At 37.9% G+C, this 57671-nt stretch carries 50 protein-coding genes (1 of these 50 running past the window's edge); 11 read left to right on the forward strand and 39 right to left on the reverse strand.

From position 1 onward, the window contains the following. Positions 1-104: 104 nt before the first annotated feature. Positions 105-374 (reverse strand): hypothetical protein, encoded by a 270-nt coding sequence (locus I215_RS00005; protein WP_040459620.1) that lies wholly within the window; start codon positions 372-374, stop codon positions 105-107. 133 nt (positions 375-507) lie between these two features. Here I215_RS00005 and I215_RS00010 point away from each other — a divergent pair, with 133 nt between their 5' ends. Genes I215_RS00010 through I215_RS00020 form a run of 3 tightly spaced genes read left to right on the forward strand, consistent with a single transcriptional unit; the run spans position 508 to position 2164 of the window. After that, on the forward strand, positions 508-1173 hold the full coding sequence (locus I215_RS00010; protein WP_008989880.1) for an NAD(P)H-binding protein: 666 nt from the start codon (positions 508-510) through the stop codon (positions 1171-1173). Continuing rightward, positions 1166-1636 carry a CYTH domain-containing protein gene (locus tag I215_RS00015; RefSeq protein ID WP_040459665.1) on the forward strand — a complete coding sequence of 157 codons (471 nt, stop codon included), beginning with the start codon at positions 1166-1168 and terminating at the stop codon, positions 1634-1636. The genes I215_RS00010 and I215_RS00015 overlap by 8 nt, the downstream gene beginning before the upstream one ends. Before the next feature lie 27 nt (positions 1637-1663). Next, a complete protein-coding gene (locus I215_RS00020) occupies positions 1664-2164 on the forward strand; it encodes a YciI family protein (protein WP_008989882.1) in 501 nt (166 codons plus the stop codon). Positions 2165-2237: 73 nt separating this feature from the next. On the opposite strand, the gene I215_RS00025 is transcribed toward I215_RS00020, so the two are convergent. Both I215_RS00025 and greA read right to left on the reverse strand, forming a co-directional pair. Next, a complete protein-coding gene (locus I215_RS00025) occupies positions 2238-3164 on the reverse strand; it encodes a hydroxypyruvate isomerase family protein (protein WP_008989883.1) in 927 nt (308 codons plus the stop codon). Between the two features lie 66 nt (positions 3165-3230). Next, positions 3231-3707 carry a transcription elongation factor GreA gene (gene greA / locus I215_RS00030; protein ID WP_008989884.1) on the reverse strand — a complete coding sequence of 159 codons (477 nt, stop codon included), beginning with the start codon at positions 3705-3707 and terminating at the stop codon, positions 3231-3233. Between the two features lie 115 nt (positions 3708-3822). Here greA and I215_RS00035 point away from each other — a divergent pair, with 115 nt between their 5' ends. After that, positions 3823-4275 carry a Rieske (2Fe-2S) protein gene (locus tag I215_RS00035; protein WP_008989885.1) on the forward strand — a complete coding sequence of 151 codons (453 nt, stop codon included), beginning with the start codon at positions 3823-3825 and terminating at the stop codon, positions 4273-4275. Positions 4276-4324: 49 nt separating this feature from the next. On the opposite strand, the gene I215_RS00040 is transcribed toward I215_RS00035, so the two are convergent. Beyond that, positions 4325-6703 (reverse strand): TonB-dependent receptor, encoded by a 2379-nt coding sequence (locus I215_RS00040; RefSeq protein ID WP_008989886.1) that lies wholly within the window; start codon positions 6701-6703, stop codon positions 4325-4327. 368 nt (positions 6704-7071) lie between these two features. Here I215_RS00040 and I215_RS00045 point away from each other — a divergent pair, with 368 nt between their 5' ends. Beyond that, a complete protein-coding gene (locus tag I215_RS00045) occupies positions 7072-9534 on the forward strand; it encodes a hybrid sensor histidine kinase/response regulator (protein ID WP_008989887.1) in 2463 nt (820 codons plus the stop codon). Here the strand turns inward: I215_RS00045 and I215_RS00050 are convergent. From I215_RS00050 to I215_RS00070, 5 genes are all read right to left on the reverse strand, one after another. Beyond that, a complete protein-coding gene (locus I215_RS00050; RefSeq protein WP_008989888.1) occupies positions 9531-10883 on the reverse strand; it encodes a sigma-54-dependent transcriptional regulator in 1353 nt (450 codons plus the stop codon). The two genes, I215_RS00045 and I215_RS00050, sit on opposite strands and share 4 nt — an antisense overlap. Before the next feature lie 194 nt (positions 10884-11077). Then, positions 11078-11263: a hypothetical protein gene (locus I215_RS00055; protein WP_008989889.1), complete on the reverse strand. Its 186-nt coding sequence runs from the start codon at positions 11261-11263 to the stop codon at positions 11078-11080. A gap of 25 nt (positions 11264-11288) precedes the next feature. Continuing rightward, complete coding sequence (locus I215_RS15785; RefSeq protein ID WP_008989890.1) at positions 11289-11450, reverse strand: DUF1328 domain-containing protein; 162 nt, start codon at positions 11448-11450, stop codon at positions 11289-11291. A gap of 251 nt (positions 11451-11701) precedes the next feature. Beyond that, entirely contained in the window at positions 11702-12574 is an 873-nt protein-coding gene (fabD, locus tag I215_RS00065; RefSeq protein WP_008989891.1) for an ACP S-malonyltransferase, read from the reverse strand. Positions 12575-12776: 202 nt separating this feature from the next. Beyond that, positions 12777-13292 (reverse strand): gamma carbonic anhydrase family protein, encoded by a 516-nt coding sequence (locus I215_RS00070; RefSeq protein WP_008989892.1) that lies wholly within the window; start codon positions 13290-13292, stop codon positions 12777-12779. A 134-nt stretch (positions 13293-13426) separates the two neighbouring features. On the opposite strand from I215_RS00070, the gene I215_RS00075 reads away from it, so the two are divergent. Beyond that, positions 13427-14332: a NifU family protein gene (locus I215_RS00075; protein WP_008989893.1), complete on the forward strand. Its 906-nt coding sequence runs from the start codon at positions 13427-13429 to the stop codon at positions 14330-14332. 93 nt (positions 14333-14425) lie between these two features. Here I215_RS00075 and I215_RS00080 read toward each other — a convergent pair whose 3' ends face one another. Continuing rightward, positions 14426-16696, reverse strand: coding sequence for an inorganic phosphate transporter (locus I215_RS00080; RefSeq protein ID WP_008989894.1), 2271 nt, complete (start codon positions 16694-16696; stop codon positions 14426-14428). 319 nt (positions 16697-17015) lie between these two features. Here I215_RS00080 and I215_RS00085 point away from each other — a divergent pair, with 319 nt between their 5' ends. Then, positions 17016-17216: a dodecin family protein gene (locus I215_RS00085; protein ID WP_008989895.1), complete on the forward strand. Its 201-nt coding sequence runs from the start codon at positions 17016-17018 to the stop codon at positions 17214-17216. A gap of 131 nt (positions 17217-17347) precedes the next feature. Next, entirely contained in the window at positions 17348-18175 is an 828-nt protein-coding gene (locus tag I215_RS00090; RefSeq protein WP_008989896.1) for a mechanosensitive ion channel family protein, read from the forward strand. A 5-nt stretch (positions 18176-18180) separates the two neighbouring features. Here I215_RS00090 and tsaB read toward each other — a convergent pair whose 3' ends face one another. From tsaB to ruvB, 22 genes are all read right to left on the reverse strand, one after another. Continuing rightward, the gene (tsaB, locus tag I215_RS00095; protein ID WP_008989897.1) at positions 18181-18864 is read right to left on the reverse strand and encodes a tRNA (adenosine(37)-N6)-threonylcarbamoyltransferase complex dimerization subunit type 1 TsaB; all 684 of its coding nucleotides are present in this window, start codon (positions 18862-18864) and stop codon (positions 18181-18183) included. A gap of 21 nt (positions 18865-18885) precedes the next feature. Continuing rightward, a complete protein-coding gene (locus tag I215_RS00100) occupies positions 18886-20256 on the reverse strand; it encodes a TolC family protein (RefSeq protein WP_008989898.1) in 1371 nt (456 codons plus the stop codon). Between the two features lie 25 nt (positions 20257-20281). Further along, positions 20282-21406, reverse strand: coding sequence for an efflux RND transporter periplasmic adaptor subunit (locus I215_RS00105; RefSeq protein WP_008989899.1), 1125 nt, complete (start codon positions 21404-21406; stop codon positions 20282-20284). A 12-nt stretch (positions 21407-21418) separates the two neighbouring features. Beyond that, entirely contained in the window at positions 21419-22675 is a 1257-nt protein-coding gene (locus I215_RS00110) for an ABC transporter permease (protein WP_008989900.1), read from the reverse strand. Positions 22676-22677: 2 nt separating this feature from the next. Beyond that, positions 22678-23907, reverse strand: coding sequence for an ABC transporter permease (locus tag I215_RS00115; protein WP_008989901.1), 1230 nt, complete (start codon positions 23905-23907; stop codon positions 22678-22680). Next, positions 23900-24601 carry an ABC transporter ATP-binding protein gene (locus I215_RS00120; protein ID WP_008989902.1) on the reverse strand — a complete coding sequence of 234 codons (702 nt, stop codon included), beginning with the start codon at positions 24599-24601 and terminating at the stop codon, positions 23900-23902. The genes I215_RS00115 and I215_RS00120 overlap by 8 nt, the downstream gene beginning before the upstream one ends. Before the next feature lie 199 nt (positions 24602-24800). Continuing rightward, positions 24801-25013 carry a hypothetical protein gene (locus tag I215_RS00125; RefSeq protein ID WP_008989903.1) on the reverse strand — a complete coding sequence of 71 codons (213 nt, stop codon included), beginning with the start codon at positions 25011-25013 and terminating at the stop codon, positions 24801-24803. A gap of 15 nt (positions 25014-25028) precedes the next feature. Further along, entirely contained in the window at positions 25029-25562 is a 534-nt protein-coding gene (locus I215_RS00130) for a DUF420 domain-containing protein (protein WP_008989904.1), read from the reverse strand. Further along, positions 25562-26248, reverse strand: a complete 687-nt coding sequence (locus I215_RS00135) for an SCO family protein (protein WP_008989905.1) — start codon at positions 26246-26248, stop codon at positions 25562-25564. Before I215_RS00135 ends, I215_RS00130 begins: the two co-directional genes overlap by 1 nt. Before the next feature lie 19 nt (positions 26249-26267). Continuing rightward, entirely contained in the window at positions 26268-26954 is a 687-nt protein-coding gene (locus tag I215_RS00140; protein ID WP_008989906.1) for a hypothetical protein, read from the reverse strand. 76 nt (positions 26955-27030) lie between these two features. Beyond that, the gene (locus I215_RS00145; protein ID WP_008989907.1) at positions 27031-27378 is read right to left on the reverse strand and encodes a cytochrome C oxidase subunit IV family protein; all 348 of its coding nucleotides are present in this window, start codon (positions 27376-27378) and stop codon (positions 27031-27033) included. An 18-nt stretch (positions 27379-27396) separates the two neighbouring features. Beyond that, positions 27397-28374, reverse strand: a complete 978-nt coding sequence (locus tag I215_RS00150) for a cytochrome c oxidase subunit 3 (RefSeq protein ID WP_008989908.1) — start codon at positions 28372-28374, stop codon at positions 27397-27399. A 53-nt stretch (positions 28375-28427) separates the two neighbouring features. Then, positions 28428-29009 (reverse strand): cytochrome c oxidase subunit 3, encoded by a 582-nt coding sequence (locus I215_RS00155; protein ID WP_008989909.1) that lies wholly within the window; start codon positions 29007-29009, stop codon positions 28428-28430. Then, positions 29009-29911 (reverse strand): heme o synthase, encoded by a 903-nt coding sequence (gene cyoE, locus I215_RS00160; RefSeq protein WP_008989910.1) that lies wholly within the window; start codon positions 29909-29911, stop codon positions 29009-29011. Before cyoE ends, I215_RS00155 begins: the two co-directional genes overlap by 1 nt. Positions 29912-30088: 177 nt before the next feature. Then, on the reverse strand, positions 30089-30799 hold the full coding sequence (locus I215_RS00165; protein WP_008989911.1) for an energy transducer TonB: 711 nt from the start codon (positions 30797-30799) through the stop codon (positions 30089-30091). Between the two features lie 79 nt (positions 30800-30878). Then, positions 30879-31226: a VanZ family protein gene (locus tag I215_RS00170; RefSeq protein WP_008989912.1), complete on the reverse strand. Its 348-nt coding sequence runs from the start codon at positions 31224-31226 to the stop codon at positions 30879-30881. Positions 31227-31245: 19 nt separating this feature from the next. Next, positions 31246-31626, reverse strand: a complete 381-nt coding sequence (gene gcvH / locus I215_RS00175) for a glycine cleavage system protein GcvH (protein ID WP_008989913.1) — start codon at positions 31624-31626, stop codon at positions 31246-31248. 69 nt (positions 31627-31695) lie between these two features. Beyond that, entirely contained in the window at positions 31696-38820 is a 7125-nt protein-coding gene (gene sov / locus I215_RS00180) for a T9SS outer membrane translocon Sov/SprA (protein WP_008989914.1), read from the reverse strand. Between the two features lie 5 nt (positions 38821-38825). Continuing rightward, positions 38826-39407 (reverse strand): Holliday junction branch migration protein RuvA, encoded by a 582-nt coding sequence (gene ruvA / locus I215_RS00185; RefSeq protein WP_008989915.1) that lies wholly within the window; start codon positions 39405-39407, stop codon positions 38826-38828. A gap of 89 nt (positions 39408-39496) precedes the next feature. Continuing rightward, positions 39497-41788 (reverse strand): NADP-dependent malic enzyme, encoded by a 2292-nt coding sequence (locus tag I215_RS00190; RefSeq protein ID WP_008989916.1) that lies wholly within the window; start codon positions 41786-41788, stop codon positions 39497-39499. 236 nt (positions 41789-42024) lie between these two features. Beyond that, complete coding sequence (gene queG, locus I215_RS00195; protein WP_008989917.1) at positions 42025-42948, reverse strand: tRNA epoxyqueuosine(34) reductase QueG; 924 nt, start codon at positions 42946-42948, stop codon at positions 42025-42027. Beyond that, complete coding sequence (gene ruvB / locus I215_RS00200; RefSeq protein ID WP_008989918.1) at positions 42948-43970, reverse strand: Holliday junction branch migration DNA helicase RuvB; 1023 nt, start codon at positions 43968-43970, stop codon at positions 42948-42950. The genes queG and ruvB overlap by 1 nt, the downstream gene beginning before the upstream one ends. Here ruvB and I215_RS00205 point away from each other — a divergent pair. Beyond that, positions 43959-46331 (forward strand): acyl-CoA dehydrogenase family protein, encoded by a 2373-nt coding sequence (locus I215_RS00205; protein WP_008989919.1) that lies wholly within the window; start codon positions 43959-43961, stop codon positions 46329-46331. The genes ruvB and I215_RS00205 overlap by 12 nt on opposite strands. Positions 46332-46424: 93 nt before the next feature. Here the strand turns inward: I215_RS00205 and I215_RS00210 are convergent, their stop codons facing one another. From I215_RS00210 to I215_RS00240, 7 genes are all read right to left on the reverse strand, one after another. Beyond that, positions 46425-47009 (reverse strand): DUF3332 domain-containing protein, encoded by a 585-nt coding sequence (locus tag I215_RS00210; protein WP_008989920.1) that lies wholly within the window; start codon positions 47007-47009, stop codon positions 46425-46427. A gap of 78 nt (positions 47010-47087) precedes the next feature. Beyond that, a complete protein-coding gene (locus tag I215_RS00215; RefSeq protein ID WP_008989921.1) occupies positions 47088-48098 on the reverse strand; it encodes a phytase in 1011 nt (336 codons plus the stop codon). A gap of 23 nt (positions 48099-48121) precedes the next feature. Beyond that, positions 48122-50992 carry a TonB-dependent receptor gene (locus tag I215_RS00220; protein WP_008989922.1) on the reverse strand — a complete coding sequence of 957 codons (2871 nt, stop codon included), beginning with the start codon at positions 50990-50992 and terminating at the stop codon, positions 48122-48124. 163 nt (positions 50993-51155) lie between these two features. Then, entirely contained in the window at positions 51156-52751 is a 1596-nt protein-coding gene (locus I215_RS00225; protein ID WP_008989923.1) for a tetratricopeptide repeat protein, read from the reverse strand. Between the two features lie 136 nt (positions 52752-52887). Beyond that, complete coding sequence (gene rpmA, locus I215_RS00230; protein ID WP_008989924.1) at positions 52888-53148, reverse strand: 50S ribosomal protein L27; 261 nt, start codon at positions 53146-53148, stop codon at positions 52888-52890. 70 nt (positions 53149-53218) lie between these two features. After that, on the reverse strand, positions 53219-53896 hold the full coding sequence (gene rplU / locus I215_RS00235; RefSeq protein WP_008989925.1) for a 50S ribosomal protein L21: 678 nt from the start codon (positions 53894-53896) through the stop codon (positions 53219-53221). A 94-nt stretch (positions 53897-53990) separates the two neighbouring features. After that, positions 53991-54452, reverse strand: a complete 462-nt coding sequence (locus I215_RS00240) for a DUF4199 domain-containing protein (protein WP_008989926.1) — start codon at positions 54450-54452, stop codon at positions 53991-53993. A 375-nt stretch (positions 54453-54827) separates the two neighbouring features. Here I215_RS00240 and I215_RS00245 point away from each other — a divergent pair, with 375 nt between their 5' ends. After that, on the forward strand, positions 54828-56153 hold the full coding sequence (locus I215_RS00245; protein WP_040459632.1) for a M16 family metallopeptidase: 1326 nt from the start codon (positions 54828-54830) through the stop codon (positions 56151-56153). A 5-nt stretch (positions 56154-56158) separates the two neighbouring features. Next, a protein-coding gene (locus I215_RS00250; RefSeq protein WP_040459634.1) for a M16 family metallopeptidase crosses the window boundary here: on the forward strand, positions 56159-57671 show its 5' portion. The gene runs 551 nt beyond the window's last position; only the first 1513 of its 2064 coding nucleotides appear in the window; its start codon is at positions 56159-56161; its stop codon lies beyond the right edge, outside the window.

The following is a 57671-nucleotide window of genomic DNA, read 5'->3' on the forward strand; positions in this document are numbered from 1 at the left end:
GAAATACTTTATGTGATATTGGTGAAGCGCCCTCAAACACCACTAAGGAATACAAACCGAGCAAAGTTAACAGAAGGAGCTTACATCCCATCGACACGCCGTGATTAATGGGTTTTACGCTCTGGTTTATAAATAAGATATCCGTGACCCGCTAACTCCATAAAATGCAGATACTGATTAGGACTCACAAAGAAAAGAGTTGGAACTTGGCAATAATATTCATTAAAATCAACCCTTAGACGTACGCCTTTAGGGGCATATACTATTTTAATATACTGATCGTATTCTGGATTATTCAGCAATTCTAAAGAATCTGAATAAAATGGTATACAACCTAAACGCTGGTACTTGGATTGATAAAGTGTAGTTTGCATATACAAATATATGGACATTATCAACGGCTGGGAATAGCTTTAAAAAAATCTCGCTTAGTTTTTTTACCTATTATTAAAGAGGCAACTACTAATATTAGTACCTTTAAGGTAAAGAAAAAGAATCCTGTCAATTGTGAAGAAAACAGCCATTATACTCGGTGCTACTGGACTAACTGGAAATCTCTTGCTCCAACAGCTGTTGAAGGATGAGCGTTATGGACAAATTATTTTATTTTCAAGAAAAAGCAGCGATACTAAGGATCCTAAAATCAAAGAATATTTAATTGACCTCTTTGAACTATACCGCTATGAGCAGGAATTTAAAGCAGATGAGGTATTCTGTTGTATAGGAACCACTAAGGCTAAAACCCCTGATAAACAAACTTACAAAGCCATAGACTACGGCATCCCAGTGAGCGCCGCTAGATTATGTAAAATTAATAACATCCCAACCTTTATAGTAGTCTCCGCTCTCGGGGCTAAAAAGAAAAGCACCTTTTTTTACAATAGAATAAAAGGACTTATGGAAAAAGATGTTCTGAAATATGATATTAAAAACACTTATATATTACAGCCTTCCTTAATAGAAGGGCAACGCAGAGAAAAAAGAACTGGAGAATGGTTTTTTAAACAATTAGCTAGTGCTATGCCTTTTTTAAAGGTCGGCCCTTTAAAGAAGTACCAGCCAGTTCCAGCTTCTAAAATAGCCAAGGCCATGATTCATCTTGCCAACTCAAATAGCCAGGAGGTACGTATAAAGAACCCTAAAATACACGAAATTGCAGATGCAAATGATTGAAATTGAACGAAAATTTCTAGTGATATCGGATGCCTACAAAAAAGAAGCCATCACTACAACCAAAATTGCACAAGGCTACCTAAGCAAACATCCCGAGAGAAATGTGCGAATCCGAATTAGAGGAGAAAAGGCGTATATAACCGTAAAGGGAGCCTCTAACACCACAGGGACTAGTAGATTTGAATGGGAAAAAGAAATTGATATAGAAGAAGGAAAAAGTCTATTGTCGCTATGTGAGCGACCAATTATTGACAAATACCGCTATGAAATTAAATCTGGAAATCACCTTTTTGAAGTCGACGAATTCTTAGATGAGAACCAAGGATTGGTCATTGCGGAGGTCGAATTAACCCATGAAGACGAAACCTTTATCAAACCAGATTGGCTAGGTGAAGAGGTCACAGGGGACACTCGGTATTACAATTCTCAACTCACCAATGTTCCATTTTCAAAATGGGTATAAAAAACAATTTTAATCTATCTGGTAATTATGAAAAATAACTTCAAAACAATTGCCCTATGTTTTATAATTCTACTAGCCTCATGTCAAACCAATTCAACGAAAAGCGACCCCATCGCTTCCCAAAAATCTATAGAGGCCATATCTAAATCAGCATTAAAAGAGAACCTAACCCAACAGGGGTTTCAGGTATTCGACTATGTAGATAAAGAATCTGGGGATACCATTTTAATGCAACAATATTTTATGGTGTTTTTAAAGTCTGGGGAAAATCGATCGCAATCCAAACAAGAACTAGATAGCCTTCAGAAATTACACTTAGCTTACCTGGGAGCTATGTATCAAAAAGGTTATGCCGATATTTCTGGTCCATTTGGTGATGATGGTACTATTCGTGGAGTGAGTATTTACAATGTTCCTACCCTAGAAATGGCCGATAGTCTAGCAAATGCAGATCCAATGGTACAGGCGGGTAGACTTGAAGTAGAGGTGCACCCTTGGTGGGCAGCCAAAGGCTATCCGTTGCGTTAACCGCCTAAAAAAAAGGAAGTTTCAGTGAATCCAAAGTCATTATATGGACTCACTGAAATTTTTATTTTTTTCTTTAAAATTGATCAACTTCTTGATAAGCTTTAATAAGAGCTAATTCTCCTTCTTTGCCAGGTATGGAGTTTCCGTGCTCCATTCCCAGAACACCATCAAACCCTTTACTATGGATATACTTAAATATGTTTTTATAATTGATTTCTCCAGTGGTAGGCTCTTTTCTACCTGGGTTATCACCCATTTGAAAATAAGCAATTTCATCCCAACTCGCTTCAATGTTTGGAATTAGATTTCCTTCAGTAATTTGCTGATGGTATACATCGAAAAGTATTTTACAAGAAGGTGAACCGACGGCTTTGCATATTTCGTAAGCTTGCGCTGATTTTGACAAGAACAAACCAGGATGATCTCTAAAGTTTAATGGTTCAAGCACCATGATAATCCCATGTGGTTCCAATATCGCAGCGGCTTGTTTAAGGGATTCTACAACGTGAGCAGTTTGGTATCCATGTTCTTGTCTTAGATCTACAAATCCAGGAACTACAGTAACCCACTTAGCATTAACTCTTTTTGCGACCTCCACAGCGGATTTTATTTCCTTTAAAAACTCTTCACGCTTTTCTAAATTACCACTAGTTAGATTAGGCTCTGACCAATAAATGGTATGGGCTACAAAAACCCCCATAGTCATACCCCTTTTTTCCATTACCTTAGCCATTTCAGTTTGTTGCTTGATCGAACGATGTGGCATTCCATTATCCTCAAAGGCGGTAAATCCTTGGTCGGCCATAAAGTTTAACTGATCAAGAACATCGTCCCCAGCCAAATTTTTAAACATACCAATATGAGGTGCATATTTTAGCTTATAGGGATATTCTTTAGACTTATTCTCAGAAGTTTTAGAATAAGCAAAGGCTCCGACTGGTAGTATCGAAGCCCCTAAACTTGTAGATAATGTATTTTTAATAAAGTTTCTTCTTTCCATTAGTTAAAGGATTTTTGGTAGAATAAAAGTGAAATATACAAAAATTCCTAATATGGAAAAGAATTATCAATCTCTAGTAATTTCCAAGATTTCAAAATTAATGGTCCCATTGGGAACGTTGATCTGGGCGGTATCTCCAACGGATTTCCCCAACAAACCTTTCCCAATAGGCGAACTAACCGATATTTTACCGGATTTTAAATCAGCCTCGCTTTCTGCCACTAATTTATAGGTGACCTCCATACCATTGGTTTGATTTTTAATCTTTACTGTAGAATGAACCAACGCTTTGGATGTATCGAGTTGTGATTCATCTATTATTCGGGCATTGGCCATGATTTCTTCTAACTTAGAAATTTTCATTTCTAAAAGACCTTGAGCTTCTTTTGCGGCATCATATTCTGCATTCTCAGATAAATCTCCCTTATCCCTTGCCTCTGCAATTGCCTGAGAAGCTTTTGGTCGCTCAACACTCTTTAAATGATCTAATTCAGCTCTAAGCTTTTTGATCCCCTCTTCTGTGTAATAAGATACTTTACTCATAACTTCATCGTTTATAAATACAAAAAATCCTCTTTGTCCAAAGAGGATTTAAACAAATATACAAAATTTTAATCAAGAGAAAATTAATTGTAATTTGGCAACCTCAAATTATCATATGAAAAAAAATATTTTTTTTATTGCCTTTATTTTCACCCTGCTAGGTTGTGGTAGTGACGAGTCTTTTGACAACAACCCCTATTTAGCAACACCGAGTTTTAAATACGCGATAAATTTAGAATTACCTAAATATGCTAATATAAACAACCCTGGTTCGGCAATTTATGTCAATGAACCCTATGTTGGAATTTCTGGGGTTTTTGTATATAATTACGGAGGAGGAAGCTTTACAGCTTGGGAAGCTGCTTGTCCAAATCACATACCAGATAATGATTGTCGTCGCATGGATTTGAGTAGTCCTATTGTTACTTGTCCTTGTGATGACTATAAATACGACCTATTAACTGGAGGCGCATTGGCAGATCAAGAGGACGATAAGAAATATTATCCATTGCAGGCCTATCATGTTAGATATAGCGCTAGTACAAACGTTATTACGATTTCAAATTAAAGGTCCAAGAATTCCTTTGAATTCCTGAACCTTTTTATTTGATTTTCCTTTAAAAACGAATCGTCGCGCCAACTAAAAAGTTTATTCCCGCTTGAGGGTAATAGCCCGTACCGTCTAAAGTAGTTACTGAACCATCATCATTGGCCTGATCATAAGTATAGTAATATCCATTTGAACTATAAGTGGCATCAAAAATATTGTTCACTAGGGCATTTAATGTGATGGATTCAAAAAGTACATTTGGCTCAATGGTATATTGCATGTTAAGATCATTGACAAAATAACTGTCCAACTTCGAATTTTCTGCGTCCGAGTTTCCTAAATATTGGGAGGATACATACTTAGATAAAAAAGAAAGCCGAATATTTTCTTTTGGCATATAGGTAAACATATTCCCTGCAATTACCTCAGGAGAATATGAGATATCCGTGTTGCCAAGCTCCTGCACCTGTCCATCTAATTGAGCGTAGAAATCCAAATTCTTATTGGTACTAAGGGCTATATTGGGACGCAATATAAATTGTTCTCCAAAATAAAATAAGGCGTCCACCTCGATACCTAATCGATAACTATCTCCAACATTCTCGCGCAGAGGCGCCCCAACATCATTGAGTTCTCCTGTGAGCACAAGTTGATTCTTATAACGCATATAATAGGCGTTAGCATTTATACGCATTTTAGAACTTGTATAACGCCATCCTAATTCAAAATCATTAAGGGTTTCTGGTTTAGGATCACCTGACTCATAATCATTTCGATTAGGCTCTCTGTGCGCCCTAGCGTAAGAGAAATAAAGGTTCTGACCACTGGCAAGATCATAAGTTATTCCCGCTTTAGGATTGAAAAAATTAAAATCATCATCCACAAGTCCCGTTTCATTCCCGTTGGCCTTATAACGCACATGTCTATATTGAATATCCCCAAAGAGACTCAACTTTTCGATTGGTGAATAAGTCAATTTAGCATAGGTATTAAAGTCGGATTTTTCAGAATTATCATTGTAGTAACGGTCTCGGATTTCACTTTGGGAGGCATATCGAGCCCAAATAATATCCCCAAAATGATCCCCTTCATAATTATTCCAACCACCCCCAGCAATGAAATCGATGTTTTGACTCTGATAGTTCACAGAAAATGTGGTACCGTAAAAATGATTACTCAGCCACTTACGCCGAATTAAATCAGTGCTATTAATAGTGTTTTCCCCGTTTTGAATTGGATCCAAATTATAATCCTCAAAGGCTTGGTCTTGTTTGTATTGCTCAAAAAACCCTCTTCCTCGTGTGTAGTGAAGCGCTAAGTTAGAACTCCAAGATGAGCTCCACTGCTGATTCCAATGTAATTGAAAATGGTCTTGTTTATAATCATCTACCTCATTGTCGTAATAATCAACAACCTGCCCTTCTTCATTGTAAATGGCACCTGCACTGTTAAAGGTACGCCCGTATTGATCCATCTGCCATTTTTCGATCCCATTCCAAGATTGGTAAGTCACTTGTTGCCCACCAAATATTAAGGCCTTAATTAGAGTCTTTTCATCTTTAAAGGCCCCTTGTAGGAAATAGGATTCTAAATCAGAAGAAGCACGATCGATATAACCATCTGACTTTATCCGTGAGAGTCTTCCAGAGATTTCAAAGTGGTCGTTTAACAGGCCGCTGCTAAATTTAAGATTTGTCTTAAAAGTATTAAAACTACCTGCTGAACCAGACATCTCTGCATAAGCATCTTGGGATATTCCATCGGTGAGTATATTTAGACTTGCTCCGAAAGCGGCCGATCCGTTGGTGGAGGTTCCTACACCTCGCTGTAATTGCAAACTCTGAGTTGAGGAGGCAAAATCTGGCATGTTCACCCAGAAAGTTCCTTGAGACTCCCCATCATTATATGGGATTCCATTAATGGTTACATTGACGCGCGTGGCATCACTCCCGCGCACCCTTATACCTGTATATCCTACTCCAGCCCCAGCATCGGTTGTGGTAACCACTGAAGGCAAATAATTCATAAGAACAGGAATGTCTTGTCCTAGGTTTCTAGATTCGATATCCTTAGCCGATAAATTGGAAAAAGTTACTGGTGCATCTGTATCGGCACGTATGGCCGAGACAAGGACCGCATCTAATAAAATATCGCGCTCGGAAATTTGAACATCCAGCAGTGTATCTCCCTGAATTACAATGTTTTTTATAATCGGCTGTTTTCCAGAAAAATTAAAGGATAGCCGCTGGGCTCCCGCAGGAAGCTCTAATTGGTAATAGCCATCTAGATCCGTTTGCACACCATTTCCAGTTTTAAGATGTATTACGCTCGCAGCTCCCACGCCCTGTCCTTGAGGGTCTGTTAACCTACCGTGCACCTGATATTGTTGCCCTTGGGCTTGTAGGGAAAGGCACACTAAAACTAAAAAATTGAATAAAAACTTCATCCGTAATATTTTTACGAATAAAAGGGGTCATTATTCATGGTTCCTAAATAAATTGATTTCCTCCGAATTGAAAAAGCTTACTTTAATTAAAATACGTAATTTCGTTATCCTAATACAAAAGGTAAACCTTTGTTTTCGGTTGTCCCTAAACAGCATTATCTGTTCCAGGTTCTATGGGTGTAATCTCAGCCTTACATGTGGTATCTTAAATTTTTGTTCGGTTTGTATACCAAACAAAATCTAGGACGTTACATAGTAAAGCACCCCTTTTGAGATGCGGCAAATATACAAAATCACCTATATGATGTACTATGAATTGACGAAAACTTTTTAGGCGCTTTTAAACTGGCTTTGATTAACTTTAAAAAATGGAAAAAAGTAAAAACAGACTACCCCTAAAAGTACTTGTGAGTTATCTTGCACTTGCTGCACTTGTAGTGATAGTCGGTATGATTGTCAGTAAAGAAATCAGCTCTTTTACACAGGCTCAAAGAGATGACAGCCAGGAAAAGAACAAGATTCTAAGAATTGGAAAACTCCTGACTCTTATGTATGAGAGTGAGAGTTTTGCACGGGCTGCCATTCAATCCAACAACCAAACTCCTTATGTAAATTTCCTCACCAAAAACGATTCCATTGCCATACAAATTGATTCCCTAAAGCTATTAATCAGCGAACCCTACCAATCCAAACTATTGGATAGCGTGAATTTTTTACTGAATCAGAAAATAAAAAATATCAATGAACTTCGTGAATTACGTATCAATGATAATTCAGAAAAATCATTAGACACCGCCATTGAGCGCCTTTCAAGTATTGAAGAAAAGTTAGGCCGTTTGACCCTAAAAGATTATGTAGAAGAACCCGATAGCCTGGATCCAAAAACACGTGAAATTCTTCTTGAAATCAATAGTATATACAACCGCTATATACCAAGAGATTCCAGCAATACTATAGATCAGCACACCTTGGACTCTATTGTATCAGCATCCAGAGAAATGCTGCAAAATGTCAAAGAAAGTGCCGCCACTCAAAAAACATCTTTAGAGCTCAAGGAAAAACAACTACTGCGAAACGATTTGAACACATCTCAGCAGCTGCGTCAAATTCTGACGGCCTTTGAAAATGACTTTATGGATAACACTAGATTGCTCAATGCTGAAAGGGAAAAAGTACTACAACGCAGTATTAGAGTCATTACTATTGCAGCAATTATAGGAGCCATTCTAGTTATCTTATTCTCCATTATAATATTAAGAGATTCCTGGCGCAGTCAGCAGTACAAAAAGCAAATCGAGGCTTCCAACGAACACAACAAATCCCTACTCAAAAGTAGGGAACAACTCATATCCATGGTTAGCCATGATCTTAGAACTCCTTTAAGCACTATTGTCGGTTATACTCAACTATTAAAAGACTCTTTCCTAAATGAGAAAGAATCCCATTATACTGATCGGATAAAAAACGCCTCGAAATACGTTTCTCAATTGGTGGAAGACTTACTTGATTTTTCAAAACTTGAAGCTGGAAGAATCAAAATAGAAAAAATCACCTTCAACCTTCACACCCTTTTAAAAGAAACGGCAGAGAACATACAATCCCTATACCCTGACAAACCGATTGAACTGATCATCGATATCGATCCTAAAATTGATCAACCCATTGTTGGAGATGCCTTTAGAATTAAACAAATACTTTCTAACCTAATCAGTAATGCCTATAAATTCACCCAACAGGGTAGCATTACATTGAGAGCCAGAATTCGTCAGAATTCAAAAAATGAAAACCTGTTGACTCTATCGGTAATCGACACTGGAATTGGAGTTGAGAAGGAAAAGCAAAAAATAATTTTTGAAGAATTCACCCAAGCTGATAACGACACCGAGAAGAAATATGGCGGTAGCGGCCTAGGCCTTACAATCTCAAAAAAATTAGCCAATCTCCTTGGTGCAAATCTATTTCTTGAGAGCAAGCCCGGCAAAGGGAGTACATTCTCCTTGAGTTTCCCTGTTATTTTCAGTAATCAAAAACTTCAAGAACCTCCCGTTAAAATTGAACCGAAAAACAAGGCTCAAAATGCCATTGTAATCGATGACGACCTAGCACTACTACATTTAAATAAAGAGATTTTAGAGCGCAACCAGATTAAGGCGCATACTTTTAGCAGTGGTAAAGATGCCTTGGAGAACATCGATTCCATTTCTTATGATTTTATAATCACAGACATTCAACTACCTTCATTTAATGGATTCTACTTTGCAGAGACCTTGAAATCTGAAAGAAAATACGGCTATAAAGATCAACCTATTATTGCTGTAACGGGCAGAAAAGATCTGGACAAGGAAAGTTATTTAGAAGCTGGATTTGCAGGATTTTTATTTAAACCTTATAGCCCAGAGCAGTTACTTCAAACCATCAGTGAAGCCCTAGAAGAGGATGGCTCATTTCAGACCAAGACTATCGAGATACATCAAAATCAAAACCAAAACAAACAAGAACATCAACTTTTTGATTTGCGCTCTTTAGCCTCTTTTTTGGAAGATGAATTGGCTATTAAAAACGTCTTGGAAGTTTTCACAGTAAACACCCACAAAGATCTGAAATCTCTCAAAAAAGCTATCGATAAAAAAGATTATCAAACCGTACGAGATCTAGGCCATAAAATGCAAACGATGTTTAAACAGATCAATGCACAAACCGTGGTGCCTTTGCTACATTTTATGGAACACTTTAAGGAGGATCAAACCCATCAGCTTTCAGAGAATTACAATGCCCTTAAGAAAAATATTACCATCACATTTAAAGCCATGGATGCTCATTTAAAGAATTAAGCGTCAATTTCGTATTCCTTGATTTTATTATATAAGGTCTTACGCGTAATGTTCAAGAGCTTGGCGGCTTTGGATTTATTATTATCTACCTCATTTAAGGCATTTATAATAAGTTCACGTTCGTTTTCTTTTCTCGAGAAAGACTTCTTCTCGGAAACCTGATGTGCTGTTGGGGATTTAATTTCCACTGGAAGCACCTCCTTTTGGATCAAATCTCCCTGACTAAGTAAAGCTGAACGTTTAATAACGTTGAGCATCTCCCTTAGATTCCCAGGCCATTTGTAGGTTTGAAATACGTTAATGACCTCATCGGAGAATCCCAAGACATTTTTATTGAGCTGTTTGTTAGCAATATCTAGGAAGTGTTCTGCAAAAATCATGAGATCTTCTTTGCGATCTTCCAGACTTGGAACCTGTATGGAAAACTCATTTAACCTGTGGTATAAGTCTTCTCTAAACTGTCCTTTTTCCACTGCTTTTAGCAGATCTTCATTGGTAGCGGTAATCAGGCGAATGTCTACTTCGATTTCTTTGTTGCTTCCAATGGGCTTTATCTTTCGTTCTTGAAGAGCTCTAAGAAGTTGAATTTGATTTTCATAAGAGAGATTTCCTACCTCATCCAGGAAAATGGTCCCCCCATTAGCAGCCTCAAAATGACCTGTTTTATTGGTTACCGCTCCTGTGAAGGATCCTTTAATGTGACCAAAAAATTCACTTGCTGCAATTTCTTTTGGAATAGCTCCACAATCAACAGCTATAAAACTGAAATCTCTACGCAGACTATCCTCGTGTATTTTTCTAGCGACCACTTCTTTACCCGTTCCACTTTCACCCGTGATTAATACAGACATATCAGTGGGAGCCACTAATTTAATATACTCATTAAGCTTGTTAGAGGCGCTACTTATTCCAGCAACTCGGGTCTTTACCGGGCGAGCAGAAGGTTTATCACTATTGGATTTTACCTTTATTTCAGGTGTAGGATTGCCTTCCTTTTTTAGGGCATTTCGAATTACCGCTAGTACCTCATCTTGGTTAAAAGGTTTGGATATATAATCAAAGGCTCCTTTTTTCATAGCTTTTACTGCAGTAGAAACCTCTGCATAACCCGTCATTAATATTACGGGGGTATCTGGAAATTGATCCTTTACCTTGGTAAGCACACTGATCCCATCATCATCAGGCAATCTCAGATCTGTAAATACGAGATCATAACTATTTCCTTTCATATTTTTCTGAGCCTCCTCAGAAGAATATGTAGCATCCACCTGGAAACCATTCTTTTTTAAGAATCGCTCCAACATGGCTGAAAAAGTTACATCATCCTCAATTAATAAGATCTTCGGCATTTTAATTCGAATTTGTACAAAAATAGGAAGTATTTGTAATTTGGGTTTGTAAAGATATCATAAAAAAGATGCCTCTAATCTTATTTTAGCGCCTAACAGCATAAATTTTGAACTTTAAAACAATATCCTAAAGCCCTGACGCAAAAATATAAGAGACATCTCTTTAAATTTAAATGATCTCACTAGAGGAATCTCTAGTTACCATCAGTCATATCATCTATTTCATCTTCAACTTCTTCCACACCCTGTTCAATTTTGTCGCCTGCATCATCTGCAGCCTCTTTTACTTGTTCTGCTGGTGTTTTTTTCTCTTCTTTACAACTTGTGGTAAAGGCAGTTACAGAAAACAGAATAGCAAGAATTAATACGAGTTTTTTCATAATACGAGTTTTAAATTGGTTAAAATTACTTCCTTGTGATTCTTCCAATCAATGAGATTACGAAGAGTACTAGAAAGATAAAAAATAAAATTTTTGCGATTCCTGCTGCGGCTCCAGCAATTCCTCCGAATCCTAAAATTCCCGCAACGATCGCTACGATAAGTAATATAATTGTCCAACGTAACATAATATAAAGTGATTTTGGTTTATATTAATATACGAATCTCGCAGTGTTTTCTGACTTTATTTAATAAACATTTAACGATTTTCTTAAAAAATCGTTAAATCACCATTAGGCGATCATGGTAGTTGGAGGCTAGGCTGATAACAGTTTAGTATTAAGAATGTGAAATTTTATTAAGAGAATAAAAATTTAAAAAAAGGCACTCTAAATTTCTCTAGAATGCCTTGTGATGTATTATAATTTCAAAAAGTGTTTTAAGCCGACTGTACTTCTGCCTCAGGGTGAATTTTTCTAACCAAACCTTGTAACACTTTTCCGGGACCTACTTCAGTAAAACTAACAGCTCCGTCTGCTACCATTTGTTGAATACTTTGTGTCCACTTTACAGGTGCTGTAAGTTGAGCAATGAGATTTTTCTGAATCTCTTCAGGACTACTTACTGCAGTTGTACTTACATTTTGATACACTGGGCAAATGGGCTTAGAGAAGATGGTCTGTTCTATTGCAGCAGCTAATTCTTCCCTAGCAGGCTCCATAAGTGGAGAATGAAATGCCCCTCCTACAGGTAATACCAATGCTCTTCTAGCTCCTTTTTCCTTTAATAGTTCACAGGCTGTATTAATGGCATTGACCTCTCCAGATATTACTAATTGACCAGGGCAATTGTAATTTGCAGGAACTACCACTCCCTGAACTTCACTACAACCTTGCTCGACAACTCCATCTTCTAAACCTAATATCGCAGCCATAGTTCCAGGTGTAGTCTCACAAGCAGCTTGCATTGCTAGGGCTCGTCTGGAAACTAATTTCAATCCATCTTCAAAACTCAAAGTTCCATTAGCAACTAAAGCTGATAGCTCTCCTAAAGAGTGACCTGCAACCATATCTGGCTGGAAGTTTTCAAGTGTTTTACTCAAGATCACAGAATGCAAAAAGATCGCAGGTTGCGTTACTTTTGTTTGTTTTAAATCCTCTGCAGTACCGCTAAACATGATATCGGTAATGGAAAATCCTAATATATCGTTAGCCTGTTCAAATAATTCTTTGGCTAGGGTAGAACTTTCGTAAAGATCCTTTCCCATACCTACAAATTGAGCTCCTTGACCAGGAAAAATAAATGCTTTCATCAGCGATGGTTTTTAGTTTCGTTTTTATATTTCTATGTGAGCAGTACTATACTGCCTCTTGGCAACCTTTGGGTTTTATGACTCCAAAAGTAACAATAATTATTAGTCAACAGGGCAGAATCCCCTCAAAAAGCTGATCACTAAAATTAGCATATAATCAGTCTACAGCTTGTATCTTCACTTAGGCATGTAATTAATTTCCCTATGATTCCTTGAACCATGAAGCGTATTTCAAATAGTTGTTAGCGATCCGTTCTACTTCTTGTTTGCTAAGGTTTTCATCGATATCCTTAATCTTCTTTGCAGGTACCCCTGCATAGACGCTTCCTGGTTCGATATGGGTGTTTTGAGTCACTACTGCCCCTGCCGCAATAATAGAATTCCGACCAACTACACAACCATCCATTACAATACTCCCCATCCCAACAAGAACATTATCCTCTATAGTACAACCGTGTACTATGGCATTGTGCCCAACTGAAACATTATTTCCGATTTCTGTAGCATAGCGCTGGTAGGTGCAGTGAATTACCGCACCATCTTGCACGTTCACCTTATCACCTAACCGAATAGCATTCACATCGCCGCGAATTACGGCATTAAACCATATACTACAATGATCTCCCGTGATCACATCCCCCACAATTGTAGCGTTCTCCGATATATAGATATCTTCCCCAAATTCAGGGGTCTTTCCATTGACCGTTTTTATAATCATATGTTGTGTTTTATAGCAAAGATACAGGGCTATAATTAATTATTAGCCAAAAAAGACTCTACAACTAACAGCTTAACAATTATTACTGCAAAAGAATCAAATCGTTTTGTAATTTTGCATCTAAATAAGTTGAGATGGAAAAGATTACAATTAAAATACAGCCTACCAATAGGCCTACTATTATAAAATTTGAAGCCGACGTTTTTTTAACTCGCAAACAAAACTACGAATTCAAAAATGTGGATGAAGCAAAAAATTCTCCACTAGCCAAACAGTTATTCTATTTACCATTTACTAAAACGGTCTATATTTCTGGAAATTTTGTTGCAATTGAACGTTATGACATTGTTGAGTGGCCAGAGGTACAAAACGAAGTTGCAGAGCAAATTGAAAATTACTTAAATTCTGGTGAGCCTATTATTATAGAAGACCAAAGCACACCTTCTAAGGTTCCAGTTACTGTTTACGCAGAAAGTACTCCAAACCCTGCTGCGCTGAAATTTGTCGCTAATAAAAAACTGGTGCTTCAAGCCAGTGAATTTAAAAACATAGAAGAAGCTAAGCATTCTCCTTTGGCTACTGGGTTGTTTCATTTCCCATTTGTGAAAGAAGTTTTTATCACAGATAATTACATTTCAATCATTAAATACGACATCGCTGAATGGGAGGATGTTGCCGTTGAATTAAGGGAATACATTCGCAGCTATATCGAAGAAGGAAAAGAAATTGTAACCCAACACACCTCTGCTAAGACAGCAGCAGCAGCGCAAACGGTTGCAGAGCAAAACGTCACATTGGACGATACCTCTCAAGAAATCGTAGATATTTTAGAAGAATATGTAAAACCAGCTGTGGCTAGCGACGGAGGAAACATACTTTTCCAGTCCTACGACCAAGAAACTAAAACGGTAAATGTCATTCTTCAAGGTGCTTGTAGTGGTTGTCCTTCTTCCACCTTTACCTTGAAAAACGGTATTGAAAACATGTTGAAATCCATGATGGAAAACAAGGTTAACCAAGTGGTTGCCATTAATGGGTAATCTTTCAAGGGAAAGATTTACTGGTACTAAAATATATGGTTTGGCTAAATCAGCTTAAGGGCTCTTTGTCCAAACCATTTTTTTCAAGCCCTTTCACAGCCGTTGTATATTCTTATAATCTTCATTAAACTCCTTAAATAGAGTTAGCAAATTAATAGTCGCCTGGATTAGGTCTTTTGTCTCAAGAAGCAGACTGAAATACAATTTGGTGTTTTTTGGGCTGGTTTCACTTGTTCGAATCCGATCCACTTGTTTTTGAATTAATCCAGATACATCCTCAAACAGTACTTTTTTATCTGCAATGATTTGATCCAAATCTTTAAACTCATTGGAATCAATATCGATTACTATGCGTGTATAGAGTTCGCCCAACCGAACTTCTATCCGCTTAATTTCGCGGATCTGGTTGAATTTTAATTTCTGGTGATTGTTATTTACATGTTCATAACTGCTTTTTCTAATATATCCAATGGATTGGACCATATCTTGCAAGTAATCCAAAACCAGAATATAAAACTTACTTGCACTTACCGAGTTCTCATCCAATGATTTTACAAAGTAGAATATTTCATCTTTAAGTTCATCCACTTCAGATTCTAACTTTAGGAGCTCTTTTTTCGTCCTTCTCAACTTCTTTAAATCTAGTAGCCCCAAATGATCTACTACTTCACTGTATAGGGTGCTGATTTGCTGCATAACCCTTGAGATGTTATCAGAGCTTGTAGCGATGATTTCATTTATTGTGATAAGCGAAGTACGTTCCATTTTTAAATTCTCTTTGGTAATTTTCTGCTTCCGTCTATAGGCTATAAAACTCCGTGTCAACAAACCAGCTGTAGCTAGCAGCAAAATAACCACAGCAGTTAGTCGTCCATAATAAATTATGACCGCTAGAAGACCACTTACTAGAAGGGCTACCAGGGCTGTAACGATCCATCCTCCGATCACATTAAGTACACCAGCGACTCTGTACACCGCACTTTCTCGCCCCCATGCCCTATCGGCTAGTGAAGATCCCATAGCAACCATAAATGTCACATAAGTTGTTGAAAGAGGTAACTTCATAGTGGTCGCCCAAGAAATTAAAATACTCGCTACCATAAGGTTCACTGAGGCCCGAACCAAATCAAAAGCGGGATCATTGTCTGCATCTTTACCTGGTGCTACCTCAGGGATAACAAAGCTGCTCTCAAACCAATTGTAAACTGCTTTAGGAATAAGCATTTTAAACCCAAAACCTAGATTAAGGCTCATCCGAACGATGAATCTAGATAGCACATTGGCGTTAAATTTTTCATCTACCATCCCACTTCGAGAAAGGTCAATTTCTGTTTTCATTACCGAACGTGCCTTTTTAGACCACCATAATGTGATCACCATAATTAACCCAGCAATTACTAGAAAATAGATAGGAGTACTTACATGGTTGCTAAGAGCTTCCATGGTATAATCAGAAGCCAAAGTACCGTTTAATAAATAAGAGGTCTGCCACAAATCAAAAGACTGGAGAGCTGCAATGGGTACGCCGATAAAATTAACTAAGTCATTACCAGCAAAGGCTAAGGCTAAAGCGAAAGTTCCCACCAAAACAACAACCCTGAGAATATTCACTCGGCTAAAGAATTCTAAAACAAAACATAACGGGGTGAAGAATCCCATCAAGCCTAAAACGATGAGCATTGTATGTTGGTTTGCAAATTCTATATAAGACAGAGGAATGATCGCTACACCTTTTAAGCCTTTTATCAAAATAAAGTAGCTAATTGAAGTCAAAGCAACTGCTGAAAAAATGGGTTCAACAAATTTGGTACGTTTTTGAAAACCTGAAACAAACAGTAATCTGGAGAACCATTGTACCAATGCGCCAATTGCAAATGATAGAAATATCGAAATTAATATCCCCATAATAATCTGTAAAGCATTGTCCAAGTTCAGTGCTGAAGATAGCTTGGTTAAATTGTCATGGCTATTAAAGATTTTGATGGCTGAAATAGCCATAGATGCTCCTAGGAGTTCGAAGACGATCGAGACAGTTGTAGAGGTTGGAAGGGCCAATGAATTAAAGAGATCTAATAACAGCACATCAGTAATCATTACTGCCATAAAGAGAATCATGATCTGATCGAATGTAAATTGCCAGGGATTAAAAATCCCTTGTCGAGCAACTTCCATCAAACCAGAGGAAAAAAAAGCACCAATGGCCACTCCTAAACTTGCTACAATCAAAATAGTCCTAAAAGAAGCTGCCCTTGATCCCACTGCAGAATTAAGGAAATTCACGGCATCATTACTCACCCCCACCACAAGATCTACTATAGCAAGCAGAAATAAAGCCGCTAACATAAAAACATAGAATTGCTCCATAGAAACAGAAATATCCAATTAGGCAAAAATGCTGCAAGAAAATGTAAAACCCGTTAAAATAAAGTTGTCAAACTATTACCAAGGAATTAAACTAAAACTAGGCATTGGGGTTCTCAAAATCAAAATAGGACTTAACAATAGTCGGGCAATTTACCTAAAAACAACGCCTTATTCCTAAATAGGGTAATTTAAGTCCATAAGCTAAAATGGTGAAAATATAAGTAACCCATTTAGTATTAAGTCTTTAATATAATAATATTCAAATTTTTTATAGTATATTTAAGAGAATCAAAATATTAATTCTAAAAAACTAAACGTCATGGCAGTATTAAAAGTTATTGAAGTATTGGCTAATTCTGATAAAAGTTGGGAAGACGCCACAAGAAATGCGGTTAAAAAAGCATCTTCCTCTGTAAAAAACATCAAGTCCGTATACCTTAACGAACAAAGCGTAACCATAAAAAATGGAGAGGTAGATCAGTTTAGAGTAAATGTGAAGATCACCTTTGAGATTGATTAACAAGAGTTATTTAATTTAGTAAATTATTTTGTACTGCTGAATGTTAACATTCGGCAGTATTTTTAATATTCCTTTTCTATTTGATTTTTCTCTTTTACCTTTGATAAAATGACTTACGAAATATAGAATATATGGATACAGAAAAATGGATAGAACAAGCAATTGAATTGGCATTGCTTTACGCACCTAAGGTGGTAATGGCGATCGTATTATGGATTATTGGAAACTTGATCTTTACAAGGATTCTAAAGTTAGTTAAACGCATAATGGTCCGAAGGGACTACGATATTAGTCTTCGTGGCTTTACAACAGCTTTACTATACTGGCTATTTAAGATTATTCTCATTCTTATGGTTCTCGGTACCCTTGGTATTGAAACCACCTCCTTTGCAGCGATTTTAGCATCCGCAGGTTTAGCAATTGGTCTGGCACTTCAAGGATCTTTAGCGAATTTTGCTGGTGGAGTGCTTATCTTAATCTTTAAACCTTTTAAAGTAGGTGATTGGATTGAAGCGCAAGGGCTCTCTGGGTCAGTCAAAGAAATCGGAATAATCAATACGACTTTGAACACTTTCGGTAATCAAGTGGCCGTGATTCCTAACGGGAAGTTATCCAATGAGAACATTGTAAATTACAGTGCTGAATCGACCCGTAGGGAAGCCATCACTACCGGAATCTCTTATGATTCCGATATCAAAAAGGCAAAAGAAGTACTTTTGGATATCGTTCATTCTTGTGACAAGATCATGAAAGACCCTGCTCCTTCTGTAATGGTTGTGGAGTTAGCAGAGAGCTCTGTGAATATTTCACTTCGCTACTGGGCAACTAATGATAATTTCTGGGATGCCCGCTGGCATGTACTCGAAACTATCAAAGTGAAATTTGATCAGGAGGGAATCGAAATTCCATATCCACATCAAGTGGAAGTTCGGAAAGAATCCAAAAAGAAACTAAACTAAAAAGGTTATTTATTGGACTTAACCCCGATAAAATCTTTTAGATAAAACGGTTCAAAGTAGGCGAGATCTTCAAAATCGCCTGCTTTGTACTTTATAGCAGCTATGGTAGCCATTTCTTTGGCGGAGGGATAAAGAACCTTTTCCATAAAAATGGCATTAGGATGGGTAATTACTCCTTTACATTTTTCCGCTCCGTCTCCAATAAAATGCACCTTTGCATCTTTTAAATAAACTTCGAATGATTCTGGATCAATTACTTCAGCTTCGGTTTTTCGAACCTGCTCATAAGTACTGTTATATACTGCTGAATAAACCTCCATTCGCCTTGCATCAATCAGCGGTACGATAAAATCGTTCGTATGAAGCTTATCGTTGTACTGCCGTGCAAGTATCTCTAGAGTATCAATAGCTATTAAGGGCTTATCTAAAGCAAAACACATCCCTTTTACTGCAGAAACACCAATGCGCAATCCTGTATAAGATCCTGGGCCTTTGCTTACGCAGATCGCATCCAAATCACTTGGGGTATATCCAGCTTCACTTAGAACCTCTATAATAAACAGATGCAAATTCTCGGCGTGACTGTAATTCGCATCGTTTTGCTCTTTTAAAGCAACCACTTTGTTGTCGTCACTTACACTAACGGAGCAATTTGTGGTTGAGGTTTCAATATGTAATAGTATCGACATACTACAAAAGTAGTTGACTTTCTACCATTGTTCCAAAGGAATTCCATAATAAAACTGTAGAAGTTTTAATCGAAAAATATAATCGTATTTGGTCTGAATTAGGGTAGCTTCGGCATCATCTAGTCTTGCCTGGGCTTGGGAGTAATCAAAACTATTCATCAAACCTACATTATAGCGCTCTTGGGCATACTGGTAGGCGGTGCGTCTTGCCTCCACGGTCTTATCAGCTGCTTGATAACTCTTAAAAGAACCTTGAACATCAACATAAGCTTGACTTACATCAGTCTCCAATTGTAATCTATCCTGCTGCAATTGTAGTTTAGAACGCTCCACTAAAATTTTATTTCTTTTAATGTTATTATTCACACTGAATCCATTGAGTATGGGAATGTTTATTTGTACACCATATGAAATCCCATCCTGCAACCATAACTGATCCATAAACCCAATATCTCCACCGGGAATATATTGTCCTGTATTTGGATCTTCAAATCCTGGATAAACGGCATTATCAGAGTACCTTGTATTGTACTGAAAAAAAGCTGATAAAGTAGGATATCGAGCACCTTTGGCAATGTCGAGGTCTTTTTCTGCTACCTCAACTTTTGATTGCGATACCTTGATAGTATTCATAACTGTTGTAGCCTTTTCATAGATTTCATGTAAGGGCACATCCAAAATAGCATCATCAGGAATCATATACCCTTGATCAACCACATCAAAGTTTTGGTAATCCGTAATCTGTAATAATTGTGCAAGTGAAATTCTAGAAATAAGAACACTGTTCTCCGCAGCCACTATCTGTTGTTCTTGATTAGCAGCGGTTGCTTGAATTTCCAACAAGTCTCCTTTAGGAAGCACACCATTCTCTACAAGTTCATTGGTACGCTCTAAGTCCTGTTGAGTGGATCTGTATTGTGCCTTAAACACATTGAGAGTTTCTCTATTAGATAGAATCTGTAGATATGCATTTGCCACCGCCAAGCGGATATCATCTTTTATATCTTCGGATTGGTATTGTACCGAAAGCGCATAAAGTTTGGCACGATTTAGTTGGTGAAAGTTTCTTAGGCCATCGAACAAGGTCAAGGAGGATGAAATGGAAGGTGTTACATTAAAGAACTTTTGATTCACAAAACTGTTGGTCGTTGGATCGATAGAATACCCTGTACTTGAAGAAGCGGATGCTTGAGCATTTATACTTGGTATAAAATCACCTATGGCGTCCGACTTATCGATCGCCGCATTCTCCATATCCAATTCTGCTTGTTGGATGGTAAGGTTATGCTCCTCTGCATAACGGACACATTCCTCTAAGGTCCATAATTTTTTTTCCTGTGCATGGCTAAAGGCCACGGCCAAAACGGCTACTAATACTATTTTAAACTTCATAAATTTTGTCTTAGCTATTTTTCACTTAGGAATTATTTTCTTCTGGCCCTGTTTCCATAGGTTCTGTCTTGTTCCAAACCTTAATCTTATCCGATGCTGTAAGTCCAGAAATAATCTCAACATTAATACCATCTGAAACTCCCAATTCTAGGTCTCTACGCTCATACTCATTTTCTCCTATTTGAACTTGAACATAAGGTTTTTCAGTTTCCTTATCAAACTGTAACCAAGCTTCTTTTATGGCTAAAACATTCTCTTTTTTCTCAAGTATAATTGAGGCGTTAGCGCTATATCCAGCACGGATAAATACACTATCTGGTATTTCAATATTAGCTTCAATTGTGAACTGAACGGCACCCTGATCTTCAACACCTTTTGGTGCAATAAATTTCAGTTTAGCGTCAAAATCCTCTGACTGCATAGCACCAAGTTTAATAGTAATAGGCATTCCTATTTCTAGTTTCTCTACTTCTGCTTCATCTACTTGCCCTTCAAAAATCATTTTAGACATATCGGCAATAGTAGCAATGGAGGTTCCATCATTAAAGTTATTCGCCTCGATAACTTGATCCCCTTCCTTTACTGGAATTTCTAGCACAGTACCATCTACAGTAGCTCGAATATTGGTGTTAGCAGTTGCAGAACCACCAGCAGATCCCACGCGAATAATCTGAAAATCGTTTCTTGCATTTTCCAATTCTTGTTTGGCTTGATTGTACTGCAATTCTATGGCTAAGAAATCTTGACTAGCAACCACACCTTTATCAAATAATTTTTTATTTCGATCATATTCAATCTGTGCATTCCCTAGAGCAATTTCCGCATTTCGAACGCGACCTCTAGCACTCACAAGGGACTGTTCATTTGGAACGACCTTAATGGTAGCTATGAGATCTCCAGATTTTAATTGATCTCCTTCCTCAACTAGGATACTTTCAATAATTCCGGAGATTTGTGGTTTAATAAGCACCTCGTCCTCAGGTATTACTTTTCCAGTAGCTAATACTCTGTTAGTAATCGTTTCTTCAGTGGCAACGGCTGTGTCATAAGTAACAGCTGGTTTGCTATTGGTCTTCAATACTCTAGCCACAGCGTATAGGACTAAAAGTACTCCTATTACAATTAAAACGTATTTAAAAATTTTCTTCATGGTTGTAGTTATTTATTCCTCTCTTAATGCTTCTATTGGTTTTATTTTGACGGCTCTATTTGCCGGTATTAATCCTATTAACATGCTAAGACCGACCATCAGTATAAATGAGATCACAATCTGTCCTATTCCTACTGTGGGATTGGTAAATGGAAAATCTGATGAAGATCCAAATTTATAATCCAACAGATGTAATAAAGCTACGGAGATCACAAATCCAATGAGGCCTGCAAAAGTGGTCAGTACAATAGATTCAAGAATTATTTGTCGCTTTATGATCTTTGGTGTAGCTCCTAATGCCCTTCGCACTCCAATTTCATTGGTTCGCTCTTTTACTGTTATGAGTAGAATATTACTCACTGCAATAACTCCTGCTAAAAGGGTAAAGATTCCAACAAAAAAGGCAAATCCTTGTAATACCAAGGTAAAGGCGCTGATTCCTTTAAAAATCTCCGATAAGTCGAACGAACCAAATGCACGGATATCATCAGGATGTACATTGTATTTTTGTTTCATCAGACTTTTAATCTTAGTTTCCGCAACGGATACTTCTTTATCAGGATCGACCAATATAGCCATCCATCCAATTTTATCTCCCGTATTAAAAGCGCGCTGGAAGGTTGAAAAAGGTACAAACACCGCGTTTTCTCCTTCAAAATTAATATTGTCGTTCTTTTTAAAAATACCTATTACAGAAAAGTAAATCCCATTAATCTGTATGGTCTTACCAATGGCATTTTCACCTTTATTAAACAGTAATTTATAAGTATCCACTCCAATGACACAGACTTTTTTTGCTTGATCCATATCATTCTGATTCAAGAATCGACCTTCGACTATTCGCTTTTTGGAAACTTGGTCAATTGTTGGGTAATCTCCATAAACTGAAGAACCACTTGATTGTCCATTACGCATCACTGAAGATGTCCCTCCAAAATCACCTAGTTGAATTCTAGGAGATATCAATTCCACTTCATCTACTTGACGCTTAATCATCTCTACGTCTTCAAGGGTAAAATCAATATGTCGTCCTCTTTCAAAACCACCATATGCAATAGAAGTCGATTGACTCCACATAAACATACTATTGGCAGCGGTCCCTGCAAATATTTTATTAAAACCATTAGACATTCCAGTGGTTGCGCCAAGTAAGAGAATCAAAATAATGATCGCAAAAATAACACCCAGGGTAGTCAGAATGGTTCTGAGCATATTTTTGGTCAGTGTGCTGAACACCTCACTCCAAAGATCTTTATCAAATAGTCCCATAGTTAATCTGCTCTTAGTGCTACAATTGGTTTTACTTTCGCTGCTTTTACGGCTGGAATTAATCCTGCTAAAAGCCCCGCCACTATCAGTACAATGGTGGAGGTTATCACCGTTGCATTGTCTACCGATGGATTGGAAAAGGCAGGCGCATCGACTATCGGTGAGATTAACGATACCAATCCCATTGCAAAGACCATCCCTCCAAGTCCAGAGATGGAGGTAATAATAACGGATTCCATTAAAACTAATTTAATGACATCGAACGGTTTAGCTCCTAAGGCTTTTCTCACTCCAATTTCCTTAGTGCGTTCCTTAATAATGAAAACCAAGATATTTCCGATTCCTACAATACCCGCAATTAAAATCAGTACCCCGATAGCGATACTAATCATAGATAGCATCCCTGTAAAGTTTGCTACATCGGCAAAACCTTCTGCGTAATTATTGATATACAGTGCTCCTTGATCATCTGGATCTATAATCAGCCTTCTCTTTAATGACTTTTCAATAATATCTGAAAAGTTAATGGCCTCGGCATAGTTAAATGTCGGGTTGTATGTCAGGGAAATTCGATCCACATCAGTGGTATTGCTATAGAGCCGTTGCAAAGTGGTAATTGGGGTATACATATTGCGTTCAGAACGCTCATTTCCATCATCGGAAAACACTCCTACCACTTTGTAAGATAGTCCATTTAAAACGACATTTTTCCCTATGGGATCTTCTTGTTTAAACAATTCTTGAGCAACAACCGTTCCCATGACAACCACCTTAGAGGTGTTTCTCATATCACTCCCATTGATAAAGCGGCCCTTATCTATGGTGACCTTTTCAATAAATATGTTTTCAGGATTTACGGCATTTATCGTATAGTTACCCCTTTCAGAGAGATGCCGTGCATCAACACTTTTAGAAATTCTTGGTGATATATACTCGTAATATCCAGGGAAACTTCTTTTTATAAAGTCTACATCCTCATTGTCTAATTGAATTCTTCTACCTTTTTCAAAACCTCCATAAGGCTTTGTGGTGGTACTAGGAAAAACAATGATCGAATTAGTTGCATCATCACCAAATTGCTTCATAAAGCCATTCTGCATTCCATCCACTGAGGCAAGCAGAAGTACCAAAATAAAGATACCCCAAGCCACCGAAAAGCCGGTAAGGAAGGTACGAAGCTTATTACTCCTAATACTGTGAAATATTTCCGACCAGAGATCTCTACTAAACATGCTCAGAAGCTCTAACTTGGTTCACTAAAGTATCTTCAACGATAAGCCCGTCTTTTAAATGCACCACACGTTTACACATTTGGGCAATGTCATCCTCGTGGGTTACCACCAGAATGGTCTTACCTTGATCATTGATCTTTTGGATTAAATCCATTACTTCGTAAGAGGTCTTACTATCCAAAGCTCCCGTAGGCTCATCGGCTAACATCACTTTGGGTTCAGCAGCAAGTGCTCTAGCAATAGCTACCCTTTGTTTTTGCCCCCCCGATAATTCACTCGGTAAATGATCAATCCAAGGTTCAAGTCCGACGGACGCCAAATGTTTCACCGCACGTTCTTTGCGCTCCTTTCTATTAACTCCTTGATAGTACAAAGGCAAGGCTACGTTTTCCCACGCGGATTTGTAATTAATAAGATTAAATGATTGAAAAATGAACCCTAGAAATTTATTGCGATAGTTTGCAGCTTTGGTTTCGTTAAGATTCTTAATTGGTACGCCATCAAGTATATATTCTCCTTCATCCAAACTATCTAACATCCCCAAGATGTTAAGTAAAGTTGATTTACCAGAACCCGATGAACCCATAATTGCTACAAGCTCGCCTTCTTTGACATTAAAATTGATTCCCTTAAGAACATGAAGGGAATTACTCCCCATGTGGTAAGACTTATGAAGGCCTTTTATTTCGATCATGATGGTTAGGTTTTCTATAGTTTTGGTTGAGTTGTCTTGATACAAAATAAGACTTCTCGTTATAGATACACCTATAAGACACCAAAACCCTAATTTTGTTACAACAAAAATGTAAAATATTTGTTAAAAACCTAGGCGGAAATCCTTTTTTCTCAATTTACCTTAGTTAAATAACCATTTAAGGGTTTGAGAAAACGAATTATTTCATTTTTTTAAATATAAAAAAGCCAATTACCGCTATTAATATATAAGGGACTGCCATTAAATACATTATCCCATTATTGACCCCCTTAGCCATTGCCTCTCCACCGCCAGTCTCTAATGCGGCTCTACACATAGCACATTGAGCTGACATCAATTCCGGAGTCAGCATAAGTAATAGAATAACAATGAGTGTTTTGAACCAATTCATACTTTATATTTTAAACTAATTGACGTAATACGGTGAAATCATTAAATAAACAACCACACCACTTACCGCTACATATAACCATAACGGAAAGGTATATCTTGCAATCTTTGCATGTCTTTTATACTCTCCAAAAAAACCTCTAACAAAGGTAATCAGTACTAATGGGATAATTACAATTGACAATAATATATGAGAAATCAGGATGAAAAAGTATAGGTTTCTAACCCAACCTGTACCACCAAAAGGGGTAGAATCTGAAGTCATATGGTAGGCCATATACATGGCTAAAAATGCCACTGAGAGCCCAATACAGGTTTTCATTAGCCGTTGATGCAACTTCATATTACCAGACTTAATCGCAAAGAAAGCTACCACTAACAATACAGCTGTCAGTCCATTAATTGTGGCGTATATAGGGGGTAAGAATGTTAAAGGCTCGGCATTTGGGATTTTAATTCCAAATAAAACAGCCACTAGTAGTGGAATAACAATTGAAAAAGTCACAATCCACTTTTTATAGCGTTTCTCCGCTGTCATTGTCTGCTCCATTATTCTTGGTTTAATAGCAATCTAATATCTTGTTCCAACATCTTAACTCCGCTGTCCTGAGTACCATCGTAGTATACTATCGGATTTCCGAAGTTATCTACCCGCGATCTTATATACCCTTTTTTATCTACTAAGGCAAAAAAGCCAGAATGTTCAAAACCTCCTTCTGCATTTGGATTAATACCTGCATATAAGTTAAAGCCAGTATTGGCTAGCTTATAGATGGTCTCCAAATCTCCTGTCATCAAATGCCAGTTTGGGTTTCTGACTTCGTATTTATCAGCATAGGCCTTTAATACCTCAGGAGTATCATTTGTTGGGTCTATTGTAAAGGAAGCGATTCCAAACTCTTCAGATGATTTCCTAAAGGCGTTTTGGAGCCTCACTAAATTTGAGTTCATAATTGGACAAATCGATGGACAGCTGGTAAAGAAAAACTCCACCAAATATACCTTGCCACGATAGTCATCATTTGTAATGGTATCATTGTTTTGATTGACAAATTCAAAACGAGGAACTTTTCCTATTTCTACCAAACTCTCACTTGAAGCTGTTTCTTTGCCAATGGAATGTCTGTTGGTATCCACAACAGTTCCATTTTGGATACGACTTACAATTTTAGGAACAAAATAGATCCCAAATACCAGGATCACAAAACCAACTAATATGTAAGATTTATTTTTCACAATACACGGTTATTAAGGATTATTTCGAGTCTTTTTTATTTGGCATCTTTAGATAAGAATCTCTACTGCTAGCATTCCCGTTCTTTCTAAGAGCGAGTCGATACTCTGCGAGTAACACCTTTACATCATCCACCATTTTATTGTGTAAAACGGCTACTGAGGTGGCATCATAACCAAAGAAAGGCTCTTGGGTATCTTTATCATCGGTACGACCTCTTAAAGACGCATCCTTATCTATTATAAAAGCATAAGGAGAGTATAGGGTCTGATCTAGTGTATATGGTGAATTCAAGCTATTAAAAACATCTTTAATAGTCTCTTCTGGTCCGTATACAAAATGCCAATTTTTAATATCGGTAAAACCACTGAGTTCTTGACGAAGGGTATCCACTTGTTCTCTTGCTTTTTCAGGAAGAAGTACGATCATATGAAAATCGTGAAAACCATTAAATCGCTTATAAATCTTTTGATTCAGATTAAAGGCGTTTAATTTATGGGAACTAATTTCACTGCCTAAGAAAGTAAGAATAGTGATTTGATCGGTAAATTGTACTTGCTCACCTTTGTGATCTTCTAAGCCAACCAATTCTTGAACAGGAGTGTGTAAGACAGGTAATCTTCCAAAGTTGTTAACACCTGAGGAAAAGAATATATAAACCGCAATAGGAAGGATTAACAGTATACTAAGAACAATATATTTCTTCATTTAGCTCGGCATTAATTATCAATCTACAAAAATAAAAAAGACGGTCTAAAACCGCCTTTAAAGTATTGTTAAAGTATTAGAAATCCCAGCTCTGAAAGCCATGTTTGAGAACCTCATGGGTATAATCGCCCTCAACCAAGATTATAAATATCAAATAAGGTATTAATATAATCAACGGTAATACCACACTCCATCTCATACTGCCCTTTTCGCCTTCTAGGTGCATAAATGCCCAAGCAATGTAATATGCTTTAATGACGGTCAAGATAATAAAGATCCAGTTTAGAATTTTCATTCCTAATACGTGCGCCTCTAATGATGCAGGCCTAATGATACCAAGAACAACTTCCACTAGTGTGATTACAGAAAGTATTATAAATACATTCCAGATTCTTTTGGTATTTGATTCGTGTACGTGTGCCATTTTTATTAGTAATATTGATTATACAAGATAGAAGAAAGTAAATACAAAGACCCATACAAGATCCACAAAGTGCCAGTATAGACCCACCTTTTCTACCATTTCGTAGCTATTTCTTCTTTCGTAGGTTCCTAAAATAACATTGAAGAAAATAAGAATATTAATACAGATCCCGGTAAATACGTGGAATCCGTGAAATCCAGTAATAAAGAAAAAGTAGTTAGCAAACAATGGATGTCCGTATTCGTTGTGAACTAGATTTGCTCCTTCAACAACTGCAGTAGCCTTAGCCAAAGTTTCAGCTGTTTGCTGGCGATCCAAAATCACCTTACCACCTTCTGCGGCATTTGTTTCAGTTCTAACCACTATATTGGAGTTTGCCTCAAAACCGGCAATCACTTCATTTAAAGAAAATGTTGTAAGAGGTCTTTCAGATTCATACCAGACTCCCTTGTTAGCTGAATGCGTAATGCGATCTTCATTTAATGAAACAGCAAAGTCTGAAAGCGCAACACGCTCTCCAGTACTGGCATCAACAAATTGGAAAATTCGTCCTGAAGTCGTCTCAATAGCTCCATATTGACCTTTTATAAAGTTTTTCCACTCCCAAGCTTGAGATCCAAGAAATATAAGACCACCAATAATGGTAAGTAACATATAGAAAGTGACCTTTGCTTTATCCATTTTATGTCCAGCATCAACGGCGAGCACCATAGTCACGGAGGAGAAAATCAGAATAAAAGTCATTAAAGCCACATAGTACATCGGTGCATCTACACCATGTAAGAACGGGAAGTGATTAAACACTTCATCGGCTATTGGCCAGCTATCAATAAATTTAAAACGAGAAAAACCATAAGCGGCTAAAAATCCAGAAAAAGTAAGTGCATCAGATACGATAAAAAACCAGATCATCATCTTTCCGTAGCTGGCTCCCATCGGTTGATTTCCACCACTCCATACTTTTTCTTCAGAACCTGTTGTAACAGTAGCTTCCATAAATGTTAGAGTATTCTTAATATTTAAAAATTTGTCAAATTTACGTTTTTTCTTTATCTAAAGAAATAGAAAAATAAAATCAAATAAACCCATAAAAAGTCCAGAAAGTGCCAAAACATCGCACCTAACTCTAAACCAAGGGTTTGACCTGGTTTATATTTCTCTTTAAAATGATTATAAATTACTACTAATAGTACGATTAAGCCCCCAAATAAATGCACTAAATGCGAAAAAATAATCGCATATAGAAAAGAGGTTGTGATTGTACTTTCACTTCCAGTGAAATAAAAACCAGCTTCAATGAATTTAGCGAACCCTTGAAATTGTAATATCACAAATACTAAACCTAATACAAATGTAGCTAATAAAAAAGATGTAGCATTGCGTCTGTTGCCTTTTTGAATGGCTTTTTTGGCTATTATAAAAGTAAAACTACTCAGCACTATGGCAATGGTACTATATAAAAATTGTGCTGGTATATCGATTTGCGATACCCAATCAGGTCTGGATTTACTGACAACATACGCACTAGTGAGACCAGCAAACATCATTGCTACACTAATCATTCCGAACCAAAGCATCATTTTCTTTGCCCTGGCCATTTTCATCTCAAAACTCCCCTGTGTTAAATCCATCAACTTAAAAATTTATCTAAAACGTATATAATTTGCATTAATGATATATAGCTAACACTAGCGAGCATTAATGCTTTTGCTGATTTATTATCTTTTCTTTGATAAAGACGGAAGGCGTACACCAACATAACAACACCAAGTAAAAATATAAGTATGGCTGAAGTTATTGATAATTCAAGTGAACCTGTGAGTCCAGTGACTGGAAAAATAGATGCCAATATCATCCAAAAGGTATACATCACAATTTGCAAGGCAGTAGCTTTATCTCTTTTGCCTGATGGCAACATTTTAAAACCTGCTTTAGAATACTGATCATGTAGCGACCATCCAATAGCCCAAAAATGTGGAAACTGCCAAAAGAATTGAATCATAAATAAGGTACCTGGCTCAACACCAAAATCATTAGTTACCGCTACCCACCCTAACATAAATGGAATGGCTCCAGGAAAGGCTCCTGCAAAAACAGCCAGCGGAGTAACAGTCTTAAGAGGCGTATATACACAGGTGTAAAGAAACAAAGAAATCGCTCCAAACATCGCCGTTTTAGGATTCAAATAATAAAGCGTTACAATACCAAGAATCGCACAAGTGGTCGCAATAGCCAAGGCAGTATTGACAGACATTCTCCCAGATGCAATAGGACGATTAGCCGTTCTATCCATCTGAGCGTCTAAATCACGCTCTATAATTTGATTAAATGTATTGGAAGCTCCAACGGTGAAATATCCACCAATAGATAGTATTAAGATTTCTTTTAAACTAATAACATCAGCACCTAGCAAATATCCCATAAGTGAAGAAAACACAACACTTAAAGTTAAACCAACTTTAGTGATTTGCTTAAAATCGTCAACTATAAGCGCAAGAGATACTGTTCTATTGGTTGCTGTGCTCAATGCCATTCTAACTAAGTTTTACACATTCTCTCAAACGTGAAATACCTTTACTATGATTAATTCGGCTGCAAAGATAGCGCAGAAAAGAATTTTATCCAATGATTTACAGACAGAAGTGTATAAATAAAAAAAGCCTGAATTAAAACTCAGACTCTTTTTATATATTATTTGATAATTTATCTCTTAATTCAATTTAAACACAATTGGATAAGCGAAGGTTACTGGAGTTGGTCTACCTCTTTGTTTACCTGGGATAAGCTTAGGCAGTGTATTAATAATTCTACGAGCTTCTTTATCCAAACTCTTATCTGGTGCTCTGGTGTTTAAAATGGTAATAGTACCATCTTTATTAATACGGAAGTTTACGTAAACTCTCCCCTGAATCCCCATTTCTTGAGCAATCTCTGGATATTCAAACGTCTTTCTAACGTGTTTATCAAGGTTTTCTTTAAAACAAGCAAACTGTTCAGCTTTTGGAACCCCCTCACACTGTGGGAACATAGGTTTATCCTCAATTACAGTAAATGGAACATCCACATCAACTGGAACTTCAACCTCTACGATCTCCTCAACCTCAACTATTTCATCCTGATTGGTCTCGGTAGACTCAATAATGGTTTCCTCCACTTCTTCCTCATCCTCAACAACCTGTATGATTTCAGGAGCTGCTGGTGGTGGCGGTGGTGGTGGCGGTGTTTTCAGTTGTTCTGTCATTGGCACCTCTTCTTCAAGCTGATCATCGACATCCATCACATAATCAAATGCCTCTTTCTTGTCGTATTGCTTATACTCTATCGCTGCCCACATGAGAGCGGACGCAACAGCAAGACCAAAAGCGAAAAATATTCCGCTGTAACGTCTTATATCGGCTTTTGGATTCTTCTTAAGTTCCATAATCTATATTATTTGTTTGCTAATTTAAATATTTATTTATTTATTTTCCAATTAATTCTTCTATTTTAACGCAATACCATTAATTCTTCACCCTTTTCAAGAATCCAAACTTTATAAGCAGAACGGCTAGCAAAATACCTGCTGCATTTGCTAGAACATCAGTAAACTCAGCACTTCTTCCAAAAGGCAACACTAATTGTAATACCTCAATTATTATGCCATAAAAAAAGGAAAAAAGCGAAACCTTCAGCAAGATACTTTTTAAATCGGGCTTATAAAAATATAAGAAGCACAATATCGTATTTACAAAGTAAAAAAAACCGTGTGCAATTTTATCTGATATTTTAAAATCTGGTTCAACATCCCTTACGATGCCTACTGGAACCAAACATGCTATGGTTACTAAAATCAACCAAAGCATAGCCATTATAAGAACATAAGACTTCTTAACCTGCAATAAGCGCTTTGTAATCGACATCGCTTAATAACTCATCTAATTCCGCAGGATTAGAAAACTTCAATTTTATCATCCAACCTTCTCCATAAGGATCCGAATTAACAAGCTCTGGTGCATCTTCCAGCGCCTCATTAAATTCAGTAATTTCTCCTGAAAGTGGCAAAAACAAATCAGAAACCGTTTTTACAGCCTCAACTGTACCAAAAACCTCTTCGCGATCAAGAGTCTCATCTAAGGTATCAACCTCCACATAAACAATATCTCCTAATTCGCTTTGGGCGAAGTCTGTAACTCCAATAGTTACAACATCCCCCTCCACTCTGATCCACTCATGATCTTTGGTGTATTTCAATTCTGAAGGAATATTCATATCATCAATTTTATTTATTAGCTCGACAAATGTAATTCATTATACTTTTGATTTCAAAAGGAAATACTGTTAATTTCCAAAATTATACCTCAAAGTAAAGCCAGTTCTTATGGTTGTTTGGGGAAAGGCTGTGGATACTTTAAATTCCGAAAAGGTATGATCGTAAAAGAAAAGAGCTGTTAAGTTTTTAGAAAGAGCATAATCTGCGGTAAATTTAAGAGCCCAAATATTCTGACCAGCAGTGACCTGATTGGTATTAATATCCAGATTTCTAATAACGGTAATATTATCTCTTAGAGACACATCGGCCTTTAGGTTTAAATCCCCACTCATCACACTTCTTCTCCCTCCAAGATGCGTTACAAATCGAATATTAGGTATACGGTAACCTAATCCAACTACATATTCATTTCCAGACATCTCAGTAAGCAAGTTATTATCAAAACTCAAGGATAGCGCCCTGTCTTTTCTCATTTCAGCCAAAACACTTAGCGAATTTGCCATTTCAAAATCCACACGGATTAGTGGATTGAACTGTTCTACCAAGGTCGCATTGGTAATAAGAAGTGGATTTTTAAAGTTGCCTGCTTGATCAAATTGACTGCCTTGCCCATAATCCAGATTAGATCTAAAACTATTGATACTATAGCTTGAACGATACCCATGTGCTAAGGAAAATCGTCTAAAATTATCCTTAAACCAACCGATTCTCATAAGTCCAGTATATTTTAAAGTCCAATTTGGAACTGGTGTATCTCTAAAGGTCGCTGTGGAAACAGAGGAAGCATCTTTCCCTGTATAGGCCGCCACAAAAGCTGGCAATAATACTGATTGATTGGTAGGTCCATATCCCTCAGGATATTCCGTTGCATTTGGATTTATTGGCACCCCTGCTAGACGCTGAGCAATCACAATCCTATTCTGGCTGAATTTATTAAAAGTTTCAGATTGAGATTCCTCTGATTGATCAAATGCTGTTCTAATCATAAGACTGGAAATTGAAAAATCTCCATACTTATTTTGTATTAAAGGATTGTAGTCCAAGATACCATCAGCGTTAAGATCTTCAATAGAATAATTCTCAGCGTAGGATTCTGAGTATTGTCTATCTGCCACTAAATCAATAGTGAGGTCTTGTAAAGGCTGGATATTTGCAGCAATATTTAATTGATTAGCCTTTCTAGACATGTACTGATCATTAAAATCAGGGAAAGTGGTTAACCATCCTTTTTGTGCAGCCTGATAACGAACATCCGACTGGCTTCCAAACACAAATCCCCAAGAAGGCTTAAGGGTTCCGATAAAACCGATTGAGGGTGTATATCCTGGGAGGACCTTACCGCGATTCTCCGAATAACTTACATTGATTCGCTTGACCATAGTGGCTAGATCAATAAAGGTATTATACATTCCGTACTTTTTCTGCTTCGTATCGCTGGAGGCTTCAGTAGCATTAGGATCCGCCACTGGGAGTGTTCCTCTAGTGGTACCTGATCCACCACCTTTGCGCTTGAGCCCAAGGGTAGCATATAATTTATCCATGGTCAGGGCACCGTTCAAATTATGGGTGTTAGCATTTTGTATGGTATTGAGCTGCTCCCCCGCAATCTCTGTCAATACATCACTTCCACGCTGCCAATCAAAACTACCAGTATAGGCATAGGTGGCTGACATAAAATCTAAGAAAGGAAACTTATCAAAAGGCAGGTCATAGTTTACCTGTAATTGCTGAGCATGACGATTCGGATCACCCACGTCCCAGAACCCATCCCAAATAGCTAAATCCCTATTGACGATCTGTTCACCATCTTCAGCTTGTGAAAAATAATTTTTAACAATACTGTTATTTGAAGCCGTAAAGTTAAACTGTAATGATTTGGTCAAATTGTAATTAATCGCATATTGCCAATCAAACATATAGTTCCGCTGTTGCACCTCTGGGAGTCCCAAAAAGTCAGACTCACTTCCCTCTTCGATCACCTGCCTAAATGACTGACGGTTAAAGTTTCTGTTGATATTGGAATTCAAAGAAATACTTGTTGGCAACAAATTAAAATTAAAATCTTTTAACCATCTCCAATACTTATCATTTAGCAATGAATCAGCGTTTTTAAGTGGTGCGATATCCAATGGCTGAAAGTTATGGCTGTACACAATGCCAGCTCGTACGTGTTGATCCTCAAGATTCTCTATTTCATAATCCCTGTGCTCCATTTGGTTGTAGGCCAAATTAAAGGTGAAATTTTCAATATCGTAGACCCTTGCTTTTTGTTCTTCACTCCTGTTTTTTCTAACACCAATGAAGTTAATACTCCTGCGCTTGGTGTAATCCTCCGCTTGATTTCGAATAGCATCCTTTTGAGCTGATGTTGAAGCTGCATCAATACGATCATCCAATCTAAGATCTTGATAGAGGGGATCGAATTCAGGTGTAATCAATTCTTCAGAAATACTGTAGTTCATCGGTAGTTGAACTCCCCAACCTTGAGGAAGTAATTGACCTAAGTTCACGTTACTATTTAAGGCATAGCCTCGAATATTTTCCAAACTTCGCTCTCCAGGCATTTGATCAATACTTCCAAAACCTGAAGTACTCATATTGGCCGTGGTAGAAATATTAGCAAAATCAGCAATATTCAAATCCATCGCAGCCACAGCTGCCCATCCGCCTTGGTTATCCAATTCTGCCAATCGCAATTCATTAAACCACACCTCCCCGCTTACCATTGAACCAGGACCAGTATTAGGGTTTTTTAGCCCAACCATCATCGCTCTGATATTCCCTAAACTAGGATTTCCTTTAATTGCCACTTTCATTTGGCCAACCTCAAGTTTTTCAAATTCATCTATAGGGTTGGCGTTCTGGTCGTAAAAAACAGCCTGGTGAAGGTTTCCATCGGCAATTCCCTGAGCCTTGATCTTAGAGAGTAAGGATAAAGGCAAATCAATATTATTTATATCGGGCCAAATTGTTGCTGGATCCGTAGTTCCTCCTGGGGTAATTTGTAAGGGGATCTCCACCTGATAGTAATTTTGAGTAAAATCCGTTCCCAAACGCAAGAAAGCCACTAGATCTCCATCAGCAACAGGTATGTCCTTATAACGTTCAGCATGTATAAACATTTTAAGGCGTTTGTACTGACGTACGTCAATATCTACATTTTTAAAGACTCCTCTGGAATCGGCTGGTTCCAAATTCTCCACTGCAAAAGACAAAGATTGCTCGTTTTGACGAATAATCGTATTGTTATTATTTAACTGTTCTCGAACAACTCCTGGAGGCAACTTATATGGAATAGGCGAACGCTGTTCATTTTCCTGAATATTAACGGTTTTTACGTCTACCACCGTAGGGTCGTCATTGTTATCATTATCCACATCCGGTTGAAGGCTATTGGAATAAAGCCTCCAATCTCCGCGTACTAGATCCAGAGTAGCAAAACGTAGTACAACTTCTTGTTCAAAACCAGTTAGGTACATACGCATAAAACTCATCGATCTCAAAATAGCCTGTCTGTCTATTTCAGCACCAACGTCATCATTCTGTGCAATAGGCACCTTAAATTGAATCCAGCGAACCCTATAGGAATCCCTATTGGGAGCTTCGATCTCAACCTCTCGGATGTCCGTAACAAAATCATCATTACGGCTGAGTCCTGGTTTTATACTAATGGTATATTGTAAAAAATTCTCCACTGTATTCATGGTAAGATCTCGATCGATGTCCTCAACATCTGGAAGTGTGGTAGACCCGCGACTGTTATTTCCTACCTCAACAGGGGAGTTCCCTTCGGGATTGTTATAATTTTTATAGCGCTGCGGAATACTTCCAGTAGCATCCAGATAAAATTCATAATCATCGAGCGCTGGGTCAGGCCCAGGGTTATTGTAAAAATTAGCCTCTTCATCATTGCTTAAACCATCGTAACCTACGTCCTGCTTAATTCTATCGCCAGTATTTGCGTTAAAAGCATAGACTAATGATTGTGTTGAGGGTACTTTACCAAAATTAGTTGTATTGGTAAGAGCTGGATTGTCCTGTAAAGGAAGCCCATTTTCATATTGCTTTCTACCATCCTTTAAAATGTCCTCACTAACTTTTCCAAGGTTAAAAACTAGCTCTCCTTCTTCACCAGCTAACTGTCCATCCCGATAATAAGGATCTAGCAACCAGAATTGAATGTACTCTACATTGGATTGTTCAAAATTGGTACTGCTAATAGAACGCATAATCCCTCCCCAGCGCTGATCTGATGGAAGATCTTCAAAATTCTGATTGTCATTATAAGGGCCTTTTTCTTGTGGGTAATAGGCGATATCCAAGGTCGGTTGAACTAAGGTTTGACCTTGCGCAATATCTTGTTGAGGGAATATCTCATCTATAAAAATACGTCGAGCATCATTGCTAGAAATATCATCACTACTCACTCCACCAGGTCGCTGAGAACTATAAAAAATAGGATCAATTGTATACCAGGATAATTTTGCCCTCTGATGTCTAGAAGCTGCATTGTCATTCTCAAGATTCCCTCCAAATCGATCAGGACTATTTCCAGGACTACTTGGCACACTAGCCAGTGACCAAGCTAAAGCAGATCGAATATCAATAAATGATTGTGCCCCTTCAAAATCATCTAAATACGAGGTTATTTCACCATCAAAATCGGCACTTTTAGGTGCTCCAGGTAATAAATAAGCAAATTCACCTCTTAAGGATAAACTAGAAGCTACATCGGTATCGATATTTGGCAATTTATTAACCATACGTGTCAAGAACGGAATTTCTGTAGAATAGGTTCCGTTGATACCAAAAATCGAATTATTAACAGGCTCAACCCCAAAATTTGATTTCTGAGTCAAAGGCCTTTCATTCATATTTAAAAAGGTACCTCCTAAGGAGAACTTTTCATTAAATTGATGTTCGATGTGAACTCCTGAAAATCTTCTGGTTTGTTGACCAAAGACGGCGTTATTTTCAACAGAAACCTCAATTGGCGTATTGGAAGCCCTTAGTCCAGGATCCAAAATCTGAACCGTCCCAGCTTGATAGTTCACCGTGTAATCAATTCCTTCTTGCAACATTCGACCTCCAGCAGTCACGCGGACAGAACCTCTTGGAACATTAAAGGCTCCTAATGGAATACCTCCAGAACTCTCTGCCTTATAACGCCCTTTAAGCATGAATTTATTCTTTTCAGCATTTTCTAAAGAAGCTGATTTGGTTTGCTTATACATGTTTCTATACACGTATTTACGCTGATTGTCATTCTGAATGTAGTTGTCATCATTATCATAATCTCCACCACCAAGGACATCGTACAGGAATTCTCCAAAAGGTTCTACTTTGGTAAACTTAATAATTCCGTTTTGTGTATCCACTGTGATCCCTGGTAAGAAATCAAAGTAACCATCACCTCCATTTTGGGGGTCGTTGTAGGTATTTAACCGATCAAAATTAAATACGTTCAACAGTATTTTTTCCTCTAAACCCGTAGGCCAAGTAGCCTCATCAACAGGAGAAATATAGTTAATTGGAGATGGGTCGGTATATAAGATGTTAAGCTTAAAATCTTCTTGGGATAATTGAAATGCTGTAGTAGCATAAAAGTTTTTCATCATAAGATCCCAAATAGGATCATTAACTTGGGTAATATTACTCTTTAGCATTTTTACCACAAGGGCTTGTGGGTTTACCTCAGTTACAATTCCATTGTTCTCTTGGAATTCGGTCGCATTAACCCCATCATTGGCAAATTCTCCAACCTGATATACCTGTCCTTGGTAGGTATATTGATATGCAACGGCTAAAACCTCATCATTACTTAGACGTTGATTTAACGATATATACCCCAATTGCTGGTCAATGGTATACTCTCTATTAGGCTCAAGTTTACGCGCATTTTCTAAAATAGTGTAATCATAACCTTGATTGACTGTATAGGGGAGATTAAACCCTTGTTTTACAGTGGCAATATCCCTGACAGCTGGGGTTAAAACAGATGTTCCCGATGCTATTCCTAAGGGATCATAATCATTGGCCTGATTGGAGGGTAAAGAATTGGTGCTATTAAAAAAACCACCTGGAGCATTCAGATTAATACGTGTATTCTCTGGATTGGGCTCTCCCAAATCCTGTAGGGCCACTAAGTTTCTAACATTCTGTGTTCTTTGTGATCTGTTGGTTACCCAAACTTCAATGCGTGTAATTTGAATCTGGCTTCGTATATAAGGGTAGTTCTCTAAGGCTGTATCATATTGGTCCCTGAAAAAATGCGATAGAAAAAAGTGACGATCTTCATCATAATCCAAGGCCATAATTTCAAAATCGTTGATGGTTCCCCCACCCTGAGCAACTACACTTCGACTTTGGGAACGCTGTTCTGAATATACTCCAGTAATAGTTGTACGACCGAACTGCAGTGCTGTTTTTATCCCAAAGAGACTCTGGGCTCCACTAATAAGACTACTATTGAGGGGCATACTCACATTACCTACCTCAATACTTTGAATGATGTTATCCTCATCTGGGGTATATTCCAACTTGATCAAATTCTGGAAATCAAAAGTAGCCTCTGTATCGTAGTTCGCATTAATTGATAGCCGCTCCCCGACCTTACCCATTAAACTAAGTGAAATCCGTTGATCAAAATCAAAAGATATATTACTTCGGTTTCTAGGCGAAAGTGCTGGGTTGTCATTCTTTTGATACCTCACCCCCAAATCCATAGCTACCGATCCTTGTGGGATTACCTCGATGGTGTTCCCTCCGAAGATGGTTTCAAAGAAATCAGAATTGACATAAAAGTTCGGAAGTAGATTCCGCTGGTCTTCATCGCTACCCTGGCGACCAGAAATCGCATCTATCTTATCATTGAAATAATTATTCATTTGCTCTTTTAAGATGAGCTCATGATATTGTTCTGGGGATAAAATTACTGGGTAATTTATATCGTAACCACCAACGGTTTGAGTGTAAATATAATTGTCCGTTATAGGATCATAGGTGTATTTAGAAGATATGCTTTCAGGATCCTGAAGTTCAATGCGCCCTAAAGCAACCCCTGTTTGCGTTGAGTCCTGAGGAGTTTCTGTTTCCTCTTGCGCATGGAGTGTGTTTGTGAACAGCAAAAAACTGAACGCAAAAAATACCCAATATGGGTGTCTAATTAGTTTAGGGCCTAATTTAGTTTTCAAGTTGGTTATAGGTTTTTAAGCGCGTCTTTTATAATTTCTTCGACACTTAAATCGGTTTTTTCTTTCACAATTTTCTCAACCACCTTCTCTGATTGCTTTCGAGAAAAACCTAGTACTTCTAACGCCGTTAACGCTTCATCTTTGTTAGTATTATTCGAACTTACAAAAACTTCGTCAATATCGTATATTTTTATGATTTTATCTTTCAAATCTAAAATAACACGTTGAGCAGTTTTAGCACCAATTCCCTTGACAGATTGAATAGTTGCCACGTCCTCTGTGGCTATTGCGTCTCTTATTTCAACAGGATTTAAGGAACTCAACATAGTTCTAGCAGTACTTGCTCCAACACCTGAAACAGAAATCAATAAACGGAAAATTTCTCGCTCTGCCTTGTCGACAAAACCGTACAATGTATGGGAATCTTCCTTAATTAATAAATGGGTAAAAAGATGTATTTGCTCCTGAGAAGTAATCTTCGAATAGGTGAATAGGGAAATGTGGACCTCATATCCCACCCCATTACAATCTATAACTACATCGGTTGGATTCTTTTCAACTAATCTGCCTTTGAGCTGTGTAATCATTACTTAAATAAATGTTAATACTCCAAATGTAATTAAATTAAACCACATTTGGAGTATCGTACAAATTAAGAACTTAATCTCAAATCCTATCAGGCGTGTTCAGCCTTTTGTTTTTTCTCTTTTTCTTGAGCATCAACAACGGCAACTGCAGTCATGTTGACAATCTCTTCTACAGCTGCTCCTAATTGTAGGATGTGGACAGGCTTGTTCATTCCTAGTAGAATAGGACCAATTGAATCCGCCTCGTATAACTCTTTCATCATCTTATAGGTGACATTTGCAGAGTCAAGATTTGGGAAGATCAACGTATTGACCTTGTGTCCCGCTAGTTTAGAAAATGGAAATTTACTTTGTAATAATTCTTTGTTAAGTGCAAAATCTGATTGCAATTCTCCATCCACCAATATCTCTGGGTAGTGACGATGTAAGTACGCTACGGCATCCCCAACCTTAGTGGCACGTTGGTCTTTAGAAGAACCAAAGTTTGCATAGGACAACATTGCCACTACTGGTTCAACGCCGAACATCTTTGCAGTAATTGCGGTCATTTGCGCAATTTTAGCCAATTCCTTGGCTGTTGGATCAATATTGATGGAAGTATCAGATAAAAACATAGGACCACGCTGGGTAATCATAAGGTTCATTGCTGCCACCTTACTCACTCCTGGCGCTTTGCCAATGAGCTCTAACATCGGACGGACTACGGTAGGATACGCTCTTGAATAACCTGATATTAATCCATCAGCGTCCCCTTCGTTTACCATCATGGCAGCAAAATAATTACGCTCTCGTAGTTTCTTTTGAGCATCGTACAGGGTCACACCATGGCGTTTTCTTGCCTTCCAATACTTTTCAGCATACCGCTGTTTTTTTTCAGGACACTCATCATTCTTAGGATCTATGATTTGTACTTCAGCCTCAAAGTCAATTTCCTTCATCAGCTCCAAAATCACTTCTCTATTTCCTAATAAGATAGGATGGGCAATACCCTCGTCATGTACAATTTGAGCTGCCTTTAGAACATCTAAATGATCTCCTTCGGCAAAGACAATCTTCTTAGGATTTGTTTTAGCTCGGTTGTGTAGAAGACGCACAATTTTATTGTCATTCCCTAAGCGTTGCAAAAGCTCCTCTTCGTACTTCATCCAGTCTTCAATTGGTGCTTTAGCAACCCCACTTTCCATAGCAGCCTTCGCTACTGCGGGAGGAACTCTTGCAATTAGACGAGGATCAAATGGTTTAGGAATAATATAGTCTCTTCCAAAATTCAATTTGGTTTCACCATAAGCGATATTGACCTGCTCAGGTACGGCTTCTTTGGCTAAGGCAGCTAAGGATTTAACTGCGGCCATCTTCATTTCTTCATTAATTTTGGTAGCACGCACATCCAGTGCTCCTCTAAAGATAAATGGAAACCCAAGAACATTATTCACTTGGTTAGGATGGTCAGAACGACCCGTCGCCATAATGATATCTTCCCTAGCATCCATCGCTAATTGATAATCAATTTCAGGATCAGGGTTTGCCATGGCAAAAACAATTGGATTAGCTGCCATAGATTTTAACATTTCTACAGAAACGATATCAGCGATAGACAGTCCAATGAATACATCGCAATCTACCATCGCCTCATCTAGTGTATCGATTTTACGATCCGTAGCAAATTCCAATTTCTCTTTACTAAGACCAGGTCGATCTTTTCGAATCACACCTTTACTATCCAACATAACGATATTGGATGCACTAGCACCAAAGGCTTTGTAGAGTCTTGTACAAGATACCGCAGCAGCTCCTGCTCCGCTGATTACGATCTTTACAGATTCAATTTCCTTTTCCGCAAGTTCCAGAGCATTGAGAAGAGCTGCGGCAGAAATAATTGCAGTCCCATGTTGATCGTCATGCATTACTGGAATGTCTAATTCCTCTTTTAATCTTCTTTCGATTTCGAAGGCTTCTGGGGCCTTGATATCTTCTAGGTTAATTCCTCCAAAGGTAGGTGCAATAGTTTTTACAGTCTGCACAAAAGTATCGATATCCTTGGTGTCCAATTCAATATCAATACCGTCGATATCCGAAAAGATCTTAAACAACAAACCCTTTCCTTCCATGACAGGTTTGGAAGCTTCTGGACCAATATCCCCTAACCCTAGGACTGCAGTTCCATTGGTAATTACGGCAACCAAATTCCCTTTGGTTGTGTACTTATAAGCATTGTCCTTATCCTTGGCTATTTCAAGACAAGGCTCTGCAACACCTGGTGAATAGGCCAAGGCCAAATCGCGTTGTGTAGAATAACGCTTGGTTGGAACAATCTTGATTTTTCCAGGCTGAGGCTTAGCATGATATACTAAAGCCTCCCTTCTACGGATATTTTTACTCATATGAATTTATTTACAAGCGTGGGCCCTTTAAAGGACCTAGGCTATTGTTTTTTTCTAATAAGAACGAAGTACAAAGGTATGAGAATCTAACTTTTTATATCACACCTTGCTTCAAATGTTTTTTTGATCCATACAGATTTAACACAAGGCGCACTTGGATGGGTATTCAAGGATAATTAAATCAGGTAATTTTCATAATTATTTCCGCTAACTATTGGATATTTTGCAATAGCAATTTACCTTAAGAACTCAATATTGCGTCTAAGTCCCGAAAATTTGGTTCTTTTAACGGCAGATTTTTTAAAGATTTCTCTAAAAACATCTTCAGTGATTTCTTCCCAATCTTTTTTTGTCATATCTAATAATTTGGGATGTGGGTTGAAAAGGGGTTCGTTATGGGCTTTGGAAAAACGATTCCATGGACATACGTCTTGACATACATCACAACCAAATATCCAATCGTCAAACTGACCTGAAAACTCTGTTGGGATTTGTTCCTTTAATTCAATAGTAAAATACGAAATACACTTACTTCCATCCACAACATAGGGTTCTGTGATGGCCTGTGTTGGGCAGGCATCAATACAAGCGGTACAACTTCCACAGTGATCGGTTGCTGGGCTATCATACTCCAATTCTAAATCTACAATGAGTTCAGCAATAAAAAAGAAAGAGCCCACTTGTTTGGAGAGTATATTGCTATGCTTACCCCTCCAGCCTAATCCGCTCCTCTCAGCCCATGCCTTATCTAAAACAGGCGCAGAATCAACAAAAGCACGTCCGTGCACATCTCCTATTTCATCTTGCATTAAGGAAAGTAATTCTTTGAGCTTATCCTTTATAACAAAATGATAATCCACTCCGTAAGCATATTTTGAAATTTTTGGTGCTTGTTTATCTTTTTGGATCTCGGAAGGATAATAATTCAACAGTAATGAAATGACTGATTTAGAACCTTCTACTAATTTACGTGGATCGAGCCGTTTATCAAAGTGATTCTCCATGTACTGCATCTGACCATTTTTACTCTCAGAAAGCCACTTTTCCAATCGCGGTGCTTCTTGTTCTAAAAAATCAGCCTTGGATATACCACATGACATAAAACCGAGTGCTTTGGCTTGGTTTTTAATCCATTGGGTATGTTTCGCTCTTAAATCCATTAAAACAAACCTCCTTGAATTCCACCTTTGATCTTACCCAAATGTTTATAGGCGAGTTCAGTGACTTCCCTGCCTCGAGGAGTTCTCATGATAAAACCTTGTTGAATCAAAAACGGTTCATATACCTCCTCTATAGTTTCAGCACTTTCCGAAACAGCGGTAGCCAGAGTTGTAATTCCCACGGGGCCTCCCTTAAATTTATCGATAATGGTGAGAAGTATTTTATTATCCATTTCATCTAAACCGTAGGCGTCTACATTTAGCGCTTTAAGTCCAAATTTCGCAATTTCGATGTCAATAGATCCATTGCCTTTAATCTGTGCAAAATCACGAATTCTTCTTAGAAGGGCGTTTGCAATTCTCGGGGTTCCTCTACTTCTTCCCGCAATTTCTATGGCCGCCTCCATTGAGATAGGCACTTTTAATATTTGTGCACTCCGCTGAACAATATCAGCTAGTAATTCGGTGCTGTAATACTGTAGCCTGGAGTTAATTCCAAAACGTGCGCGCATGGGCGAGGTCAGAAGTCCTGACCTAGTGGTCGCACCAATTAAAGTAAAAGGGTTAAGATTAATTTGAACGGTACGGGCGTTTGGACCCGATTCAATCATAATATCTATCTTATAGTCCTCCATAGCCGAATACAAATATTCTTCAACGATAGGACTTAAGCGATGTATTTCATCTATAAAAAGAACATCGCGTTCTTGCAGGTTAGTCAGTAAGCCAGCGAGATCTCCTGGCTTATCCAACACCGGCCCTGAAGTCACCTTAATCCCCACACCTAATTCATTGGCCAAAATATAAGCCAAGGTTGTTTTCCCTAGTCCTGGAGGACCGTGAAATAAGGCGTGATCTAAAGCTTCTGAACGCAAGTTCGCCGCCTGAACAAAAACCTTTAAATTTTCCAACACCTGCTCCTGCCCAGTAAAGTCATCAAAACTCAAAGGCCGTAAAGCTCTCTCAAAATCAACCTCTTCCGCAGAAAAGTGTTCTCCTGTAGGGTCTAAATGTTCATTCATAAGGCAAAGATAAAACAAAAGCATCAGTGTTACGACCAGCCCGCTATCGAGTTTTTAAAAATCCGTAAATTCTATAATAATTCGTACCTTGGATCTATGGAAAAACTGCAGTACACATCGAATCTTTTAAAATACATCCCGTTTCTTTACGTGATATGGTCAGACGACCTTTTTTCTCCTTCAGAAATTTCAGTTTTCACTAAAGCTTTAGAAGGCGATGAGCTAAAGAGCGAAGAGGAAAATCAAATAAAACGTTGGATTGATCCAGACAATCCACCTTCGGATCAAACCATGCTAAAATGGAAACAACTTATTGATCATTCTGATATTCCTCTTATCGAAAGCGACTCCTATCCTTTAAGTCTTTTCTCAGTTCGATGGGCCAATAAGGATCAGGCAGTAGATCAAGTAGATCCGCATCTAAAATTCATAGAGATCAATCTTGGAATTCAACCAAACCACTATCACCATTTATTTGAGGTACAAAAAGACACCTCCCATACAGCCTCTTTTTACAAGGCCGCAGAAATAGACAACCTGCTTAAATCAACACACAAAGAAGCTATTGATCCTTTAAGAAAACTGATAAGCAAACCATCCTTTAAATGGGAAGTACGTCCAACCAAAGAAGAACAACGTGATTGGGTACGAAGACAACTCAAAGAACTCGCTGATGCAGGTTATGGAGCTATGGCCTTTGAACCTGAATATGGCGGCACTGGAAATATGCCTGCCTATGGTTCAATATTCGACAATCTCATGTTTGTTGACGGAAGTTTAACCATTAAGTTTGGAGTGCAGTTTGGACTTTTTGGCGGAAGTATTGCTAATTTAGGAACCAAGTTTCACCATGATAAATATCTAAAGGCCGCAGGAAATGCAGAACTTTTAGGTTGTTTTGCCATGACAGAAACAAGACATGGATCCAATGTTAGAGGTGTAAAAACCACTGCAACCTATGTTAAAGAAAGCGATAGCATTGTTATCCATACTCCTTCAGAGAATGACAATAAAATTTATATCGGAAATGCCCTTGACGCCACTATGGCAACGGTTTTTGCTCAGCTAATAGTGGAGGGAACAAACCATGGAGTTCACGCTATTCTAGTCCCATTACGCGATAAGGATGGAACACTTCTAGAAGGCATCCGAGTTAAAGACAACGGTTACAAATTAGGATTAAATGGCGTAGACAATGGAAAAATCTGGTTTCACAATGTCGTAGTTCCAAGAGAAAACTTATTAAACAAATTTGGCTCCATTGACCAACAAGGGAAATACCACTCGGATATTGAGAATCCAAACAAACGTTTCTTTACTATGTTAGGTACTTTGGTAGGAGGAAGAATCTGTGTCGGAAAGGGCGCTTTGAGTGGCGCTAAAAAAGCGTTGGCCATAGCGGTTAAATACGCCTTGAATCGCAGACAATTTAACAGTGATAAAAAGATACAGGAAGATCTAATTATGGATTATCCAACGCATCAATTACGACTGATAAAACCTATCGCAAAGTCTTATGTTTATCACTTTGTATTAGAGAAATTAATAACTCAATATGCCAATTCAGACACATCGAATCGAAGGGAAATTGAAACCCAGGCTGCGGCATTAAAATCTACCATTACTTGGTTTGCGAATAATTGCATACAAGAGTGTAGAGAGGCCTGCGGAGGACAAGGGTATATGTCTGAAAACAAGCTTTCCAGTATTAAAGGCGATGTCGATATATTCACCACCTTTGAAGGGGATAACACTGTTTTAATTCAATTGGCAGCCAAGGGAATATTGACTAATTTTAAAACAGAATTCAACAGTGATCATTACAGAGATATCCTAAAATATCTAGGCACTCAACTATCGGATCGCCTTACTACTTTCAATCCAATTTTCACCAACAAAACTGATAAGGATCACCTCTATGATAGTGAATTCCATGTGAATGCCCTAGAATACAAAAGACGTAGACTAACCTTTTCCGTAGCTTCGAGAATTCAGAATTACACCAAAAAGGGCATTCCATCATATCAGGCTTTTTTGAAAGTTCAAACGCATTTGGTTGAACTTGGCAAGGCCTATAGTGAAGAGCTATCCTACAAGGCGTTTCTTGATTTCACAAAAACCATTCAGAGCAATGACCTGAAGTTTTTATTTGGTAAACTAGGAACATTGTTTGCCCTTAGTGAGATCCATGACAATGCGGCTTGGTACCTAGAACAAGGCTACATTAGTGGAACTAAGTCTAAAGCTATTAGAAATAGAGTGGAACGGTTGTGTTCAGAGCTAAGGCCACATGTAAATACTTTAGTAGATGGCTTTGGCATTCCAAATTCCTGTATTACAACGCCCATTACTCCAGTATAGAAATGTAAACAGGAGACTTTTTTGTTAGCCTCCTGTTTTTACATGTCTGAACTATGAAGATCTAAGGTCTTCAAGTATCTTTATTGTAAATTCTTATTTTGCCAAAGCAAACATTGCCTCTTCATACTCACAATCAGATTTAGCTTGTATTTGAGCTATCGCTTCTTCTTTGGTCATATTAGGGTTAATTTCAACTGCTTCCCCATTTGGAAGGTTCACTACATACATACCATCTTTCATAGTGGCTAACTGAATAACTTCACCATCTGCTTTGATAGCACTCCAAGATTTTTCACTTGGCTTGTAGACTAAATCTACACGCTCTCCTTTTCTTGGACCATCAACGATTTCGATCTCCATTCTATTTTGAGTAGCTACCATTTTGAAAGTGTTGCCATTGTCAACTACAATTTGCGTTTCTTTCTCACCTGGCTTCATAGCGATCGGGTTTGAACCAGTCCAGAATTCAATAGTATTGAAGATTATTAAATCTCCAAGCATAAAGATTCCATATACAGGGACAATCCAAAGCACCCAGAAAACCAAGTTATTTACAAATTTGTTACTCGAAACTTGGTGATTCCAATCTTTTAGACCATTAAATGCGCTGAACGATCCTAAGCAACTTGAGCATAACACTGCCATTGCTAAACATGCAGAAATTACAGATTTTTTCATAATACTCTTATTTTGATAAAATTAGTTATCCTAAGATATTAATAATATTATAATTTAATAGCAAATTTTTCCGAATTCTTACAATATTCTCCCTAAATCATAGAAATAAAAGTTACGTTCATCATTCATCGCAACAAATAAACCATTAGGAAAGGCACTGCCTAAAGCTGTAGTAGTTACCTCACAACCATCGGTTTCAATAGTGCTAAGATTCACTTCCTTTACAAAACTCAAATCACTGCTGTCAAAGATGACAAAAGAGTGATTTTGTTGATTTGAAACAATAATGTAGTTTTTACCGTTTACTCCATTGGCCAGAGCAATACCCTCAATATCATCCCTGAAGTACGATGCTCCAAAACAAGATAGCTCTTGGTTACCTTTAGAGGGTTCTGCATAGTATTTACGAATACACTCGCCTTCATCCGAATAGTACACTATACCATTGGCATCATCAACTGCAATGGCTTCAATTTCTTTGTTTCCACTAAATTTCCCAAATTCGCGAACCAATTCTGCTTTGACTTTACCTTCACTTGGCTTAAGAAGATATTGATGCAAGTATCCCTCCAATGGCCCTGCCTTTCTACCTACAATAGCATACATGGCGCCGTCCTTAGGTGAGTGATACAAGGAAATCCCCATAGGAAGATTGTGTTCGGGCTCAGTTGAGTCGGTGAATACCGGAAAACCACCCCCGTCAATAGGTTTCATGTCCGGAACGGAAAACATACGGAATTGTTGGAGTTCGCGCTCTGTAAATACCATGACATCTACCAGCGTAGAATCGTTCAATTTAAAATCATAGCGAATGTCCACATTATTGGGTCTCTTTAACCCACGTAAGGTTTTGTTTTCAATAACCTTCCCTTGCAAGTCAAAGGCGTAGACCGCACCGTCAGTATCCTTATCAGTTCCAAAAACGATACTGGCTGAAGGATCTTTTCGATTTACCCAAATAGCAGGGTCATCCGTATCATGTAATGTGTTTTCTGTAATCACATCAGGGGCAATGGCAGGGAGTTGGTTTTTATGTTTGCATCCGACCATTAAAATTACTGTCAATAAACTATAAATAACATTTTTCATTTGTATACAATTTGAGCGTTTAGTTAATTTTTAAATAAGTCGTACTTCAATCCAAAAGTAAGACGTTTTTCATAGTACTCCATTTGCATGGTTCTTTGTCGATTTCCTTGATAGTACCTTAGCGGTTGATTCGTAATATTATTTAAATCCACATACAGACTTAAGTTTGGAGTCACGCTATAGCTCAGGTTCAAATCTAAAAATAATTGCTTGTCGTAGTAGCGGTCTTCAAAGCTATTTCCACCAATTTCATCAATATAAGAATCTGCGAAATTTGACGACAAACGAATGTTGAATCTTGAATGACTATAGGCAAGTGAAGCGTTAAACATATGGGGCGAGGTACTTGGAAGATCCATATCTTCTCGGAGTTCTCCGTCTTCATTTGTAATTCCATTGGTATCTGAGGCCAAATAGGTGTAATTCAGATATAAATTGAAGTTTTTCGCAAATCCAGGGAGAAAGTCCAACTGTCGCTGAAAACTAAATTCCGCACCATATACATTAGCTTCTTCTCCGTTGTGGGGCTGATAGATCTCAAACCCTTCTGTTCCCTCACCATAGCTAGCATCAGAGGCTTCTAATACGGAAGTGTATATGAAATCATCAATCTTTTTAAAGAAAGCTCCAGCAGAAATGATTCCTACGTTTCTAAAGTAATGTTCAGCCATAAGATCAAAGTTCATTGCAGTGGTGGGGTCCAGATCGGCATTACCCAAATAAACTTCTTTATCCTCAGCAACGATGTCCAGATATGGTACAAGATCGATATAATTTGGACGAGAAAGTGTATTGGTCCACGCAAACCTTAAAATGGTTTGAGGTGTGAAGTTATACTTCAAATGTATACTTGGCATAAAATTGGTATAGGAACTTTCTTTAGTGATCTCCCCTATTCGATCCTCTTGATCAAGTATGCTGTTACCTGTGGCAGATATATCTGTTTTTTCAACGCGTAGTCCTGCTAGAACGCTCAAGCGATCCGTAATATTTTGAGTGGTCATTGCATAAGCTGCATAAACATTTTCGTCCACGTCAAAATTGGCACGCAGGTACTCATCCGGCACGGATTCCATTTCAAATTGACTTTGGTCATTCAAGTCCATGGAACCTAAAAACTCTGGTGTAACAAAACTACCCACCTGATATTTTTCTCCTGCAAGAAAGTCCGGATCACTATAAGAATGGGTCTCGACTTGATCCAAAAACTCATATCCATTAGTCATTGGCGTATACTCTTTAAAGGAGTTCTCTCTTACTTTGGATTTTAATCTTGTACGCAAACCGAATTGTAAGCTACCCTGATCACCAAAAAGATGAAGTGGAAGTTCAAAGTTTACAAACGCATTAATATCCTCTTCTTCGGTATCTTGCTGCTCTTCGGTAAGTTCATCTAACTCGAAATTACTCAAGGCTGCATCTTCCATGTTTTCAGGAGTAAATAATGGTTTTTTGGTGTCCAAACTCCTTAGAACACTAAACTCACTGGCATAACCTATATACCGCTCATTAGGCTTCACCTCAGAGGCTTTAGCATAAGAAGTCATCCAATCAAATTTAAGTTTTCCAAAAAGGTGCTCACCACCTACACTGTAGTTCTGCATACGTTGATCTTCCAAACGAGCATTTTCGTTTCTACCTCCACGAGCACCACCTTTTGTTTCGCGCGTGGCCTCTACCGGAAATCGAAGCAAGTTGCCTTGATCGTCTATTGTAAAATCATTTAATCCGATATCTTCCCCATCAAGGATTTCGTTTGAATATGCCAGGCGGTTTTCTCTATCATCCCTCCAGTTATACATGCTTTTGAAATAAACCGTATTGTTTTGATCCAGCTTGTAATCCATATTAACAGAAAAGCTCCTTCGAGTCCGTTGCACCATGTAATTTCGTACTTCATATACGCTATTATAAGGATTCACCTTTTGCTCTTCAATAATTTCTTCTCCGTCAGCATCCAACATCCCCGTATTATACTCAAACTCATCACTCCATTCCGCCTCCACATTATGAGATCCAAAATCATTGTCGTTGATGGATGCCGAAACCATCCATCCAAATTTCTTGTCTGCAGTACGGTCACCCACTAGAAATGATCCGTTTAAAATTCTTTTGTTGTTGATCAAATTAAGACCTGAGCCAGCAGTTGCAGAAAGCCTAAATCCTTGGGGTGCAGTTCTGGTGATCAAATTCACAGATCCGCCAATAGCATCCCCATCCATTTTAGGAGTAACTGCTTTACTCACCTCAATGGTTTGTATCATATCAGATGGAATAAGATCCATTTGAACATCCCTATTATCCCCCTCTGCCGACGGTATCCGACTACCATTAAGGGTAACCGAGTTAAGATGAGGAGATAGACCCCGAACTATAATTGTCCTAGCCTCTCCCTGGTCCATTTGCATGGTAATTCCCGGAATACGTTTAATAGCGTCCCCAATATTGGCGTCCGGAAATTTCCCGATCTGGTCGGTAGATACCACATTGGTAATATTGGTATTGTTCTTTTGAGTATTTAGCGCCTTAGACTGTCCGCCAAATCCGAAGGTAGAAACCTCCACTCCCTCCAGTTCAATAGGACTTGATTCTAATACCAAGTCTGCTGAAATGGTTTGATTTGGAATCACCGAAACTTGATGGTGAATGTCCTGAAAACCTAAATATTTAATTGTTAGTTCTCGTTCACCTGCCGGAACAGAGAGTAGGGTAAATCGTCCATTTATGTCAGAGACAGTTCCTAGATCGGTGTCTTGAACTAAAATGGTTGCCCCAGGTACGTAGATTCCATTTTCGTCCCTGATCGTCCCTTGAATATGTCCTTCTTGCGCACTCAAAGCAGTGGTAAACAAGGCGACAATTGCGACTGTTAATAGTTGTTTTAAAGCACTCATAAAATATGGTTTGTTTTACGGACAAAACTATAGCACACCTAGATCTAAGGCGTCAATTTGATGACAACAAAATGTAATCAAACTGCTTTTTAACCTACAACATAAAGGCAACATTTAAATCGTGTTAACATTGGAATAACACAGGGCTAATCTTGAAGGGTTCCTATGTAATTTGAAGTAAAAAAACCCCTAGTTTTTGCCCTTTATCAATGGGTAGTTTCTTTCTCAGACGATATCGTGCCACCCGAATACTATCCGGAGTTACTTTTAAAACTTCAGCTATTTCAATAGAAGTCATATTCAACTTGATCAACATACAAAGTCGCAATTCAGAGGCCGATATATTTGAATTTGAACATTGCTGTAATTTTTTGATAAACAAAGGGTGGATCTGTCCAAAGTATTCCATGAACTGCTCCCACTCTCTTTTTTCAGAAACTTCCTTTGTAATCTCCGCTACCAATTCAGTTAATTTCTGATCTATATCCATCTGTTTCCTTCCTTTGATATTGGTAAGGGTACGAGCGATAGTGGTTAACGTTTTGTTTCTCTGTGCTAGATTGAGGCTGTAATTGGAAAGGGACGATGTCTTTAATTCGATTTCACGAGCCATGTTCTGCTGCTCCATCCGCTTGTTCTCAAGTTCGGCCTCCAATACTTTTTGCTTGTAACTCGAAATTTTAAGTTGTTGCTTTTTGTGGTTGCGTTGATAGAAATAGCTTCCCCCTGCAAGTGTAAACAGCAATATCACTCCCAACCACAGTACACGATTTTGCACCTTGCCTATCTCATTTTCCTTGAGCAACACTTCGATCCTTGCATTTTTTGTTTTCGCATCATACAAAGACTGCAAGGCATTGATCTGCTGCCTATTTTGATCTTGAAGGATAGCTTCATTTATAGAATCCGATAATTTGAGATTCAAAAAGGCTTTTTGATAGGCTTTGAGTTCATATAGTACTTTGGAGATGTCTTTATAAGCACTTTCAATTTGATGTTGATTACGGTGCTTGAGCGCCAACTCCAATACCTTCTGGCTTTCATCCAGAGCGCGATTAAAATCTCCCGTCTTACGACGAATATCAGCGATATTGTTACGTATATTAATATATCGATCAGTGTCGGTCTTCGCATTGGTGAAGAACAATGCCTTTTCGAAATAGGTCAAGGCTTTATCAAAATTCTCCATGTCCTCATAAATACTCCCTAGATTTTCATGAGCTAAGGCTAACCCTGATGCATGTTCAAGTTCTTTGAACAGATCAAGGCTCGCGTTCTGATACACTATCGCTTTATCATAAAGACTTAGTTTCTCATAACAACTTCCTATGAAACCTGCACACATGGCCTCACCATTCTTATAACCAATACTCTGAGCTAATTCAAGCCCCTTATTAAAGTAATCTAAAGCACTTAAATACTGCCTTAATCGGAATTGAATTTTACCAGATTGCAGTTGAATATAAACTAGAGAAGTATCTTTTTCAGAAAGATAACCAGCCGCTTTTTGATAATTAAAGAGAGCCTGATTGACTGCCTCGTTTCGCGTGTAAAAATCGCCAAAGGCGATTAAACTCTGAGCAATGAGTTCAGGTTCATCTTGCTCCTGAGCCCATTCCAGAGACTTTTTAAGCTTGACATACACACTATCAGCCCGCGTTGTACTAGATACATCATCTTGACTATAACTACTAATAGAAAGGATTAAACACGACGCTGTACAAATGAGAATTTGAAGAAACCTTACCCAACAATGCATTGTAAAAAATTAATTCTAGAAAGATAAGAGGTAAGGATAACCAAAAGATTAACTGAATTTTAAATAATGATTAAAAACAAGGGTACAAAAAAACCCTCCGAGGTGGAAGGTTTTTCTATATAAGATTCGAATCTAATTATGCTTCAGCAGGAACTATTGAAACATAAGATTTGTTATCTCTTTTCTTTACAAATTTCACAACACCATCAACCTTAGCGTGTAATGTATGGTCTTTCCCCATATATACATTCTCACCAGGGTTGTGTGAAGTACCTCTTTGTCTTACGATGATATTTCCAGCAATAGCGGCTTGTCCTCCGAAAATCTTAACACCTAAGCGTTTCGATTCTGATTCTCTACCGTTCTTGGAACTACCAACACCTTTTTTGTGTGCCATTTCTATTGTGTTTTAATATCTTGTGCAATCCAAGATTTGTTAAACTTTATTTTAAAACCAATTAAGAGAATTATTTTCCTCCGTTTAATTGATCTTGTAATTCTTTCAATTCATCCCACTTGTCATTGGCAGCTAGATCAGCTTGTTCAGCCCATGTACCTGGATCCAAATGTGCAAGTGTTGAGCTTGCTTCAGTTAAAATTTCTTTTACCTGATCAGCTGACTTCTTCGCCAATTTAGCGAAAGTGTCAACTCCAGCGTTTACTAAAGCCTCAGCAGCTTTAGGTCCGATTCCTTCAATTTTTTTCAAATCGTCTCCTTTTTTGGAAGCGGCTTTTTTCTTAGGAGCAGCTTTTTCAGCAGCAGGCTTAGCCTCTACTGCAGCTTCTTCCTTTTTAGGAGCAGCCTTTTTCTTAGGAGCTGCTTTTTTAGCACCACTACCTACGATGTTCTCAATAACTATTTCAGTAAGAGATTGTCTGTGTCCGTTTTTCTTGCGAAAACCTTTACGTCTTTTCTTCTTAAAAACAATTACCTTATCACCTTTTAGGTGCTTGATGACTTTCGCCTCTACTGCGGCTCCGTCTATAGCTGGGGCGCCAATGGTTACATCACCGTCATTATCCAACAAAAGTACGTTGTCAAATGAAACTTTGTCTCCTTCTTCAGAAGCCAAACGGTGTACAAAAACCTTTTGATCTTTCGCAACTTTAAATTGCTGCCCTGCTATCTCTACAATTGCATACATAGCTTATGAATTAATAATTTATCAATATATAACCTTGCCTAATAAAATTAAGCGGGTGCAAATATACTTCTAAATCATTAAAGAACAAATGTTTTTATGCCTTTTGGAATGTTTTTTTTAGGTTCCAGCTCGGCTTGAACTTTTGCATAAAAGCCAAAGTCAGGACCACCGTGGATGCAAAACCCTCTATAAGAAGGATAAACACCAGAACTCCAGGACCTTGATTATAATCCCGAATCCAAGTATTGATGATACTTTCAGCAAATAGGGTGTCGATGTGATACATATAGATAGCCATAAACAAAACAAAGGTTATTGTGGCTAAAAAACCAGTCATTACCCCTGTTTTAAATCCATTGTGGTAGTGAAAATCATCCTTTTCCAAAATCCTTCTCATACGAATAACGGCGAATATGCCGTAAGCCACTATAGCTCCATTGAGAAGTCGTAGCCATATCACTTCGTGTAATCCTACTAGTTTAAGAATTAAAAAATAGGCGATCAAAGCAATTGCGATGAAAAGCCCATACCTGATATACAATCTTTCTGGGTTCATGAGCTAAAAATTTGATATTACGACATTTAAAGTACAAAAAATAACGATTGAATGTATTAAAAAACAAAACATTTTATAAAGCCCTATACTGTGAACCAAGTTCAAAAAAAAATAATTCACTAAAACGCTTGTTTCTTTCATGGTGGTTTTAGCAATTCGAAAATGTATTTCATCCAAACTTGAGATAGATTGTAATTTTGTTCTAAGTATTACGGAAATCCCCAATTAAATCAGAGCTTCACCAAAGAAAATAAGCTCAATAATTCGCTGTAGAATGCAATATTTTTACTAAATTTCGACACAATTTTAATCGTTTCTGTTAGTATATTAACTTACAGAGATTAAAAAAAACGCAAATAACAAACCAATTTACTTATGAGAAACAATTTAATCGCAATCGCGATTTTTTCAATGCTGTATTGGTCTTCACCAGCACAGCAAATCGAGTTTGAGGAGTATGATCTGGCCAACGGGATGCATGTGATCCTTCATCAAGACAATACTGCTCCAGTTGTAACTACTTCTGTGATGTACCATGTAGGTGCTAAAGATGAAAACCCAGAAAGAACAGGTTTTGCACACTTCTTTGAACACCTTTTATTTGAAGGTACAGAAAATATTGAAAGAGGAGAATGGTTTAATATCGTCAGTGCCAATGGTGGAAGCAACAATGCGAATACTACAGCTGATAGAACTTATTACTATGAGGTATTCCCTTCAAACAACGTTGAACTAGGTTTATGGATGGAATCCGAGAGATTATTACAACCAGTGATTAATCAAATCGGTGTTGATACCCAGAACGAAGTTGTTAAAGAGGAAAAAAGACAACGAATTGACAATTCACCTTATGGCGCTTTAAGTTATGGCATTGCAGTTCAACCCCATCTTTTCAAAAAACATCCTTATCAGTTTAGTGTCATTGGATCAATGGAACATTTGGATGCTGCAACCCTTGAGGAATTTAAAGCATTTAACGACAAATATTATGTGCCTAACAATGCTGTTTTAGTAGTGGCGGGAGATATCGATGTACCTGAGGTCAAAAAAATGATTAACGACTATTTTGGTCCTATACCCAAAGGTGAACCAGTTGAAAGAGATTTCGCAAAAGAAGATCCAATTACAGAGCAAATCACAGCAACGGAATATGATTCAAACATTCAAATTCCGGCGCTTGCCCTTTGTTATAGAACACCAGCAATGACCGAGCGTGATTCTTATGTTCTAAATATGATTGCTACATACCTAAGTGATGGTAAAACCTCTAAATTGTACAAAACCATGGTGGATGAAAATAAATCAGCCTTACAAGTTTTTGCATTCAACAGAACCATGGAAGACTATAGTATGTACAACATATTCGCTCTTCCATTGGGAGAGATTCCACTAGAGCAGCTCGAAAAAGAAATCGATGCTGAGATTACAAAGGTTCAAACGGATCTAATCTCTGAGTCGGATTTTCAGAAATTACAAAATAAAATGGAAAATGATTTTGTGAGTTCCAATTCAAGCATGTCAGGAATTGCGAGTTCTTTAGCCACCTATTATATGTTGTACGACGATACGAATCTCATCAATTCAGAGATTGAAATTTATCGCGGAATTAGTAGAGAGGACATCAAAGAAGTCGCAAACAAATACCTGCAAAAGAGCCAACGTCTAAGATTGGAGTATCTTCCACAACCAACAAATAATTAATTCAAATGAAGACAACTATATTCACATTTTTTCTAAGTTTTTGTGCAAGTCTTACTTTTGCACAAATCGACAGATCGGTTCAACCCACACCAGGGCCTGCTCCTACGATAAACATAGAAAAACCATATACATTTAAACTTGACAATGGCCTAAAGGTAATGGTGGTTGAGAACCATAAATTACCCAAAGTCTCTATGACACTCACAATTGACAATAGCCCAATTGTGGAAGGTGACAAAGCGGGTGTATCTTCTCTTACAGGAGATATGTTAGGCACAGGAACTGTTGAAATCAGCAAAGATGATTTCAATGAAAAAGTAGATTATCTTGGTGCCAGTATATGGTACGGATCTCAAAGTGCAGGGGCAAATTCACTCTCTAAGTACTTTCCAGAAATATTAGAGCTTCTTGCCGATGGAGCTATTAACCCAGTATTCTCACAAGAGGAATTTGATAAAAAGAAAACTCAACTTATTGAGGGTGTCAAATCAGGAGAAAAAAATGTCGCTGTTATTCAAAGAAGAGTTTCTAGCGCTTTGGCTTTTGGTTTAGATCATCCATATGGTGAGTTCATCTCTGAAGAATCGATTAACAATGTTCAACTCAACGATGTAATCACATTTTACAACACCTACTTTAAACCGGAAAATGCATATTTGGTGATTGTAGGAGATGTGGATGGAAAGGCGACGAAAAAACTTGTAAAAGAGTATTTCTCCGATTGGAAAGCTGAGAAAGCACCACAGTATGCGTATTCTGCGCCTAAGGATGTTCAGTATTCTCAGATCAATTTCATTGACATGCCAAATGCTGTTCAATCGGAAATCGAGGTCACTAACATGGTGGATCTAAAGATGAGTGATCCTGACTATCATGCTGCACTAATTGCTAACCACATTTTAGGAGGTAGTTTCTCTAGTTATTTGAATATGAACTTAAGGGAAAAACACGGGTTTACTTATGGTGCTAGATCTAGTTTAAAAACAAATACCCATAATGCCTCTTCTTTCACAGCCTCTACAAGCGTGAGAAATGCAGTTACTGATAGCGCTGTTGTAGAATTCTTCAAAGAGATCAAACGTATACGTACTGAAAAGGTTTCTGAAAAAGATTTAGCAAATGCTAAAGCAAAATACCTTGGTAATTTTGTACTTGCTCTAGAAAACCCTTCTACTGTAGCTCGATATGCGCTTAATATCGAAACAAAAGATCTTCCTAAGGACTTTTACAAAACTTATCTTGAAAAAATAAATGCTGTTACTGCCCAAGACGTACAACGGGTGGCTAATAAATACTTCAAAGCGGATAATGCTCGAGTAGTTATCGCAGGGAAAGGTAGTGAAGTAGCCTCTAAACTAGAAGCCACTGGTATTCCTATGTTATACTTTGACACCTATGCCTTCCCTGTTGAAAAGCCTAACTATGAGCAAAATGTTCCTGAAGGGGTCACGGTTCAAAGCGTTTTAGATAGTTATTTAAATGCTATTGGAGGTAAAGACAAGGTTGCAGGTTTAAATT

It is taken from the genome of Galbibacter marinus, from assembly GCF_000300875.1.
Classification (GTDB): domain Bacteria; phylum Bacteroidota; class Bacteroidia; order Flavobacteriales; family Flavobacteriaceae; genus Galbibacter; species Galbibacter marinus.

Excerpts from the sequence above, each read along its gene's own strand:
- I215_RS00245 (WP_040459632.1), top strand. The coding sequence starts at position 54,828 with ATGAGAAACAATTTAATCGCAATCGCGATTTTTTCAATGCTGTATTGG.
- I215_RS00170 (WP_008989912.1), bottom strand. The coding sequence starts at position 31,226 with ATGGCTATGCTTTGGTTGATTTTAGTAACCATAGCATGTTTGGTTCCA.
- cyoE (WP_008989910.1), bottom strand. The coding sequence starts at position 29,911 with ATGGCATTGAGCACAGCAACCAATAGAACAGTATCTCTTGCGCTTATA.
- I215_RS00105 (WP_008989899.1), bottom strand. The coding sequence starts at position 21,406 with ATGAAGAAAATTTTTAAATACGTTTTAATTGTAATAGGAGTACTTTTA.
- fabD (WP_008989891.1), bottom strand. The coding sequence starts at position 12,574 with ATGAAAGCATTTATTTTTCCTGGTCAAGGAGCTCAATTTGTAGGTATG.
- I215_RS00090 (WP_008989896.1), top strand. The coding sequence starts at position 17,348 with ATGGATACAGAAAAATGGATAGAACAAGCAATTGAATTGGCATTGCTT.
- I215_RS00085 (WP_008989895.1), top strand. The coding sequence starts at position 17,016 with ATGGCAGTATTAAAAGTTATTGAAGTATTGGCTAATTCTGATAAAAGT.
- I215_RS00210 (WP_008989920.1), bottom strand. The coding sequence starts at position 47,009 with ATGAAAAAATCTGTAATTTCTGCATGTTTAGCAATGGCAGTGTTATGC.
- I215_RS00055 (WP_008989889.1), bottom strand. The coding sequence starts at position 11,263 with ATGAAAAAACTCGTATTAATTCTTGCTATTCTGTTTTCTGTAACTGCC.
- ruvB (WP_008989918.1), bottom strand. The coding sequence starts at position 43,970 with ATGAATGAACATTTAGACCCTACAGGAGAACACTTTTCTGCGGAAGAG.
- I215_RS00040 (WP_008989886.1), bottom strand. The coding sequence starts at position 6,703 with ATGAAGTTTTTATTCAATTTTTTAGTTTTAGTGTGCCTTTCCCTACAA.
- I215_RS00070 (WP_008989892.1), bottom strand. The coding sequence starts at position 13,292 with ATGATTATAAAAACGGTCAATGGAAAGACCCCTGAATTTGGGGAAGAT.
- I215_RS00150 (WP_008989908.1), bottom strand. The coding sequence starts at position 28,374 with ATGGAAGCTACTGTTACAACAGGTTCTGAAGAAAAAGTATGGAGTGGT.
- I215_RS00045 (WP_008989887.1), top strand. The coding sequence starts at position 7,072 with ATGGAAAAAAGTAAAAACAGACTACCCCTAAAAGTACTTGTGAGTTAT.
- gcvH (WP_008989913.1), bottom strand. The coding sequence starts at position 31,626 with ATGAATATTCCTTCAGAATTGAAATACACCAAAGATCATGAGTGGATC.
- ruvA (WP_008989915.1), bottom strand. The coding sequence starts at position 39,407 with ATGATTACACAGCTCAAAGGCAGATTAGTTGAAAAGAATCCAACCGAT.
- I215_RS00145 (WP_008989907.1), bottom strand. The coding sequence starts at position 27,378 with ATGGCACACGTACACGAATCAAATACCAAAAGAATCTGGAATGTATTT.
- I215_RS15785 (WP_008989890.1), bottom strand. The coding sequence starts at position 11,450 with ATGTTACGTTGGACAATTATATTACTTATCGTAGCGATCGTTGCGGGA.
- I215_RS00130 (WP_008989904.1), bottom strand. The coding sequence starts at position 25,562 with ATGGAGCAGACAATGACAGCGGAGAAACGCTATAAAAAGTGGATTGTG.
- I215_RS00205 (WP_008989919.1), top strand. The coding sequence starts at position 43,959 with ATGTTCATTCATAAGGCAAAGATAAAACAAAAGCATCAGTGTTACGAC.
- I215_RS00080 (WP_008989894.1), bottom strand. The coding sequence starts at position 16,696 with ATGGAGCAATTCTATGTTTTTATGTTAGCGGCTTTATTTCTGCTTGCT.
- I215_RS00120 (WP_008989902.1), bottom strand. The coding sequence starts at position 24,601 with ATGATCGAAATAAAAGGCCTTCATAAGTCTTACCACATGGGGAGTAAT.
- I215_RS00110 (WP_008989900.1), bottom strand. The coding sequence starts at position 22,675 with ATGGGACTATTTGATAAAGATCTTTGGAGTGAGGTGTTCAGCACACTG.
- I215_RS00115 (WP_008989901.1), bottom strand. The coding sequence starts at position 23,907 with ATGTTTAGTAGAGATCTCTGGTCGGAAATATTTCACAGTATTAGGAGT.
- I215_RS00140 (WP_008989906.1), bottom strand. The coding sequence starts at position 26,954 with ATGAAGAAATATATTGTTCTTAGTATACTGTTAATCCTTCCTATTGCG.
- I215_RS00020 (WP_008989882.1), top strand. The coding sequence starts at position 1,664 with ATGAAAAATAACTTCAAAACAATTGCCCTATGTTTTATAATTCTACTA.
- I215_RS00190 (WP_008989916.1), bottom strand. The coding sequence starts at position 41,788 with ATGAGTAAAAATATCCGTAGAAGGGAGGCTTTAGTATATCATGCTAAG.
- I215_RS00125 (WP_008989903.1), bottom strand. The coding sequence starts at position 25,013 with ATGAATTGGTTCAAAACACTCATTGTTATTCTATTACTTATGCTGACT.
- queG (WP_008989917.1), bottom strand. The coding sequence starts at position 42,948 with ATGGATTTAAGAGCGAAACATACCCAATGGATTAAAAACCAAGCCAAA.
- I215_RS00155 (WP_008989909.1), bottom strand. The coding sequence starts at position 29,009 with ATGGATTTAACACAGGGGAGTTTTGAGATGAAAATGGCCAGGGCAAAG.
- I215_RS00035 (WP_008989885.1), top strand. The coding sequence starts at position 3,823 with ATGAAAAAAAATATTTTTTTTATTGCCTTTATTTTCACCCTGCTAGGT.
- I215_RS00100 (WP_008989898.1), bottom strand. The coding sequence starts at position 20,256 with ATGAAGTTTAAAATAGTATTAGTAGCCGTTTTGGCCGTGGCCTTTAGC.
- rplU (WP_008989925.1), bottom strand. The coding sequence starts at position 53,896 with ATGTATGCAATTGTAGAGATAGCAGGGCAGCAATTTAAAGTTGCGAAA.
- I215_RS00225 (WP_008989923.1), bottom strand. The coding sequence starts at position 52,751 with ATGCATTGTTGGGTAAGGTTTCTTCAAATTCTCATTTGTACAGCGTCG.
- I215_RS00165 (WP_008989911.1), bottom strand. The coding sequence starts at position 30,799 with ATGGAACTTAAGAAGAATCCAAAAGCCGATATAAGACGTTACAGCGGA.
- I215_RS00220 (WP_008989922.1), bottom strand. The coding sequence starts at position 50,992 with ATGAGTGCTTTAAAACAACTATTAACAGTCGCAATTGTCGCCTTGTTT.
- I215_RS00015 (WP_040459665.1), top strand. The coding sequence starts at position 1,166 with ATGATTGAAATTGAACGAAAATTTCTAGTGATATCGGATGCCTACAAA.
- I215_RS00240 (WP_008989926.1), bottom strand. The coding sequence starts at position 54,452 with ATGAACCCAGAAAGATTGTATATCAGGTATGGGCTTTTCATCGCAATT.
- I215_RS00215 (WP_008989921.1), bottom strand. The coding sequence starts at position 48,098 with ATGAAAAATGTTATTTATAGTTTATTGACAGTAATTTTAATGGTCGGA.
- I215_RS00050 (WP_008989888.1), bottom strand. The coding sequence starts at position 10,883 with ATGCCGAAGATCTTATTAATTGAGGATGATGTAACTTTTTCAGCCATG.
- rpmA (WP_008989924.1), bottom strand. The coding sequence starts at position 53,148 with ATGGCACACAAAAAAGGTGTTGGTAGTTCCAAGAACGGTAGAGAATCA.
- greA (WP_008989884.1), bottom strand. The coding sequence starts at position 3,707 with ATGAGTAAAGTATCTTATTACACAGAAGAGGGGATCAAAAAGCTTAGA.
- I215_RS00075 (WP_008989893.1), top strand. The coding sequence starts at position 13,427 with ATGGAAAAGATTACAATTAAAATACAGCCTACCAATAGGCCTACTATT.
- I215_RS00025 (WP_008989883.1), bottom strand. The coding sequence starts at position 3,164 with ATGGAAAGAAGAAACTTTATTAAAAATACATTATCTACAAGTTTAGGG.
- tsaB (WP_008989897.1), bottom strand. The coding sequence starts at position 18,864 with ATGTCGATACTATTACATATTGAAACCTCAACCACAAATTGCTCCGTT.
- I215_RS00005 (WP_040459620.1), bottom strand. The coding sequence starts at position 374 with ATGCAAACTACACTTTATCAATCCAAGTACCAGCGTTTAGGTTGTATA.